Raw genomic sequence first — 57,671 nt, 5'->3', positions numbered from 1 at the left:
TTTAGGAGATTGCATGAGAACTCCAGCCCTTCAAGGCTTTGAGCTTGCCTTATTTGATATTGATCTTCAGCGCCTAAAAGATTCCGAGAATATGCTGAGTAATATAAAAGAAAGTAGTGGCAGCACTTGTATTGTGAAATCTTATACAGATCGTAAAGAAGCATTGCGTGGAGCGAAATATGTGATTAATGCAATTCAGGTCGGGGGTTACGACCCTTGTACCATTACAGACTTTGAAATTCCGAAAAAATATGGCTTGCGTCAGACGATTGCAGACACGGTTGGTATTGGCGGCATCTTCCGCAATTTGCGTACTATTCCTGTGATGCTTGATTTTGCTGCAGATGTAAGAGAGGTTTGCCCAGATGCACTCTTTATGAACTACACGAACCCAATGGCAGTACTGACTAATGTGATGAACACTTATGGTGGTGTAAAGACTGTGGGTTTATGTCATAGTGTACAGCATTGTATTCCAGGCTTATTTGAGCATCTAGGACTGGATCAGACTGGTGTACAGGCTAAGATTGCCGGGATTAACCATATGGCTTGGCTACTCGAGGTTACGAAGGACGGAGAGGATTTATATCCGGAAATCAAACGACGCGCTGCCGAGAAGCAGAAAGAGCACCACGGGGATATGGTACGATATGAAATGATGCTCAAATTTGGTTATTACATTACAGAGTCTTCGGAACATAACGCAGAATATCATCCTTATTTTATTAAACGCAATTACCCTGAGCTTATTGAACGGTTTCAAATTCCACTGGACGAGTACCCACGCCGCTGTGTAGAACAAATTGAACGGTGGCAGCAAATGCGTGAAGAATTAGTAAATAACAAAGAGCTTGTACATGAACGTTCACATGAATACGCATCCTACATCATGGAAGCGATCGAAACGAATGTGCCTTTCAAAATAGGCGGTAATGTTATGAATACCGGACTCATCACCAATTTGCCGAAAGAAGCCTGTGTTGAAGTCCCATGCCTAGTAGACAGCAGTGGTGTTACGCCAACCTTCGTAGGAGATCTTCCTCCACAGTGCGCCGCACTGAATCGTACGAACATTAATACACAATTGTTAACGATCGAAGCAGCGATTACTCATAAGAGAGAGCATATTTATCACGCAGCTATGCTCGATCCGCACACTGCCGCGGAACTGTCGATGGATGACATTACGAATATGTGTGATGAGCTGATCACGGCTCATGGAGACTGGTTGCCCGCGTATAAATAAAATGCATATTTCTAAAATTTTAAAGTCTAAAGCCTGAGAAATCAGGCTTTTTTTGCTTATCTGTCTAGGACAACTGGGGGACATCGGAATACACATATATGGACACCTAAATGCGGAGGTGAAGCGTGATGATCATTGAGAGTTATACTTTAGCATCGTCCACATCCCATGCCACCCCTTATTATGTGATCAGAGGCGGGCTCCCTGGTCCTGTGTTTATGGTGGTGTCCGGCATACACGGGAATGAAACGGCAAGCATTCGTGCCGCTCAAAACCTCGTGAATCGCTTAAGACAAGGAGAACTATATATTTACAGGGGGACTCTTATAATTGTTCCTCTCATGAATCAAAAAGCTTATCGCAAACGAATTCGAGGCGTACCGGATTTGAACCGAACGTTTCCACGTACTCCATATGCATCTGCCAAACATCCGTTATCCGTAGCCTTGCTTCAATTAGTACGGCGTTATCGGCCTACCTGGTACCTTGATCTCCATGAAGCTAATGGTTTGTCTCAAAGAAATCTTAAGCGGCTCGGTCAGACTATCATCATTAAGCCGGGGAGCCAAGGTACGGCTACAGCAAGACGTATCATAAAAGACATTAACCGTACGATCACTAATACATCCTATCATTTTAATATCCGTTTACGAGAGCGTCCCGGATCATCGCGTGCAGCCGTCTCTCGTATTTTAGGAGCGAAGGCATTTACTGTGGAAACCTGCTGGAGTCTTGATCGTGACCTTCGTATTCGCTATCAGATAGATATTGTTAGCCGATTTTTAAGAAGTGCTGGGTTGATGTGATGATGATTAGACACGTTGAATGACAAGCAAGCTGATCCTGAGATCATGGGAATCGGCTTGTTTTTGTTGACTTGAAAGATCATTGACAACAATGAGTATAGTGTATATATTACATATATACATTGATTACACATAAACTAGGAGTGAGGGCAAGAGTTCATGAACATATTAATATCCAACACTTCCGGTGAACCCATCTATGCACAGATTGTAAGTCAGATCCGCCAGATGATCCTGCAAGGAGAGTTAGTCTCAGGCACGCCTTTACCTTCTATTCGGCTGTTAGCCAAAGAGCTGCAGATTAGCGTAATCACAACGAAACGAGCTTACGAAGAACTGGAGAGAGAAGGTCTTATCAATTCTATTGTGGGAAAAGGCTCCTTTGTTTCTGGTGCAGATCAGGAGTTTATTCGGGAACAACGGTTACGGATCATGGAGAACAAAATGAAGGAAATTATCGACGAGAGTAAAATGTTAGGGATTGATTTTACTGAGTTTAGTGAGATGTTGAAATTGCTTTATGAGGAGGAGACAGAATGAAAGAAGTCATTCAATTGAATCAAATCTCTAAAAAATATGGCCATTTTAGCCTATGCGAACTTACGTTCGGTATTAAGGAAGGATATATAACGGGGCTGATAGGACCCAATGGAGCCGGAAAAACAACTTTAATTAAAATGATGATGGGTATGGTACAACCCGGCCAAGGAAGCATCAAGATTTTTGGCAAAGAAACATCCATAAAGAACGCAAAATACAAAGATCGAATTGGGTATGTTTCTGATGAGAATTATTTTTACGATCAATTAACCATAGATCAGATGAGTAAGATGATTGCTCCTTTTTATAGTCGGTGGGATCAAGAAACGTATAGGAAATACATAGAGATGTTCAAGCTTTCCCCGCGGAAAAAGATTAAGGAGCTCTCCAAAGGAATGAAAATGAAGTATTCGCTCGCCATTGCCTTATCACATGATGCAGATCTACTTATTATGGATGAACCTACTGCAGGTCTTGATCCTATATTCCGAAGAGAACTGCTTGATCTGCTTAGTGAGCATATTCAGGATGAGAAGAAGTCTATTCTTTTCTCCACGCATAATACGACGGATTTGGACCGGATCGCGGACTATATTGTTTTTGTGAATGAGGGGCGACTAGTTTTTAATGAGATGAAAGAATCTCTACCTAACAAATACATGCTGATAAAAGGTAACAAGGAGTTACTTGATCGAGATGTACGAAAATGGTTCATTGGGCTTAGAGAGACGGAGGTTGGTTTCGAGGGTCTTCTGAACAATCGCTCAGAAGGGGAACGCTTCTTTAGAGATCATGCCATATGCGAAACACCTACCCTGGAAGAAATCATGTATTTTACGGTAAAGGGAAACGCTTCGTATGTTTAATCTCTTTTTGCTGATTAGAAAAGACTTTATCCTCCTGCGGAATTTCATTCCTATCTTTCTCTTAAGTATCTTGTTCATCGCATATGTTCAACTGGATAACTCCAGCATGTTTGCTACATTTCAATCTTTGCTGTTGCTCGTATACTCCTGTTCTATGGATGCACAGAATAACAACACAAAGTTTGTGATAGGTTTACCAGTTAGACGGCAAGAGATTGTCTTGGCTAAATACTTATCACTTGTTCCTTATTGTTTCATTGGTTTGGTTTGCTCTTTAGCTTTGTTTCTGATTTCCCCTTCATTTGGATATTCCATTAGCCCGGTTTATTGGATAGGGGTATCTTTAACGTTACTTATGATTCCTTTGACTGCGTCTATTTATTTGCCGATTCATTATTGGCTTGGTTACAAAAACTATTACTTCAATATCCTTTTTAATGTAGTTATAACGATAACCACCCTAAACGCTGGATCTTCACTCTCAAATTCATCAGTTTTCTCAACAATAACCCATTTAAAGCTGCAAGATCATCTGGTTCCGATTGGTTTGATAGGGATCGTTTATCTATTCATCTTGTACTTCTCATATAAGATTTCACTACGATTGTTTAACAAAGAAGAGTTATAAGCTAAGGAGGACTTAAAGTGTATCATTCATTTTATCTTGTTCAAAAAGACTTCATTCTTCTGCGTAAATTTCTGATGCTGCTAATCCCTTTCTTTATCTTTATAGCTTATTCAAACTATCATAGCTTCAGTTTATTTACGGTCATGCCACCTATGCTGTTATTGATCAGCTCTTGTTCTATGGATACTCAGCAGTCGACGCAACGGTTTCTCGTTAATCTCCCTGTAAGGAGACAGGAGCTTGTCCGTGCCAAATACTTCTCAATCCTTCCATATGCGCTTGTTGGGCTGTCAGCAACTGCTTTTACGTATCTTCTGATTATTATGACAGGTAAACAAGTAACTCCTTATTTTTGGCAAGAGGTTGGTATTGCGATATCTATTTTTCCACTCCTCGCCATGCTTTATTTACCGATTCATTACTGGTTAGGGGCTAAAGGCACGCAAGTTGTTAATCTCGTATTTATGATGATTATAATGGTTGGTCCGAACGTGATCGGAAGTTTGATTCAATGGTTTCCTGACCTAGAGAACTGGCAGAGTTTTGGTGTGAAGTCTAGCTTTATTCTTTATATCATACTAGGACTGGCTTACTTGTTCTTACTTAGTTGTTCTTATCTTATTTCATTGCGGATTTTTGAAAAAAAGGATTTCTGATTCTAATGATTTGAGATTTAGATTGAATTCATATACCATTATCACTACAAAGATAAATACTGTAGGGGAAGGGTATACATCCAATGCCTAAAATGATTTATAGTTTTCGTACAAAAATGATAATGCTGCTGGCTGCCAGTATGCTAGTATCCGGCGGAATAACCTTTTTAATCTATAAAGCGCTCCAGCGGTATTATCACTCTGAGGTGAAGTTTGAGAATCCACTAACCAAAGTTCGCTATGTAATAAGAGATATTGGAGATGTGAATACATTTTTAATTATCTTTGTCCCATTAGCCATCTTATTCTTCTTCTTATTCACTAAGCCGTATGCAAGATACTTCAAGGAGATCTCTAAGGGAATTCATCAGCTTGCGTCAGGTGATTTCACAGAACGAGTCGATATTCCCTCCAAAGATGAATTTGGGATGATTGGACAAGATCTCAATCTAGCCATTGAGAATATGCAAGAAGCTATTGAGCGGGGAGACATTGCCGAGAGCAGTAAAGATCAACTCGTGTTGAACCTGGCGCATGATTTGCGTACACCCCTAACCTCGGTTATCGGCTATTTGGATTTTATTTTGAAAGACAATCAATTAACCCCTGAACAGACCAGGCATTACACGACGATTGCTTATACCAAATCTCAACGTTTAGAAAAATTGATTGATGAGCTGTTTGAAATTACAAGAATGAATTATGGCAAGCTTAAGCTTGAGAAATCCTCGATTGATCTCAGTGAGCTTCTCTTACAATTAAATGAAGAATTATATCCAGTCTTTGAGAAAAATGGCCTAACCTCCAGATTGGATATGACGCAACCTCTGATGATTTACGGTGACGGGGAATTGTTAGCACGTGTATTTGAGAACCTTCTTACAAATGCGGCCCGATACGGAAGCGATGGTCAATTTGTTGATATTCACGGTTCTTGGACGCTAACGAGGTAGTCGTTGAAGTAATTAACTATGGAAATTGTATTGAGCCGGAAGAGCTGCCACGTATTTTTGATATGTTTTACACGGGTGATCGTGCACGAACACATCCAACAGGAAGTACAGGACTAGGCTTGTTTATTACTAAAAATATAGTAGAGCAGCATAATGGGACCGTCTCTGCGCATAGCAGTGTGGTACGGACAATCTTTGAAGTACGGCTTCCGCAAAACAGTAATTGAAGACCATTTTTATATCATAAAGTGCCAAACTAAAGAGGATTCGTTGGTGGGGGATAGCAAAAGATCGTCAACCTTTGAAATCCTCTTAAAAACATGATATAATTAGCTTGCTAATTAATTTGTAAAGTGGCTCGGGGGAACAAGCTGTGATTGAAGATGAGATAAGAGAACTACTGGATATAATTTCAGCGGAAATGCGTAGAGATTATGCTGCGCTGCTTAGAGAATATAATCTTCATGTAGGTCAAGAACAGTTATTATGCCGGTTATGGAAATCAGATGGAATGACACAGATACAGTTAAGTGAAAGTCTGAATTGTGAGCCTCCAACGATCACGAATATGGTGAAATCACTTGAGAATCATGGGTTTGTTGTTCGAAAAAGAGATTCTGAAGATGGCAGAGTAAGCCGAGTGTATCTAACTTCAGCCGGACGTAATCTGTGTGAACCTGTAGAACGTATATGGAATAAGCAACTGGATAAATTATTAACAGGAATTCTACCCGAAGAACGTTTATTATTAAGAAGGCTTATGAAACAAATGGCGAATAATTTATCTTAACCTGGAACTGCGCCTCACATCCATTAGCAAGCTAATCAAAACTTAGAAAAGAGGAATATAGATGATTAACAGTTTGACTCGTATTAATGAACTAGCCAGGAAAGAACGTGAAGAAGGCCTGACAAAAAGTGAATGGGTCGAGCAGATCGCTTTGCGTGAAGATTACCTACGTGAAATACGTGGACAAGTTCGTAACAGTCTTTCAGGAGTGACAATTGTAGATCCTGAGGGAAATGATGTTACGCCTGAAAAGATTCGTTTGTCGCGTAAAGAAAGCTTGAACTAATCCTTATCTATTGAAGTGAATGTACACCTTTAGATTATCGTTGAATGGTCCTTTGGGCTAATTAGCGAATCTCTAAAGGTTTTTTTTTGTTATCCATGAACGGAATAGGGAACATAATTATAACAGTTATCTTAACGGAAGCTTAATTGAATTTCGTTAGCTGATGCTGAAAGTTAAGGTCCAATTAATCTTGTGTTTCACAGGATCTAAGACTGCATTGCTACAATGAAATGGACAGATGAGAAGAAATAAATAAGTGGGGGAGCGGGATTTAACAGATGAAAAATGCCTTTTTCTTTTTACTTAAAGCAATTGGAGTAATAGCCATAGCTATAGTGCTATTTCTAGCCATTGTTTTTACAGTCAATGTGATCTGCAACAAATTGGAGAAAAGTAAAATCGAGCCCTATGGTCAGCTTGTACCTGTAGACGGGAAGAACATGAACGTCACGATTCATGGAAATGGTGAAGAGACGGTCGTATTATTACCAGGATACGGAACTGCAGCGCCAGGTATTGATTTTAAGCCATTAGTTGACGAGTTATCTCCATTTTACAGAGTGGTTGTCATTGAGCCTTTTGGTTATGGGTTAAGTGATATCACTGAAAAAGAACGAAGTATTGAAAATATTGTGAGTGAAGTACATGAATGCTTGCAACAATTAAATATAGACCGTTATATTCTGATGGGGCACTCTATATCCGGCATTTACAGTCTAGACTATGTGAACAAATACAAAAACGAAGTTAGTGCATTCGTGGGGATTGACAGCAGTGTACCGGCACAAGGAGCAGGCGAGGAGCTTCCAACTGCAGCCTTAAAATCACTTAAACAATCAGGCATCTTCAGATTGCTGGTTAAACTCTCGCCTGATCAAATCATTACACCACCAGGTGTTGATGATGAAACCAAAGAGCAAAATAGGATGATTACGCTTAAAAACATGATGAACCCAAACATCATTAGCGAAGCAGATCATTTCCCGAGCAACTTCAATGCCGCTGAAACTTTAAAGTTCCCCAAAGATCTGCCTGTAATCTTCTTCTTAGTAAAAGATAATTCGGATGTTGAAGGCTGGGAAGCTTTACATGAAGAACAGATCAAAGATTCTTTACATGGGAAGATGATGCTGCTTGAAGGCGATCATTATTTGCACCATACCCGATCAAAAGAAATCGTGGAGAATTTCAGAAGCTTCATGAGTGAAATAAAATAAGAGTGAATGAGAAAACGTCGAACGATTCATTTAATGAATTGTTCGACGTTTTTTTATATGAATGACATGCAATAAAAAATGATGATTGATCAATGCAATTGTGGGCATTCTAATCCTTAATCTTTAGTATAGGAAGGACTACAATCGTATGTGCGGAATAGCAGGAATATTAAAATATAATGGACAACCCCCACATGAAGAAACCTTAAAACAAATGACAGGGGCAATGAACCACCGAGGTCCTAATCATGAGGGTGTATGGCTTGATTCTCGAATTGGGCTCGGATTTCGTAGATTATCCGTTATAGATTTACGTGATGGCAATCAACCGATGACGAATGAAGATCGTACCCTTTGGATTGTTTTTAATGGTGAAATCTATAACTATAAAACACTACGAGATCAGCTTAAGCAAAAGGGACACCACTTTCAAACGCAATCAGATACAGAGGTTATCGTGCATTTATTTGAGGAATATGGTAAGGACTGTGTCCATCATTTACGCGGAATGTTTAGTTTTGCGATTTGGGATGTTAAGGAACAGACTCTTTTTGCTGCTAGAGATCATTTTGGCATCAAGCCTTTTTATTATTACAAAGATGAGAATAACCTTTTATTTGCTTCGGAAATCAAAAGCATCCTTGCAGTGCAAGGGGTGCCCAGAAAGCTACAGTATCAAAGTTTATTTAGCTACTTAACTTTTCAGTATGTGCCGCAACCGGATACGATGTTTGAACATATTCATAAATTAGGACCTGCAGAGCGTGTATTTGTTAACTCGGATGGTGAAATGAAGATCGAGAAATATTGGGAGCCCCATTTTCATCCGGTAAAACGATCTTTAGCAGACTATGCGGAAGAAATTCAGTGGAAATTGAAAGAGTCAGTAAACCTTCATTTACAAAGTGATGTGAATAGAGGGTGTTTTTTGTCTAGTGGAATTGACTCCACAGCTATAGCTGCGATGATGAAAGCAGAAGAATCAACAAAGACCTTTTCGATTGGATTTGAAGGGGTGAACAATGAAACGATCATTGCCAATCAAACCGCAGCCAAGCTGGGGACAGATCATTATTTCCACATCCTATCGGCAAAAGACTTTTTTGAGAGTATAGCGAAGACCGTATGGCATCTAGATGAGCCTGTCGCGGATCCTTCCGCCATTGCGCTCTATCATCTTAATCAGCTTGCAAAAGAACATGTAACGGTTGTCCTATCAGGGGAAGGCGCTGATGAATTATTCGGAGGATACAGAATCTATAAAGAACCAGATGCATTAAGACCCATCACATGGATGCCCAACTTCATAAAGGATTCGTTACGTAAATCATTGTCTATATATCCGTATCATTTTTATGGAAAGAACTATTTACTTCGGGGGCTGACACCTTTAGAGGAACGTTTTTTCGGTAATGCTAATATCTTTAACAAAAGCGGAAAGATGAACTTGCTCCACGAATCGATACACGCTCAAAATAGCTTTTTACATCCCACGGATATCGTTAAGCCTTTTTATGATAAGACAGTACACCTAGACCCTACGACAAGAATGCAGTTTATTGATATGAATTTTTGGTTGCCTGGCGATATTTTGTCAAAAGCAGATAAGCTGTCCATGGCGCATTCGTTAGAATTAAGAGTACCGTTTTTAGATAAAGAGGTTTTCGAAACAGCTAGTAAAATTCCTGTATCCAATCGAATCGGCAACAAAACAACAAAACTTGCTTTGCGTAAAGCTATGGAAGGAATCGTTCCGGATGCTATTGTGAATCGCCCAAAATTAGGATTTCCCGTACCGATTCGTGATTGGCTTAAGACCCCAATTTCGGATATAATGTTTGAGCAAATACGCTATAGCGGTATTGAAGAAATCTTTAATATGAATATCGTCGAAGAGATGTTTAATCAGCATAAGAGTAATAAAGGTGACTATTCACGTAGAATATGGTTAATTTATATTTTTTCCGTGTGGTACTCTTTTTATAAAAGAAGATCTGAAGCAATTGAACAGCGCCGTGTTGTAATGGGGGAGTGATTGTTTGAATATTGAGGAATATGCATGGAATAACCATGAACAGAAAATTAAAGAAAAATATGGATTTTCGTACAGTAGTCCAAAGATAAAGATTGTAGATAACATTGAATTAAGAAATCAAATTGAGGAAACGCTTGAAAAATTACCACAGAAGTTCCTGGCCAAATGGGCACTGAACGTAGCTCTTGAACATCTGGATCATTTGGACCAACAACTTGTAAATGACCCTCGAATTACTTTAGGAATAGAAACACTAGAAAAACGCATAAATGGTGATATCAGAGCTTTTGACTTAAGAAAGGTTGGATTTATAGTCAATGAATTGGCGAAAGAGTCCACAACAGAGGCTAGTAAGTATGCTGCTCGTTCTTTTGCACAAGCCGTTGCATCTGGACATATGAGAGGACATGCTATGGTTAGCAGTGACTATGCAGTTAAATTGGTAAATTACATATCCAATAAATCATCAGTAGCGGCGATGGCCACTAAGGAACGGGAAAGACAATTACGTATAGCTGAAGAGTTGCTTTAAAATTGAAGCGATAAGAATGAACATGTATGAGGATGCTTTTCGAAATTAATGGTAATGATTAACATTATTTATATTAGAGGGTTACGTAAATGATATACAACAATCAGTAAAAGTTAAGTGCGTAAAGTTTTATACTTGTTACAGTTCATTCGAGTTCTATAAAAAAAAGAAAAGATTAAATGTTGGTTCATAAAAGGGAAGCGATGAATACAGTTTGGAACATTACATTGATAATGAATAATGGACATCTAAATCAGCAATATTATAGATCAAAATGGCTGGTTCCTTTTATTTATACAATACTTCCTCACAAAACCCGTATTTTGTACATATGTCTATGAGTTAGAAAATGCCCCTGTTTAGTTATGACTACAAGTCTATTGTACAATGACACAAAGTTGCCTACATAAATGACACAAAGTTACCTACATAAATGTACCGTCCGATTTGTATGCTCCCCATTTCTCATTAAAGGACTAAGGTATTTGAACAAGTAGCACTTCTAATTAGTGGATAATTGTCGGTGTACAAGAACATAGTCCCTACAAGAACATGGTCCCCTTGCCGACAAAAATCCTGTTCGAGCCAGAAAAAAACTCTTAATGAGTAGTTTTCTATATTCATGCTTCTTTATATATGAACCTGCGAAATTACTCAGTTCAAAATCTTTTGGGTAATCAAAGAATTCGTGCCGGGACGTATGATTTAATTTTTGAAATGGCGCTCTTTTTTCTTAAACAATGTTTTGGGTATTGATGTTCAGTAATTATTGTCTTGTTTGTATTCTCATGAAGCATTTTGATGTTTATGCCTTCAGCTCTCTTAATTTTAATCAATTATAATCTCTTAGTATTTAAAAACAATTTTGAAATTAGCCTCTGTGCTCATGAGTATCTTATCCCAGTTTATTATTTTCCATGCTGTAATACATTATCGGCATATTTTCTACACTCATAAAAAATACTAGACCAAATCGATATGACCATTGTTTTTGAATCATTTTTAAATCACCGTTTTCATTTATAGACATTCTGTATGGAGGGCAAATGGAATTAATATCTAATTAATGTGTATTAGCTATATAGTATTACGAATAATTCTTTTAATTATTCCTAATGCTTTTTTTCCCTCTGGGATAGGAAAACCTACAAAACAATGATTCATTTTTTCATAAGTATATAGAGTGACATCCTCCCCTCTTTCTGAAGCGATTTTAGAGTACTTCAATATATCTGCATGTAAGATGTCATGTGTACCTGAAAATACAGTTATCGGGGGTAAACCCTCAATGTCTCCATATATAGGACTTACCAATGGGTTCTTAGGATCTAAGTCGCCTGCATATATGATTCCACCATAACCAAGACTTTCAATATTAAGCAGTGGATCATGGGGTTGAATTTCTGCCATTGCAGGATTTGTATTCGTCACATCCATCCAAGGAGATATTAAAATTGCTTGTTTCGGCATTGGGATATTCTGTTCCTTCAGGACCTGCAAAAACGATAACGCTAGGCCGCCGCCAGCAGATTCTCCCATCAAAAAAATTTTATCAGCTGGTATACCTTTATCGTGTATCAAGTACAAATACCGCTCCATGATCATTTTATGCACATCTATTGCATGAAATGATGGAGCCTTTGGGTAAACAGGTAAAATAAACTGGGCCTGCAATTCTTGTGATACCTTCTGGAAAAACTTAAAATGAAAAGAGAGCGGTTGTGACCAATAACCTCCTCCATGAAGATAGAAGATAGTTAAATCGCTTGAATTGTCTTCTGGGTTGATTACGAATGTATCAGAAAAATCATCAAATTCTTTAACCCCATATTTGGAACGGTACTTTTCTGGAAGTGTGTATGGAAGACTACTTGCTTGTAATGATTTCTTAAAGCTCTCTGCGTCTCTTCTATCAGTGAGGGGTATGCACTTAAACACAGTCTCCATCACAAAACTTACGAAGCTTCTTCCTTTTATCTTCAATCTAAATTCATCCTCTCATATTTGATCACCCACTCGTTTGAATCATGTAAAAACCAACGCATTATTCATAGATGTGTTGTTATCTTAGTGATTTCGAGCCTAAATTACCTACAAATAAGCTGGGTATTTTCGGAGTACTCACTCCACCTAGAACAACTCTTTTTGATGAATATAACAGATCAACAATTTTTAAATACGGCTGCTTAGGGCCATCAACGGGTGACAGCTAGGTTGTAGCCACACCCTCTCAGGATTTCCTATGCTACAACCACCAGTCAACTAAATTATTAGCTGACTGATAAGCTACACATAAACGCTGTGGAATCTCTATCTAACCATCAGGATACGATCCCATAATGCATTTCCTTTAATTAGGCTGGACTTTCACAACCTTCGCCTCTACTTCAGAAGCTTGCCGTACTTTCTTGATCAGGAACGAAAGCAATAACCCTACGATTCCAATGATAGCAATAACAAAGTAGGCATCATTTATCCCCTGAATGGAGGCTTCCTTGATCAGGACGTCTTGTGTCCAACCTTTTTCCGCTGCAGTGGAGATTAAATTCTGTGCATGTATACTGGTACGGTTAGACATTACAGTTACTAAAAGAGATGTCCCTACCGCTCCGGCGACCTGTCGTACGGTGTTGCTGATCGCCGTACCGTGCGTATTCAGACTCTCCGGCAGCTGATTGAGACCTGTGGTTTGAACCGGCATTAACAATAAACCCATTCCCAGACGTCGTAATGTCGATATCAGTATCAGATACGTAAAGCTGGTGGAGGCAGTCAAATCAATAAACGCAAAGGTAGTTGCAATCGTGATCAGCATTCCGATAATGGCCAGCCATTTCGCTCCAAACCGGTCAAACAGTTTTCCCGCAATTGGCATTAGTAATCCCATAAAGAGTGCACCAGGAAGAAGCAACAGTCCCGTATCTAGCGCAGAGTAACCGCGAATATTCTGCAAGTATAACGGAAGCAGCATCATATCGGCATACATCACCATGGTGGCAGCGACCATAATCAGTGTCGTCAACGAAAACATGTTATATCTGAAAGCCCTTAAGTCCAGCAGTGGCTCCCTTGATTTCAACTGCCTCCATACAAAAATGACTAATGCGGCAACCCCGGCAAAAATAGTTGCGAGCACTTCGGCACTTGACCAACCAAGGCTACCCGCACGGCTTAAGCCATACAACAAGCCGCCAAAACCAAGGGTCGAGAGTATTGCACTAGTAATATCAAGCTTAGTGTTCACACGTTCAGCGATATCCTGAAGATAGATATATGCGAAGATAATGATTAGAATAGCGACAGGTATCATCGCGTAAAACATCGTTTGCCAGGAATAGTTATCGAGAATATAACCCGCAAGCGTTGGTCCTATCGCCGGAGCAACAACAAGCGATAACCCGACCATGCCCATGGCCGTACCTCTTTTTTCGGGAGGAAAGATCTTTATAGCTGCATTCATCAATAGTGGCATAATAACACCTGCACCTGCCGCCTGAATGAGTCGTCCAATTAACAAGCCGGTGAATCCGCTGGCGAGTGCAGCGACAACTGTACCTGCCAAAAATACAATCATAGACGCCTGGAAAAGCTCACGAATTGTGAATCGCAACATTAAAAAGGCGGTGATTGGAACCAAAACGCCATTCACCAGCAAATAACCGGTGGTTAACCATTGAGCAGTTGCCGCTGTAATATGAAAGTCAAGCATGAGCTGTGGTGTCGCAACACCCATCAAAGTTTGATTTAATGATGTAATAAATGCACCTAGGATCAATACCAACATTATAGGTCCCTTTTTTATTGTTCCGCTATTAGTTCTCGAACGAGACATTGTTTTGGCTTCCTTTCCTTTACACTTTCAAAAATGCGCACCCCGCATAGTTCTTCCTGCACGAGGTGCATCATAATGGGTGTCAATCAACCCACACTGAGACTACTTCGATTTCGAAAACAATAAACTTTGAGATCCTCCCTCAGCTCCGATATTGCGAGCGCCAGGCAGCAGCTCAACAAAGCAGAGTCCAACCTTCTCATTTTGCTCGTTGTAAATTCCGGCCAACAACTCAAAGTATCCCATATTCATCTGTCCGCCCTCCAGAAGAGGCTTGATGGAATAATTCTGCTCTTTTAATCCAGGTAGCGTCAGTTTCCACTCATTCGAATACTTTGTTGTTCCATCCGGATGAATAAAGTTTGTCGCGGTAATTGTGTATTCATTCAATCTGGAGCTGATTCCGTCCTTACTAATATAGGTCCCGTCGATATATTCATTTTGCGGGAAGGTAAACAGCATAATTTCTTCATCGTCAAAGAAACGAAGAGAGAACCATTCCCAGTTACATCTAGGATCGCTTATATTGTAAGTGCCACCCTGCTTATCAAACCACGATTTCCCCGTAACAGCCAATTGTTCACCATTTAGCGTCAGGCTACCAGAGGTAGGCATATTAGTGTAGGAGTAATAGTAGGTAGTCTGTTTCGGCTCATCGATCCCCATCTTTAGGTATCCATTATCACAGTGCCAAAATGCGCCTTTGCCATAATCGAGCATGAGATCCAGAGAATAATCTTCAGTCTTCGCAGTGAATCGCATACCTTCTTTTTGTTTCACAAAAGATGCAATTTCACCAAAGCCGACAGTGGACTCGTTGATCACTACTCCCTCACCAGTAGGTACGAAATCTTGGAAATAGTGGTGTTTGCCTGTAGTAAAATCGGTCAATGCGAGCATAATGATATGTGGGTTCTGAGCCGGCGCGTTAACTCTTAATAACGTAAATTGAAAGGAATACAGCCGCTCCTGAACATCATTGAAATAACCCGTCGAATACCACCATTCTGAACAATTCTCATGGATGTTCCATTCTTCCTCAAATGTACTGTGATTGCCTTCAATATAAGGGACGACTTTCATTGTAAATTCCTCCTCAAATTATGTTCTTTAGGCTTAGTGTCTGAAGGAATAACCTCCATACACGTGTTGTTTATCTTGCATGAGTACAGTTTACTATTTGCTATAATAGGTAACAACCATCAGATTCCAGCAAGATGTTAGATGCGCAACACTAGTGAAAAATGTGTTGTTTATCAAGAAAAATTAATTAATTGATTTCAACTCAGTAGTTACTTATCATTAAAATTAGCTTCATAAATATTCAAAATAAGCTCGTGAGAGGTATCATGATGAAATTAGATGCAAGAGTAAGATATACTAAAATGATGATTAAAAAAGCAATATTGGATTTACTCATTGAAAAACCTATAAGAAATATAACCGTCAAGGAAATTTGCGAGTTGGCAATGATTAACCGTGCAACATTTTATAGTCATTACAGAGATGCCTATGATTTGTTGGAGCAAATCCAAATGGAAATGTACAATGAGTTTGAAGTGGCTTTAAGTTCCCCGAATAAAAGCAATATTAATAATGTTGCAGAAGAGGTATTATCTCTAGTCAACAAAAATGTCGAGTTGTACAAAATTCTCCTCTCGGAAAATGGAGATAAGATGTTTCTGAAACGAATTGCTGACATTGGACAAAAGTCTACCTTCAGTGAATTGAAGAAGCAGTATCCTGAGGCTAATGATAAACAACTTCACTTAATCTACACTTATATTGCACACGGAAGTCTGGCTGTCATCCAAGATTGGGTAAATTCCGGCATGCTGGAAAGCACGCAGGTAATAAGCTCAATCGTAAACTCAATAACTAGGAGAGCAATAACTGCGTTGAAGTAACTTTTCCAGCAATAGAGAAAGTCTTCAATACTCCAAAGAGAACCATATGAAAATTGAACGATTTTACATCTGAAAAACATTAGACATAAACTTGTACGTCTCATCTATCAATTATCGAGCAGGCCCTCATTCCTTATTACATCGTAAATGTTGTTCTCACACTGACGGACAATTCCAAAGGTTAATCGTTTTCTATGGAGATGTGCTTGGTAGAATCCCTTCAGGTCTATCCAGTATTCATTAGCAGTTACTAATGTACTGAGATAATCATGTGTTTTTTCATTAGCGAATTCCAACGATAATCCGTAAGTATGAATTGTTCCAGGCGATCTGACGCCTCAATTTAACCTTGGTTAGTATATAGGTGAATATCTTTATCGGCAAAGGGATCAAGTTCTTGTCCAAAGAAAAGGACAAGAACTTGATCCCTTAAATTAGAAAAACCGCGCGGGGCGCAGTTTCTTAAAGGACTAAGTTCTTGTCCTGTGACAACTTTTTACAAACTATGTCTAGCACCATCCTCTTCAAGACAAAGTTATTTTCATTCACACCTAATTCTTGACGCTACAGATATCAATGGATTTCCCTGAAACGTCTGTTTAAAATTTGATAAAAAAAAGTATATAGAATAAATTACTATATACTAGCCTAAAATGATATTTGTCAAACGGTTAACCGCCGTATGCAAAGTTTCTTTTCCCTCTACACATGCCATTGCAACCCCATAAATGCCCCAACTCCAAAATGTAGCAAGTAAATAATGTTCTTCTTTCTCACCATGCTCTTTATCTAATAAAGCTTGCAGAGTTTCCGTCAATCGTTGTTTAATTTCATAGTCCATTATCGATTTAAATTCTTCAAGAGCATGTTGACATTGTAGGGATAAATTTATTTGAGAACCCATAATAGCTTGTAGGGACATAATAATCGTTTGTTCATCGATGACTTCTTGTAATGCTACCTCTTTGAAAATTTCTTTCGTAAGAACTTCTTTTTGAATCACATTGATTAAATCGTATTTATCCAGAAAATGATAGTAAAACGTTGAACGGTTAATCTCTGCTTCTTGTGTAATATCACCAATGGTAATATCACTAAAGTCTTTTTCTCTGATCAGTCTCATAAAACCATTCATGATATTTTTTCTTGTCCGTTGAATCCGTGGATCTTGTTTTTTCATTCGTACTTACCTTCTCTATACACTATTATTTTTCAACACTTGTTAGATTAAATGAATGACTTAATTATAACAGAAGATTTTCAAAAAAAAATAAGCAATTCATGACCCATTTTGTATGGATCACGAATTGCAATATAAAGATAATAAACGATTAAAAGTTTCGTGCTAATTGCTTTGCACCCTCGATGCCTGCTGCTTTAATTTCCTCAGCTTTATTTGGCATTTTAGCATGACCTTCAATAAATAAACCTTCATATTCAGTAATACCCATGAAGTTCATAATATGTTTTAAATACCGATCGCCTAGCTCTTCATCTGCTAAATGACCTTCTGAATAAAAATCACCGCGAGCTTGAATGTGAAGCACTTTCTTACCATGAAGTAAGCCTATTGCACCAGTCTCCGTATATCTGAACGTCTTACCAGGTACAGCTACGGCATCAATATATGCTTTCACAACGGATGGGAATGAGAAGTTCCACATCGGCGTTACGAATATCATTTTATCCGTTGACATAAATTGATCGAGAATTTCGTTTAGGCGACCAACTTTCGCTAATTCCTCAGTTGAAAGAGCGTCTATTTGCTGTCCTGCACGAAGCTTTTCCCAACCACTGAAAACATCTGCATCTATATTTGGAATATCTTCCTTGAATAAATCTAAGGTCACGATTTCATCCGTTGGATTTGTTTCTTTATATGTTTCAATAAATGCCTTTCCTACTGCCATACTAAACGAACGATTTTCGTCATTGGGGTTTGCTGTAATAAATAATACCTTAGTGATAATAATCTCCTCTATTCTTTTAAGTTTACAACAACTGTTGTTAAAGTTAGTATAAAACGATTAATCTACTAAACAAACCATCAATTTTATCGAATTGTTGCAAATCCAACATTCAGCTGGTATTGACTATAAAATGAATAATCAGAATAATGTTCAATTCGGTGTCCTGTCATAAAAATACAGATTAGAGATAATCCCTGACACGCAGGCCCGTTTCATATTGGCTAAGTGCAGCTGGTTCCGAATTGGCTGCACATCTTTTTGTGATTTCATGTTTTCTCGACCTTTTTGTCGTCATTCAAAAACATGGTCTCGAAACCCTTAGCGTTCAACGATTTGAATATATGAATTGTTAAGCTAACCTGCTCCGTTAGCTTAATGAACTAGAGCAGTAAATGTAGCTAAATACTTTTCTAATTGGTAATCGGACTATGTTCTTGTCCTTTATGGCAATGGGTACAAGTTCTTGTCCTCGGCTCGGGACAAGAACTTGTACCGATAAATAAAAAAGCCGCTAAAATAGCGACTTTCAAAGGGAGCATGTTATTGTACCTCGACATCTTGTTACACAATATATATATTGTGTAACAAGATATTTTTGTGTCCCCACTTTATCTAGTTAGTATAAATCAGTATAAATCCATCTGAAATTATTACTTGAATGTATATATTTGCGATGGTTTACTTAGGGCTATAAACTTCTAAGACTGAATATTTTTAGCCACATTAGTTTATCAGCAATCTATTTATCTTTATCGTACATTTATTAAATATCTGAGATTTTATCAGGTATCTTCAATTCACTTATAGCACATTTCATTGTCAATTTAGAGTATGAACAGATCGATCTCCTACTCATTCTGAATGATTTGATCTCATGCAATTAGTTAAAATAACAACCAAAGAAACACGAAATAAAAATTCACATTAGTGTAACAGCATGTTATAATATTCCAATATTTAGCAATATTATGGAGGAACACTCAATTATGAAAAAATTAATAATTGGAGCTACGCTTGCTACAAGCCTGCTAATCTCATCTCACCCATCATATGCTGCTTTTGCAAATCCCTCAATAAAAGTGGATAACCAAACCATTGTTTCGGATGTACAACCTGAGACGGTCAATTACCGCACTATGGTGCCACTTCGTGTTATTAGCGAAAATTTAGGTGCTACAGTAATTTGGTCCAAGTCAGAAGTTTCAATTATAAAAGATAGCACTAAAATTGTATTACATTTGAATAGTACGACTGCACAAAAAGATTCTTCTAACATTAAACTTGATGCCAAACCTTACCTTAAAAATAATCGCGTATTTGTACCTATCCGTTTTATTGCTGAAGCATTTGGTTGTAAAGTAGGCTATAGCAAATCCACAGTGTCTATTGAAACAGCACCTGTAGTTATCGATAATATTAAAATTGCGTCAGTGATACGTGAAACTCGTATGATCATTGGCACAACCCAGCAGCAAATAAGCGGTAATGTGAATATAAAAGCAATTTATGATGCAATTACAAACAACCTAGGAGAAACCGTGAATGCTCCTGCTTATTATTCAGAATTACCTAGTACAGATTATTTACAGTCGAATCATTTGATTTTTAATGATAGCAAAGGAAATAAAGTGCATGAATGGTCCATCTATGGTCTAACCTTCACCCCAACAGTTGAACAAAAAGCAGATTTCCCAAGTCCCTTAATTCACGATAATACTACAGATCACTGGTATTTGTTCAATAAGAATGCTGAGAAATCAATTTATAATGCTATTGATAAAGCATTTCTGAATGATTCAGTTCAATCCAAAGAACTTTAAGATGAGAGTTCTATAAAGATATAAGAAGGTCAAGAGTTAACTCTCCGTTAGCTCTTTTTTTGTTTGGCACTGCTGAAGCGCTTTCATCAAAATACTTACCAAGAACATGAATCCAACTAAACTAAGGAATAATATAATGTTATTTGGTTCATAAACTTCACAAACGTCCTCAGAGCTATTGAATTCTATTTTAAGGGGCTTCTGTCTGCACTTCACTCAGTAACACAGATAAACAAGTAAATGTCTTTAGAAACCTCTTAAAACGCTTTTCATGTTAAAGTATATAAACTTTAGGTGAATTGCTCAAATTCGTTCTTTAACCACATCTCATTGTTCCGTGCAATGTATACTTGACATTTTAATAGATGATCAATTAAATCTGTTTTTGTTTTTCGCATATATCTTTTTCTTACACTTTCTAATCGATTACCTCTTCATCATTCAGAGGATGATGTGTTCTTCTTTGAACAACCACTTTTTTCTTACTGTGGGCTTTGTAGTATTCATAAGCTTTTGATTATTGAGAATAGTATTAGGATGAATACCTCTACCATCTGGATCGAGAACTTTGGATTTTTTAGAAATAGTATTGTAGGAGACTGTCTTCTATTCCTTAATAAGAGCATCTATTGATTTTACCCCAAGTTCATACGATCTTTGTTGTTTTGATCATAATTTGATTGTAGCCATTCAATTTTTGCTGATTGCTCTGTTGATTGAATACTTGATTTGCGGGGCATAATCTCCAGCGTTATAAATACGGTAAGGTAAGTCCCAGTCACCTATTATTTCTGGTACCCATTCGTCGTTAATTAGTTTGAAATACGAATCAGTTGTTCTTCTATACGATTAATCAGTTCATAATTTTGGGGATAATCAATGGATATCCGTGCTGGTACATAGAATTTCAATTTTGAAATAGCTTTCTTTTTTCTTAAGCTATGATTGGGGCATTGATATTCAGTGATTCTTGTGTTGATTGTATTCTCATAATACATCTTAAAGTTTATACTTTCAGCGCTCTTACCCTTAACCTCTTGGTATTTAAAAGCCATTTTGAAGTTAGTTTTTGTGCTGTTGTGAGAATTGAAGCATTCGTGCCCCAGCTCCCTGCCGGCATGCCTTAATGGTCTATATATTTGGCACAGGCCCCTCAAAAAAATAACAGAACCCTTAACTTAAAGCACTTTAAGGGTTCTGTTTAATATTTTATTTATTTGACATATTTAATTGCATACTTGTCAAGAAGCATTTCGGATTTGTTCAATTGCTTAATTCCTTCTGCCTTCTTCTTTTCACCTGCATTGAATTTGGACCAATTTATTTTGGTCGTCTTCAAGCTGTCCCGCATTATAGTGAAACCTTCCAACTGGAGTTTTGCTCCTGCCAGAAAGTAGGTATGTATTTCTTTCAACTCTACATTATTAGCTTTGAGGTTTTTCAACCCGGATACAAATTTAGTATAATTGGGCAATACAGTATTGTTTAAAGTAAGAAAGAGTGTTTTTCTTGTTGAATCGTTCAGGAGTCTATTTTGATTTAACGTAGTTATGGCTTTCTTTTCATAGCTTCCTAATGGCTGCAACTGCTCAATGTAATCTTCAAGATCCTGTAACATAATTTCTTCGTGTGTAGGTTCCTTTATAACTACCGGCTTAGTTGGTTCAGGAATGACTGTATATTCATCCACCACTTGAACAGTGAATACATAAGGTTCAAACTTTTCTCCAATATTGACAGTTAAGGTAGCATTCCCTTTATTTATTGCATGAAGTTCAGAAACCCATTGCGTTTTTCGTACGACCTTGACAACATTCTCATCTGAAGAGATTGGAGTGAAGTCATGTTCCGTAACGTCTGCATCGGTCCAGTCAGTGATGGCTATTTCGTATGATTTCCACTCCCCAACTTTTATCTCAGCAGGTTTGGTCACTTTGACAATGTCGGTGATGTTCTGTGCAGCCGCATAAATACTGCCAACCCCGAATACAACCGATACTATAATTGCTAGCATTAGCGAATAAATCCAACTCTTTCGTTTCATATAGCCTTCTCCCCGCTTAATTATTAATAGTAAAGCATCTACCAATTTTGCTAAGACATTTAATGAATAGGTCGCAGGTTGCAAAAGCAGCATATTACTTTCCTCTTATATTATATAACTTAGCAGGAAAAATTGTCCTATGTTTTTTGGGTTTGCTTCTCGTCTCGGGGCACCCTCTTTAATTGATTCGTTCCATAAATGGAATAGAGGCAGTCATCTTCGTCCGGTTTCCGGCATTGTCATACTCATAAAAGGATTGGTTTTACGTCCGGGTCTATTCTGATCCACTCACACAAATAGCCGTCCGCCAGCAGATTCCTGGCGGACGGCTTTTCGGCTTATTATTTAATGCAATTATATACAATCTGTGCTGCCTCTTCCCGGGTGCGGCCGCCCTTGGGCTCAGCTCCTTACCCAAGCCCGTATGTATTCTCACTTCTACAAACTAAACTGTTTCATTGCTGTCCGGGCATATCAGGCTTCCACACTGACATCTTTGAAGCTGTCGTAGCTCTGACCCGGCAGCCGGTTCAACTGCTTCATGATATTGTACAGAAAGTCAGCCCGCTTCACCTGGGCCTCAGGTGCAAACACATAGCCGCTTACCCCCTTTACCACCTCTCTCACCGCCAAGTAGTCAACGGTACCGGAATCCTACTTTTATCCATTGTCACTGGCAGTACGCCTTCGGCTTTCAATTGGCCGAGCAGCACTTTGATCCCGGCGGTTGTATTGGGTTCCTGCTTTCCGTAAACCGCAAGTCCTGAGCGCACGTTCTGCAAAAAGATCGTCTCATACGGGTTACCAAGCGATAAAAGCGTGTATCGCTTATTACGCTCGTTCATCTCTTTGATCAACGTTTGAACATCGGTCCATCCAAACTGACTGGCCACGTTACGGAACTGGTAAGTGGCCAGGATGACGTAATCCGCCTTATCTATAGCTTTAAGCGCCTCCGTCGTTTTTCCTTGACCGATAACAGAAGTCTCCGTCTTAAGCGATAGGTTGCTGGCGGCTTGCATCAACTGTCTCTCAAGCTTCTTGGCTTGCTCCTGCTCGGCTGCGACAATAACAACCCGGTCTCCTTGACGGATTTGATCCGGAAGCGCACCGTCACGGCTAGCCAATAATGTGACCGCTCGTTCTGCAATTTTCCGCTCCACCGTGCGATGCTCCTCGGATCCGATGACATCGTTAAGTGTGCTCAACTTATGCGTAAGGCTTTCGCTGCGGTCAAAAAAACCATATTTTGATTTAAGCTCTAATATTCGTTTCACTGAATTATGGATGGTTTCTTCCGGGATCGTCCCACTCTTCACCGCGTTAATCAGAGTTTGATGTGCAGCTGCTGGATCTTGCGGCATAAGGATGATATCGACACCTGCGGAGATCGCACGTTCCACTGCTTTATTCTTCCCAAAATGCTCCGCTATCGCATTCATGGTAAAGGCATCAGAAATGATAACGCCTTTATAACCAAGCTCCCCCCGAAGCAGTCCGGTCAGCACCTTTTTAGATAACGTGGCAGGGATCGGCACGCTGCTTCCGTCCTTAAGCGAAATAATGTGCTCGTTATCTACTGCGGGGAATGCAATATGCGCGGTCATGATCATCTCCACCCCGTTCTCAATCGAGGCGCGAAACGGTTTCAGTTCGACCGCATCAAGTCGTTCGCGGTTATGTGTCAACACCGGCATTCCCAGATGGGAGTCTACAGTCGTGTCACCATGCCCCGGAAAATGTTTAACTGCCGCAATGACTCCAGATTGACGCAGCCCTTTTATTGTTGCGTTCCCAAGCCGTGCTACCAAGTCCGCATCCGAGCTAAACGAACGTATCCCGATGATCGGGTTGTCTGGATTGCTGTTAATGTCGAGCACCGGGGCAAAATTGACCTTCAGCCCGAGCACCCTCAGCTCTTCCCCGGTCAGACTTCCTGCCGCTTCAGCCAGTGCCGTGTCACCGGTTGCACCAAGTGCCATTTGACCTGGCAGATTCGTCCCGCCGGGGATTCGCTTAACATCGCCTCCTTCTTGGTCGATGCCGAGAAACAGAGGAATGTCACCTGCTTCCATTTGCAGATTATGTGTTAGTGTTGTAACCTGCCGTACGTCTTCAATATTTTTGTCAAACAGAATTAGTCCGCCCAAGTCCTGATCGTGAATGCTGCGTTTAATTCCTTCATTGACGGTCGTTGTCACTTGACCATTCCATTGCCTAATATCAGGCATGAGCATTTGGCCGACTTGCTCACTGAGGGTCATATAAGATATCAGCTTATCCCAATCGTGGTCCTGAATAGCTGCTTCACGTTCAAATCGAATCACCCGGGTCATAAACACGGTAAACTCAGCCCGAGTGACAGGTCGATCCGGCCGATAGGTGCCATCCGTATATCCACCGATCAATCCGTTAGAGCTCATAATGAGTATTGGTGCTGCTGCCCAATGATTCTCCGTATCCTTCAAACTTGCTGGTTGCTTCCCTGTTACAAGTGAATATGCGCGTGTAAGGAAGGCAGCGGTCTCTGCTCGGCTCATCACTGTATCCGGATGAAAGGTGCCGTCAGGAAATCCACTGGCCAGCCCGTTTTTTTTCGCAATGGCGATTTCACGATAAAAAGGGTGTGTTATTGGAACATCTAAATAATTTGTTCCTTCGGTTGCAAATTGCAACTGTTGAGGATAAAGCTCCCGAACTATGAAAGTTACTGCTTGCGCTCTTGTTACATGCTTCTCGGGGATAAACATCCCATTGCCATATCCGGCAACTGTTCCCCTTTTAGACAAATAGTTAATGCTGTCTTCTGCCCACTTCGAATGCTGCAAATCGGTAAACTGTTCTTCCGCAGCCGCACTTCCTGCCCAAACAAGCATTGAACCGATAACGGCACCGAAAATCGTCATCATTTTCAAATTCATCTGTTCCACCTCTGTAGCTGTTATATGCATGTTGAATAGACGCTTCCGAAGTACCAATTGTTGCGTTAATCCTAATTTCCCCATCAGCACCATCCCCTTCGGGTTGCCCTCTACATGATTAGAACAATGCGGATGCCTCAACAGATGGAATTCACTTATGTTTGTTCAATTAACTAAAAATTGATATGATTTATAAAATACTCACATTTTTGACTAGTATATTATTGTGAAGGAGAACGGAAAAATGTATAAAAAAATAAACTTTATTTTAATAGCTTTTATTACGACAACTCTATTTTTTGCAGCTTATAATACGGCTACCGCTACTGCTGCTAATAAAATTTTTGTAAATACTAAAAAAATAGAATTGGATCAGAAACCTATAATAGAAAATGGCCGCACCCTTGTGCCACTTCGATTTATATCTGAATACTTAGGTAATGATGTAAAATGGGATCCGAAAAAGAAAGTAGTTACTATTGTTTACTCTATCGATAATATGAACTACACGGTTACCTTAGCTATTGGCCAAAAAACGGCTACTAAAACTCCCAGCTCTTATTTGAATAAATATAATCAAAAATATATAGTACATATTCAATCAGATGTAAATAGTAAGATTGTTAATGGAAGAACTGTTGTCCCCTTAAGATTTATAGGTGAATTGCTTGGTATAGATGTCCGCTTTGATTACCAGAACAAAGATATATATATTTCTAGTTTAGGCGTGAACTTAATCCCATCTGATTTTAAAAAGGAGGTTTATGATAAAGAATTGCGTAAGGTGAAAGATTTTGGTAAACCTACAGTCAATTATGAAAAATTCCTAGCTCTCGAAGCGGATCATTTCAACTCCATCGATCTTGATTATCTTTTTGCTAGAAAACCTAGTGTTGACTTGTTCGGAGCTCCCGAAGCTTTCCGTGATGGCTTCAATGAAATCATAATATCCGGGCCCATTCAAATCAATTATCTAAATATGATAATATATAAGGGAAAGGATCTACCCATTTTAAGCTACCCAGATGTTACAGTCGAAAGTACTGCTACTATTAAAGAAGGTATGACCTATGATGAAGTAGTCAAAATATTTGGTGGTCCTGGAGTATTATCAGGTAAAGGTACTCTTCGAGAGGAGTACAAATGGGCATCGTCTTCAGAGAAGGGTGAAGCTTATATCACATTTGTTAAAAAGGACTCTTCTCTTTATGTCACACCATCTCCGTATAGATCGTATTCTTGGGAATATATTTATTGAGTTTGACAATAAAAATCGCACTTATTTTTAACAGTGCTTTTAAGAAATATGAAAGAGGGCTCAAAATTATTTGAGCCTTCTTTCATTTCTATTTTATTACGTTCTCTAAACCTGTGTTCTGTACATATGAAATCGCATTCGCCTATGCTTTCTTATGTATTTATGAGTAAAAACATAACTATGTCTCTATCCCCTAATTTCTTTTCAACATAATAAGTATTGGAACAAAAAAAGACATGCTTAAAGCACATCTTTATTAATATTCTTATATCAGTTCTTGGACACATTAGATAACTGCTACAACCTTACCACCGAAATATGATTTAATAACTAACTAATCGGTAATGAGACTATGTTCTTGTCCATTATCGATAAAATTGCTTATACTATTCGTCTGTTCATTTTGTCGTATATCACAACGGTTACAATTGAAACAAGAACAATCACAGAATTTGCGGCAATGGTTCCTGCCCAAGTCGTAGGGGGAATGCCAAAGGTGTAGCTCGCTGCATTGAATATAGTGTGGCATAATACGCACATAAACACACGGCCTTTGCCTGATATTTTGTAGATTGCCCCGTATAAAAACCGAAACGCAATGATTTGTACTGCAAACATCCAAAAGTCAATGAGGCCATTATAGTGACCCGTCCCTGGAATAAAGAAGAGAGGGATATGCCACATAATCCAAATAATTCCAATATAAATGGAAGATAAAACAAACCCATATTTTCTGTTAAGACCAGGTTGCAATATGTACATCCAACCAGCTTCCTCCAAGCCACCGATAATAAGATTGCCAGGCAGGGCAAGGAAGAACATATAAAATGGAAGTACCATTTCGGTGCGACCCGATACTGCAAGATGTATCAAAAAATACAACGCAAGCCCTACAAGAACGAACAAATAAAGAGATATGTTATTTTTGGCGTAAAAAACAGTTTTCAACCATTCCTTAAAATTTGTTATTTTGTTATTTTTCTTCAGAACGATAAATGAAGTAATAGCGGGCGACAAAATATAGATTGCAAAAGGAATACTCATCCCTAAGTGCTGTAACGATTCTTGAACCGAAGAGTGTACCGAGAATCCGAATTGCCCAAGAACAATCATTGCACCTGACACAAGATAGGCTATACAAAATGTCAGCATTGTAAATTGTACTATAATTTTGTTGTCTGTCACAATTTCTTCACCTCACGTTTTAAAATATACATTAAATTGAAATAGATGGCTTTGATTTTTATCACCTAAGGTTTGAATAAAAAGGCAGCCGATCATCTAGACGGCTGCCATCGTGTATGGATTGATCGATCGCTCCCCGTAAGCGCAAGGGTGTTGCTTCAGTCTAAATAACTGCAAGCTTATTAGCCTGCTCCATAATTTATAGCGAAGTTACGAACTTCACCTCCGGAAAGCGGCTATCTGGTCCTTTCATTAAGATTCCGTCTTGATTTTTCAGATACATATCGAAGAAATTCAGCATATAGGTATTGGTAATGGAGTCCGCTCTATTGGGCTCAATCTTTCCTGTAATGCCCAGCATTTTGAAAATCGGAGAAATGAACTGTACGTCGGTAAAATTCAAATGCTCCGTATTTTCGATATAGAGGACTTGTCCCCCTTCGTCGACCGTTTTGCGCATCCGTTCAAGCTCCAACTTTTTATCTTCCGTTACTTGATTCTCTCACTCTCTGGTTGAGCCCATACGGTTAATTTCTGCATCCGTGTAAACCCGGTTATCCATCACCATTTTTATTTTTTCGAAATAGCTTTCCGAGTTGAGGAACAAAAACGGTTTTCGCAGACCCTCTCTTTCACGCAGACGATAAAGCCCTCCATCCAGGTCTATGCCAACCGCGATTCGCGGATCGTAAGCAGCGTCATAAGCCGTTGCTCCGCCGATAGAATGACCGAACACCCCGACATGGTCGAGATCAATCCAGCCTTTTAAATGACTTGGAATCTGCCCCGATTGGATAAGCTCGAATTGGTCCAGCACAAACACCACATCGTCGGTTAAAACTTTCCCTAACTTGTCGCGATTTCTGCTTTCCGTCCGATAATCATGGTCAGGCGAGAATAAGTCGTTGGTTGTGCTGGTCGTGATTCGACCGTCCGGAAACTCGGTTGCAAATGTGTTGTAGGTGTGGTCGATCATTGCCACGATATATCCGTGACTCGCGAGATATTCGGCTTGCGACGTGTGGAGGAACCTGGAAGAACCGTTGCCGGGATTCGCAAGGATCAGTGGGTATGAAGTCTGTGCCGTAGAGATTGCCACCTCCGAATATGCATGACTGGATACGTACTTCAGGTGTTGAAAAGTAAACCCGGGAAGACCATAGTTCGCGGCCATATAACTTAAAATCCGAGTATCGGGAATAAAAGAAGTTCGCTTGCCACTTCCAGCTTGACTCGGATACCATACCTGAACCATTAACTCTCTTTTACCATCTCTTGCTTTATCAAAAATCTCTTCTCTATTGGTATCCACAAAATGAAACGTTTGCGTTCCTACCTTGAATTTGCCTGACAGTTCAGGGAGTTTAAATACAGGAAAAGCATACATGAGGACCGCTGTTCCGACCAGCATGATCGCTATAGCGGTATAAGCTGAACCCAACAGGAATCGAGGGATTTTTTGGAAACTGCTTTTTTTAAAATAACTATAACCTGAAATGGCTAAAAAAATGACCGTTATGCAATATGGGAAAAACAGCTGAACTCTGTATCCTTCCACCGTCCAATGAATGACCAGAAAAACTGCGGCGATCCCGCTTGCAACGCATAGTGGAATTATACGCTGCCCTTTTTTTAATACAACTGTTAGTACAAACAAACTGATGTTTGACAAATATAGCAATAATTCAAACAATCTCATCTCAAGTCTCCTTTAAGAAAGCTTTCATCTTCATTTGTTCCAATCTTTCCTGCCTGGCTAGCCTCCCCCCCTCCTTTTGCTGCTTCAGTATAAAGACGCTTTCTGAATCCAAAATGTATCAGTCTCGTTACTGTAAACTGCTCATTTGCTTAATGAAAAGGCAGCCGATCATTTGGCCGGCTGCCTTTGTGTATTGATTGAACTATCGTTCCCGTTAGTTAAACAAGAATCGTTATAAAGCGAATCTATTTTTTATGATTTCAGCAACTTCACGAGCATTGATTTTCGTATTGTTTATTCTCAAATAGTTTTCTTTTTTAATTTCTCCCTCTAACGAGTTCAAACGATGTTGCTCCATTGTCAATTTTAGATCCTGTTCAGAGCGTGTGATATCTCTCTTTGTCGGTTTATGTTCAAGTCTATGGGGAGTCTTGTTACGCTCTATTCTCTTCTCAAGATCGGCTTCAAGCTCAATAAAATAGACATCCGCACCTTGATCCTCAAATATTTTACAAATTTTATCGACGTAATCCCAATCGCTCTGCAAATCGAATCCCCATACATATGTGAATATCATTCCATACATATTACTGGCTGCGGTCGCTTCAAATATATCCTGACGGAATTTATTCGATAATCCCCACATTTCAGGACTGAAGCCAAAATAAGGAGCCAGCAATTCTATCGTCATATGGTTATGGAACAATTTCAAATCAGATATCATTTCCAGTTCATGCCCCACAGTCATTTTACCTACTGCCTGCGGACCAAATATCAAAACAAATTTCATGATTTCACCACTTTTAGAAGTTATTTTAAACATAGTACCACAATTGATCAAGTTTTATTGCACTAAACTGCCCGTTAGTTGAACAAATAAAAAACGGCTGCCGAAGCAACCGCTATTCCACTAACGTTCCCCGTTAGTTCAATAGGATCAACAGTTTCAGTCCGATGGTATCCTCTTGTCTATGATTCAAGCCACCACTTTCAATCCTATGATAAAACACTTGTAAATCTCACTATAGCCATACGGCGAAAGGGGATATAATCTTACTCTAAATTACTGGAGGTAGCGTTCCGTACTCGGCCCACTGCTCTTTTGTCGGGCCGTAAAGATCCGGCACACGAAGGCCTGCCTGACGCATCAGGACTGTCATCTGACCACGATGATGAATCTCATGCTTTACGAGAATATCCAGCATTAAGCCGTTTGGCCATTGATCACCATACATATCGCTCATGATAAGCAGATTCTCATCTTTCCAACTGGACTGTATAGCATCAAGGAGCGCTTGTGAGGTCCTCTTATAGACTGACGCGATGTCTGCTGCCGAAGCTGGCACCGGCATATCTTCGCCTGGTCCTTCGAAAGACAGTCCCGTCCGAGATGGCATTTCGTGCAACGTCTGTACAAGGTGCCATGCAACACGTCCAAGCGTTCTATGATCGCTTGTTACCTGTTGGCCAAGAGACTCGTCGGTCAGCATCTCCAGTGTCCGCATTGTTGCTTCCGTTTCATTCTGCCAAGTTGCGGCAAAATCTTTAATGTGTTTATACATATCCAACATCTCCTTTTTGTAATGGAATCAAGTTTATTATATCGAACACTAGTTCGCAAGTAAATATTTACATTTCTTTAAACTACCCTCGTTAACCAAACGAAGCTGCTGAAAATCATTGCGCTAATCCCGAAATGTAATTAACTACGTATGGTTAATACGTTTGATCATTTTGTTTACGCTAGCCTGCCCGAAAGTTGAACAAAGGGCTACCTCACGGCAGCCCTTTCATTATTGAGCCATCATGTCCCCTTAGCTCAACGATTCTTCGGTTATAAAAAATCCAACAGGATAGTTTTCGTCGTCTTCTGCATCTAAATCGGGGTATCGATTTAAGACTGATTGGAAATGATCATTATTTTTCCTGTTCCTAAAACTAATTAGCACAAATCCCTTAACCCGTTTGGTTAAAGGATTTGTGTTAGAGCTACGTATATTAATTATTTAAACACTCGTTAACCCAGGCAATAAAATTATCGATACTTGTTCCAGTCCGCTCAGCTGTTGTATGCGGCTGTTCTCAGATAGTTGTAAAATCAACACTTTTAACATTCGTAATAATCAGAAACATAATACATAGGATTGTTCATGTTGGAACGCCCTTCAGTCGTTGTCTCCGGATTGCCCATTTCAGCTAAATCTGTTGTGAAATCAGTAATATATTAGCCTTCCAGTCAGCAAAGATTGCATAAGTATCTTTATTTTCTTCAAGTAAAGCTGCGTGTATCTTATCCGCTGGCTTAGTTTCATTTTGGTCTTCCCTGACTTAATTCTTCGCTTTCGCTCTTCATAAATCGCTTTAAGCCAATCCTTATCTAGAGGGGCAAATTCATTTCCTTATTTTTTCAAAATGATAAAACCTAAAATTAGGCATCTCGTTTACGGTAAAATACAATAGCTACTGTAATAAAGCTTAGTGTCCATAACATTGAAATACCTGTCCCTTGCATTGGTGTAAGGACACTAATTTCATCAGAGGAAGACGGCATATACATATAAGATCCTGCCGTATCCGGAAAATAATTTAAATAATTTTTAATAGTAGGTAGAAAAACTCTCGTTAATGGACTGACAATGAAATAATAACTAAGCAGTACCACTAAAGCAGGAGTGGTTCGTCTTAATAAAGCACCTATAGCTGCACTGAGTAGTGTGGTTAATGTTAGATAGCCTGTTGCACCTACTAATGTTGTTATCATTGTGTCTATTTCAATCACTACTGCTGTGTCTCTCATCATAATAAAAGTATAGAGTACACCTGATGCAGCAATAATAAACGCCACAGGAATGGTTATAATCGCCAATGCCAAATGCTTCGTGGATAAATGAAACCCACGCCAAGGTATCGTAGTTAAAGTAGTTCGAATTTGTCCACCAGTATACTCCGAACAAGTAGCTAAGATACCAAGAATAATGAACCCTGCTTGAAGATATCCCATAGAAGCAAGTCCTATATTTAGTATACTATGCGTTCCTGCTGTACCTTGTAGACCAGCAGAAGTAAAAGCTGCAGCTAAAGCCAAATTAAGAATAAATGTAATCATAAGAGTGAGCCATATCAATGGTAATGTAACTAATTTCTCCAGTTCAGCACCAAGAATTTGTGTTATCTTTCTACTAGATGAGACACTCATGATGCAACGTCCCTCCTATGGAATACAATAGCTGCTGCAATGAAAATAGCGACTACCCAGGCAAACATGACTAAACCGCCTGTGAAGGGTGTGTGATATCTGTCGAATAAACTGTCTGTGAACGTGTCGCTTGTAAACATAAACATTTCTGCGCCAGCCCTATCCGGTAAGTAAAACGCCAACTTTGTAACCCTATAAAGCAGGACACTAAAGGACACAACGGATGAATTTATTATAAGTACAGCAAGCGGGATGATGCCATTTTTGGTTAGCATAGTAATCCCAAGTGCTAAAAGAGCAGTAAATGTCCAGTAACAAACTGCACCGATAAGTCTAGACCATTCAAATGCAGGGGCATATTCACCAAGAATAAGATGCGTTGCTGACACAGTTGTCATAATAGCGACAATACAAAGCAGTACGCTGATCACTGCCACAGCGCCTGCTTTTGCTAGCAAAAAATGAAATCGGGATGAAACAACCGTTAAACTTGTTGTAATCTGTTGTCCTCCACCAGATTCACTACTCTCTGTCAAATACTCACTGCTGACAGCAAGCACACCAAGAATAATGACACCTTGCACACCCATAACTAATCCGATATAGCCAACTTCTGATAGCCGTGTGCTAACTCCAGCTATAATCTCCTCTTTTTCTGCTATACTGTCCAAGGTAGCAATGACCGCTGGGGCAATTGCTCCAATAAGAAAGGCCAGCCAAATGCCCGGCAGGGAGAACAATTTAGAAAGTTCCGCGTTGAATACTCTCATACAACATCACCTGCATTTTCATATGTCAGGGCAAAAAAAGCTTCCTCCAGCGTGGAATGGTTAGCTATAACTTCTTCCAATGTTCCATCTGCAACGATTGTTCCATGCTTAATGATCACCACGTCATCAACCGTCTCTGCAAGTTCTCCCATTAGATGACTGGATAATAACACCGTATTTCCAGACTCAGCACGTTCACGTAAAAATGTCCGAATCCACCGAATTCCTTCTGGGTCGAGCCCATTTACGGGTTCATCTAAAATCAATATTTTTGGATCACCAAGTAGCGCAGCTGCTATTCCCAGTCTTCTCCCCATACCAAGAGAATACTTCCCAACTCTTTTCCCGGCTGCATTAGTTAGTCCTACTATTTCCAAAACTTCCTCGACACGTGAGTTAGACAATCCTGCGGCACGAGCAATCCAACGCAAGTGTGCCCGTCCTGTTCGCATACGATGAGCTCCGAATCCATCAAGCGCGGCACCTACTGTTGCTAGAGGATTATGTAATTCTGCGAATGGCTTTCCATTGATTAGTGCACTCCCTGAGGTGGCGCGATCTAATCCAAGCAGGATGCGAAGTGTAGAACTTTTACCTGCCCCATTTGGACCTAAAAAACCAGTTACTCTACCTGGTCTAGCTTTAAAACTGATACCTGATAAGATTTCCCCAGTTCCGCGACGTTTGACTAAGTTATTAATTGTAATCAACCATAACACTTCCTTTCTGTTATGGTTCTAATTATAAATAAGCAAAGTTACATCTCGGTTATCCTGCTGTTTACTTCTGGGTTAACTTTAGGTTAAGTTCTACCAATAGCTACTCTTGTCCCATCTTCATTTGATGTAAAGTCAGCTTTCAGCTTCATTTTTTTCAACATATAATTCGAAGTCGATAAACCAATTCCCACCCCACGTTCATAGGAAGAGTTATTCATACCTGGACCTCTGTCTGCAATAATGATTTGTTCTTTTTCTACATCAACCACAATATTTACATATTTCCCCTCTGCTGCATGACGAAGAATATTCTGAAATAAATTATCTAGAACCCGTGTCATCCATTTAGGATCTGCTTCCCAATAAAGAGTCTCCTCTGTCGGTAAATCAACCTCGATCTGGATTTCTTTTTCTTCAAATACAGGATACCACGCAGCAACAGATGCTCTTACTAAACGTCCAATATCTGTTGAAGTGGGCTTAAAAGGATGTTTACCTGATGTAAGCAATGTATAGGAAAGTAAATCATCCATTAGATCCCCCACTCTTGTAATCGTATGATTTATCTCTGTTAATGAGTTTTGTCCTTCTTGACTCATTGATTCTTTATTTAATCGGGTGACATGTCCTCGCAAAATGGTAAGTGGCGTTCGTAAGTCGTGAGATAAATTCGCTATGAGTCGATGTCGTAACAATTCCTCTTCATTTTCTCGCTTGCGACTGTCTTCAAGCTGCTGAATCATCCAATTAAAAGAACTCCCTAACTGATCTATTTCATCCATACGATCACTTTGAACAAATATTGGTTTAGGAAATGAATTAATATTAGCTGAAAATGACATGACTTCCTGTAAGCGGGTAAGGCGTTTACGAAGTCTCAAGAAGAAAATCCAAGATATTACAACAAATGCGACAATAATAAAACCAAACAAAAGTAGTACAACGTAAAATAGATTTAACGTTTTCAGCTCTTCACCATTAATAGGAGATTCAATGAAAGCAGATAAGAAAATAAGTATAATTGGAGGCAAAAAGATAAATAGAAAATGTCCTTTTAGAAAATGACGAAATAATGATTTAGTCTGTTTCATAGTTTCACCCGATAGCCTATTCCCTTCAACGTTTCAATAATCTCTGGGGAATTTGGATGACGTTCCAGCTTTTGACGCAGTCGATGGATATGTACCATTAGTGTTTTATCACCAGTTATATATGTTTCTTCCCAGATGGCTTCATAGATTTGTTCTTTTGGTAAAACTTGATTAGGGTGGCGTAAGAAGTACATTAAAATATGATGTTGCTTCCCTGTTAATATAATTTCTTCTCCTGTGCGTTTGTCAAATACCATTTGGACTTCTGAATCTACTTCAATATAATTTCCTAATGAAATGCGCTCGGAATGTGTTCCGCCACTTCGACGGATTAGTACTTCTAATCTTGCAACTAATTCATCCGTATGGAATGGTTTCGTTAAATAGTCATCGGCAAATTGTAAACCTTCTACCTTATCATCTATCGATGTTCGAGCTGTTAACAGCAAAATAGGTACAGCAGGAGCTGCCTTTTTTAATCGTTTCCCCACAGTAAATCCGTCCAAACCGGGTAACATGATATCCAAAATAACGATTCCATACTGATTCACTTCTTTTTCGGCTCCATCACCAGAAAGCAGCCACTGAACCGAAAATCCTCGCTGTTCCAACTCTTCTTTTAGATAGCTGCCTATTTTCTCATTATCTTCAATGTATAATATCTTTCTTTTCAAGTAACATCCCTCTTTCTAAAATGAGTTCACTATCAGACAGATTAACCAATCAGGTAAATAACCAAGAGCTTCAATAGCGGCTTCGCCTTGCATTCTAATAACAACCTGATACTGATTGAGCCGGTCGTTTTACACTCCGTAGAACATTACAGAAATCCGCGAGCTCTTTCGAGAACAGTATAGATGAAAGTAAGAAAATTCCATAGTAAAAAAACACTGCATCCTTGGACCAGTGTTTTTTATAATTAAAAAGATTGATTTGTTTATACCAACAAGATGATGAGTTTCCATTTTTATTATTTTCCGGAGTTGTATACACCCCCTATTAGCTTTATAAGACTTGATACTCGACCACTTAAAGGCGAGTCATGGAGCAACACCTCGTTGCCATTGAATTTGCTTATTCATTCCTTCTGAGAAACTTACCGGGGATAATAATCAAGCAGGAGTGAAGCTTTTGCAATATTTGCCGGGGCTTCATTTAATAATTATAACAAGTTTACGGATTCGGTCCGCTCCGCTAGTAATCATGACTTCCACAAGTATAAGCTGCTTATTTTCAATAATGATCGACATTTTCTGTAGATGACGGGAAGGTTAATGATCTCATACATTTTTTTAAAATCCGAAATGTACATCACTCAATAATAACCTGGAAATATGAATTATTTTGGAAGTGAAATCAAGCGCCATTTCTGCTCGCCCTTGTTAAAATCTAACGTCGAAGCAACTCATCTCGCGCTTCCGTCAGCGCGAACCCCAGCAGATTTCTGCCCCGCCATTTCACGGGATTCTCTGCATCTGGATTGGACTGGCCAATGCCGATCCCCCATATACCGTCCTGCGGGCTAGCCTCGACTAGGATACGGTTCTTCGTCGAGTTGAGATAATCGGCAAGCTTCGGATTTTGTGAAAATTTGGCCAAGCTGGCTCTTTTGACAATCCCGTAACATTCCTTATCCCAAATGTCTTTGTCAAAGTTTCGGACTGCACGTCCAAAAGCCTTCATCTCCTTTGGATGTTTAGCTTTAAGGATGAAATCCAGCATTTCGTCATCACTGAACAACCTTGCCTTCTCGGCCATCATAAACTGCTCAGCACAGGAGTACTGCGTTCCCTCTACCGTAAACGGGCACATCCACCATTGGCTGAAGCAGCTTTTGTCGACGCTCCCGTTCTTAGGCGCTGTATGTCCCCAAAAAAACACGAATTTGAACTTTTTTCCCTCCTTATATGCTTTTCTTAACTTATCGATATTGTAAATCATCGTTAATCCTCCAAATTTCTCCGATACAAGCGGGAAGGCCTATGCCCCGCATTTTCGGTGTAATGATCGGTTTCCGCAACAAGATCAGCCACTTTACGTCGGAAGGCCGCCTTCAACAGCTCTTTATCCATAACTACCTCATAAACCTGCTGCAGTTCCGTTAGGGTAAAAAACTTCGGCATTAAGTGCAGTGCAATATCGGTATAATTCACTTTTCCCCGCAATCGCTCAATAGCGCATGCTATGATTTTCGCGTGGTCGAAAGCCAATCCGTCATTCGATACGATCTCATAATCCGTGCCAGTCGATGTAGTCTTCGCTGTCATAGTCCTCGCCACGACCGCCGAAAGTTCTACATCTTCACTGCTTAGTTTGAGCTCGCACTCCAGCGTCTTGATGTATCCGTCCTCAATCAGCTCTTTTTGCTCCCGCAGCGGCTTATAGGATACCTTGAACCAGGCGGCGTCTGCTGCATCATCTCCCGCCTTAAGCTCCAACTTGTCACTGTTGATCAGAGCCATATAGCTGCAGCTTATCACCCATGTTCGTGGGTCACGCCCCATATCACTAAACGTATACAGCTGCTCCAAATAAACGTCTTCCACGCCGGTTTCCTCGCCAAGTTCCCTTACTGCTGCCTGCTCAGTCGTCTCATTCTGACGGACAAAGCCGCCAGGTAGCGCCCATTTCCCCAGAAAGGGGTGAGCTCCACGGCGAATGAGCAAGATCCGCAACTCCTTTTCTGGCAGTTTGCGATAGCTATCCGCTTCTGTATCTGTCACGGTGAAGATTACCATATCTACCGCCACCGAAGGCCGATCGTAATCCCCTGCCCTGTACTGCTCCAAAAATTCGCGTTCCGTAAGTCCATCCTTATCCAACAAATCCAAGTGGGTTCGCCTCCATTATTATTGATTTAATCGTTCAACGTTCCAAAAAAGTTTCCATAAGGCTCAAACTTCGCCAGTACCTCGTCTACCTTGCGTATACGTTCCTCCAGACTCCCACGCAGCGTAATATAGGGAATCCGCCGCTCCTTTAAATCCGCCATAATCTGTTTATGAAAAATATGCCGCTTCTGATCGCCGCTGCGGTCCCATGTATCGTCGTAAGGAATATCGTCATCGCATAGGAAGAATAGATCATAACGTTGCGCGTTCTCCAGAGCAATCCGGGTTAACAGCTCGGGGGCCCGGCCATGGTAATCTAGGGCGAACATATACGTCGTAATTGCATTAGTATCGACGAACAGAAACCGGTTCGCCGCAAGAATTGCCTGTTCTTCTCGCTCGATATGTCCCACCGCGATTTCATCGAACGCCTCCAAGCCGATTCGGCGGTCCACCTGATGCTCGGTCCAATAATCGCGTCCGTATTCACTCGCAAACGTCGTGCAATATCTCCGTGCCAGCGTTTCGGTGATCGTCGACTTACCCGTCGACATCGCTCCAACGAATACCACTTTTGTGATCAAATCGCGGTACACGATATCACTTACGAACTCCCTGCACTTATATGGATCGGAACGGATCATCGTCGCTGAGATCGGTACCCGCTCGCGGGCTTCATCGACCCGCCGGTCTACCGCACCCAAAGCGAGACTCATATGTCCGCCATAAAACTCGCTCGAGTAAAAATGCGTTACTTGCTCTCCGTTTAGTCGACCGAGTATATACTGCTCTTCCCGGATCTCATGCTCCCTAACATCCGAATACCCGTCCGGGCCGTCCCAAGCTTCGATTACCCGGACTTTCGGATAAAGCCTGCGAATCCAGTTTGCCCGGACATGAAGCGGGATCGGTGTGACCGTCGTTTCGTAAATGACCACGATCAATTCATCGACCTCTTGTAGCGCCGTTTCGATCATGAACTGATGACCTTTATGCAGCGGGGCGAACTTTCCAAGTGTTAGTCCAAGCGTTTTCATACCGCCACCTCCTTCGCCCCTTTATTCCAAATATAGTACCCGTAAACTGCATTGACCAGATACGAGCTCCACATCACAATCATCAGTAAGCCTTCTCCGCTACCCTCCAGCATACGAATCGTCCACAACAACACTGTAAAGAGATTTAACACGATATAGACCAGCCATTGTTCCTTGAATCTTCGAACCATTAAGAAGGTCGCAATAACAGACAGCACCGTCGTAGTGGCGTCAATGTAAGGCGAGTTCTGTCCCGGAATGAACGAAAGCCCAAATCCGAGTAATAAACAGCCAATCACACAAACCATCCCAACGAGGAGCAGTCCTCTTAGATCCATCTGTCGCATGGTCAGCTTACCGTCTTCTTGACGGTTATTTTTCCACATGTAGAATCCAATGACATTCATAGGAACGAAGAATAGCAGATTCAGCATTACCTCTCCAAACAAACCGTTAATATAGGCCAAATATGCGTAACCGACAGTATTGTACATACCGAAAACATAGCTCAATAAGTTACCTTTTGCCGCAAGTACCACACATAACACTCCGGTAATAAAAACCGTGAATCCGAATAAAGAGTCCTTTGTAATCACCGTAAACCCGACAGCAATTGAGGTGAAAAACACCAACCACGAAATTTCGAACAGATTCCAGCCACCTGCCACCTTTTTCATCGTGCATCCCTCCGTTTTTTTCACTCATTCAAAGAGCGAAAAACATAAATTACACTTAGTATCATTTTGTTAATAACATATTGTTACTATCAAAAATAACAGATAATCCTTCGAAGGGCAAGTAATTTCTTCCTATTTCCACAGACAGGTACTTATTTATTGATGATGGATTGTTAGGATCAAGCATAAGCCATTTGCTCTTGGCATAATTGAAGTCGTCGCAAGTAAGGTATACGGCCATCTTTTTAACCGGCGGAAGTCGGAGTTCAACTATGATTAATGATCGATCTGTGATACAAAAAAGCTTTTATGCATAAATACTCGGTCGTTTCTTGGCTAATGTAACTGATAGATATAGCAGATTTGCAGTAGTCGTAAAGTGCATTCTCTAAGTTTTTTCTGCTAATGAACATCCCTTCATGGGGACCAAATGTTGAGATTTCTTGCATGGTTTGATCTGATGTGCATAGTAGAAAAATCTCCCTTCAAAAATGTTTATTATCATTCAATAACAGTTTCTGCCCATTTCTAAACGAATGTAATATCCTTATATAATCGTTGTTGGTGAGGCAGTAATGGAATCATAGTAGACAACTCATATCTTTCTGAAACAAAATACACGAAACCCTCTAACATTGCAGTGCATGTTAGAGGGTTTCGTGTGTAGCTCCTAATGTTAGCGAATACTACTTCCTGATACTAATGGATTTCGTAGTATTATCGAAGAATATATCTGCACCAAAATACTCAACAATGAAGCGTAATGGAAGCATAGTACGCCCGTTTACTAGTTCGGCTGGTACATCCATTCCTTGTACAAGTTTACCGATCGCAATCGACAAAGTCTGACCTTCCATGGTAATCATTACGGTTTTCGTAATGTTGTCCCAGCCTACCTTTGCTCCTAAGCTCTCAGCAACGAAGCGCAGTGGCACTAAAGTTCTGCCTTTAACTACCATCGATGCAACATCCATGTTCATTTCGATTCCGTTTAATTTATACCCTTTCTTCCCTAGAGTAAGTTCTAATTTCAGAGGTTCAGGCTTGGTTGTAACAAAGATATAGCCTAGCCCTTTTGCCGTGAAGGTAAATTTACCTGTCTCATGGTCATAGTTGCCACCTAAACGTTCCATGTTACCGTTCAATCTCAGCAAGACACCGCATAACATGCTAAAATCGTTCGGCGACAACTTCTCTTTTGTCAAATCAAAAGTGACTGGTATAAGTCCTGTATAATCCTTAACTTCCCGGTCATCCGCGAAGATCTTCAACTCATATCCCCGCCCTATAACCCCTTCTCCTTTATCTACAGGATTAATGACAACCGTCATCCGCTTTCCTGTATTCAACTGCTTCAACAATTCAGGGGACAATTCAACAGATACGGTGTCATTCGTAACGATTAGCGGTTTGTCGGCTTTAATAATCGCACCGATCGTATCGCTTTGAATCTCAAGCTCGTCTATTCCGGTTGACATCGTCAATTCAATAGGTTTACCCTTCTCTAGCTGCTCTTTAATTGTAGCATCAATACGATCCGCTACCGGCGTACTGCTTTGGCTACCTGAACTTCCGCCATTGTTATTGCCATTATCGCCGCCGTTATTATTTGCAGTAATTACGATAGTTAACTCTATCGTATCCACGCCAGCATGATTGGAAGCCATAACGGTGAATTTGTTTGTTCCCGATTCAGTAGGCACCCCTGAAATAACTCCCGTAGCTCCTTCTAAATTCAACCCAGCAGGTAAATAATTATCACTCACTGTCCAGATAATCGGTTCGTCGCCGTATACTGCTAATGTTACCGTATAAGTTTCTCCAACTTTGCCGCTTGGCAGATTCTTAGTGATAATCTCCGGAGCTGTTTCAACTGGCATATCCTCTTTAATCTCGATGCTCAATACTCGCTTATCTCTACCAAAATCATTCGTTGCTGCAACAGTGAATTCGTAAGATCCTGCCTCTCGAGGCGTACCCGAGATAACACCTGTTGCTTCATCTAGGTTCAAATCTACTGGTAAATCTCCTTCCTGAACCTTCCAAGTCATCGGATCGCTGCCGTATACCGCTAATGTTACCGTATACGGTTGTCCAACTTCGCCATTCGGCAAAGTCTTAGTGATAATCTCCGGAGCTGTTTCAACTGAGACATCTTCAGTGATCACTATATTGAACGATTTCGAGTCACTGCCAGCGTCATTGTTAGCTTGAACTTTGAATGTAAATTGACCCCATTGATCCGGTATACCCGAGATAACACCTGCATCTTCATCCAAGCTCAATCCTGATGGCAATTGACCATCTTCAACAGCCCATTTGATCGGCTTATCACTGTCAGTGGTAAGAACTGCCGAATACGGTTGTCCTACCTTGCCATCCGCAAGTGAGTTCGTCGTAATCGTTGGCGCAGTACCTGCGTCATCAATCCATTTCGCATATAATTCAATATCGCTTGTAACAGGATCAGCAACGAAATTCCAGGCATCGTTTAATCCCGTATCTTGATACCAACCGCCGAAAACAGCTTTTTCTTTTGCCGGCGCTGTTGGCTCGGTAATTGTCCCGCCCATATCAGCGAACTTCATCGCAACTTCGCTGCCGCCATTGGAATCAAAAGTTACCGTATAAGGGTTGTGAGCGCCGATGGAAGGCGTTCTGCCGCTAAGTGGATTGCCGAAGAAGTCTGTTCTCTCCGTCATATGAGGCAGAGCGTTCGCGCGATCCACATATGGGCTCACAATCTCGGCACCTGCACCATAGGCCAGGTTATTACCGTCAGCCAGACGGAACCCGTTCATCGCACTGTAATCAAGCTTGGCGTCCACTGTTCCGCTGTTGGTAATCCAATGCTCCGGCGCAGATTTAAAATCATTTAATATAGAATTTAGTTCCTCTTCCGTTACATAGCGGTTGTCTGTTGCTGTTACACCTGCACCTAGATACCCGCTACCACCTGCGTTCATGCTGCCAAAAAGATTAGCTGGATATACAATGTTGTTCGTAAACCGTCCGGCTGCAAATGGAGCTGATGTCCCCCCGCCTTTCAGCCCAACCTGGTTGTTTGCCCCAGTGTAGGCAAAAATATTATTTTGGAAATAAATATGCAAGTTGGAGGCCGTCGGATCAAAGACTAACGAACTGCTATTCTTCAATGGCGTGACGATGACATTGTTATAGTATAAGCCGCTTAATTCCTCGCTCGTTGAAGAACCTCCCGCAAGTAATATAAGACTGTTAAAGCTCTTGTTAAAATCCGGGCTGCGACCGTCGTTCACACTGATGTTATAGCGAACGATATTACCCTTGGCAGCATTCATCTGTAAGTACCAACCACCATAGTTATTTCGGCTGTAATTGTATTCATACACATTGTCCTGACAATAGTTGTCAATGTCCCAAGCCATACCGTCATTACTTGCATGATAAGGGTTATCCACAGCTTCATTATAGCGGAAGATGGTGCCTTTACTTGCCATAATCCACGCAGCCGCATAGTTTTGCGAACCTAGATATGTTGGTGTTGTATTATTTGGTCCCCAGTTCGTAACCAGGTTGCCGCTCTTATCGCTTAAATAGCTGTAACCGTTGTCTGTGACCACATTCCGTTCCACAAGGGAGTTGTTCCCGCCGGACATTACAATGCCATCACCAACCGAACTAGAAACCCAGTTGTTTCTAAACACAGCGTTGGATGCCCAAGGATAGCTTGAGTTACTCCATGTAATACCTGTGTTATTAGTCCCTGGATTGCTTGGCCCGTAGGCATTATTGCGAATACCTTCGTTATCACAGCGAAGGGTTTTGTTACCTTCAACCAATATATCTACATAACCATTAATAATGATGCCGCCGGATACCTTATTTGCTCCATTTGCTTGGTGTAGCCCATTAACATCATGAACATAGTTATCACGAATGACGATTCCTTGCATACGAGCATCAGCATAATCTTGAATATTAAACTGACCTTGTCCCAGCTTGGAAATCCGTGACATTACAGCGATACCAGAACGACCATCACCTGCTGAATTGCCGATGTTCGTTACTTCAATTCCACTGACTACCCAATAGTTAACGTCATATAACTCAATGGTTCCGTTTAAGGAAATGCCTGATGGGCTAGACCCAGTTCCTCCACCATTAATTACCGGGCGTTGGTTAGGGTCGGCCGTATTATATTTTGTAAGCGTAATCGGAATTCCTTCCTCACCATTACCGCGCAGTCTGATTTGTTCATTCCATACGCTATTCGCATCCAGATAAATGGTTGAACCTGGCATAAATACATATTCATTAATTTTGGAGATTGATTTCCACGCCGTGTCTGGTGTACGTCCATCTGCATGATCGTCACCGTTATTGGAGAAATAATAATCACGGACTTCAAGGGGTACAATGTTCAACTCAAATGTGATCTCGGCAGGATTCAGATTAAGTCTAACGGTATATTTCCCCGGCACGATATTATTTCTTGTAAATGAATCTTTGTTAATCTTCAATACATTACCACTAACTGTATAATCTACATCCCGTTGTAGAGTAACAGTGCCGATCTCCACTCCAGCTAGATCCGTTAAATCAGGATTTACGGTGATTTTATAGTCATCCAGACCAATAACGTATGTGCTGTCTTCCAAGTGACTATACTCTTTAGGCAAGAGCTTTAGCGTAATAGAAGCTGTTCCGGTTTGGGCTGTTATTCCACTATCGATAACATATACGTCATCGATAAAGTGCCTATTTTGTATATCCTTAACCGTTCCAGGCTTGTTGCCCCAGTTCGTAGCAAGCTGTAATACATCGATCTTGGAAATATTGTTCTTAACTAGGGTATCAAAGTTTCCGCCATCTGTTGATTGCCTTTGAATGTCTTGTCCATCGATTTTGTAGGTTGTTCCTGTTGTTGTAACGAACCATTGAAATTTATGCCAGCCTTCGCTTCGCTTGACATCTACAGGATAGAATCTCCCAGATGAACCGGGTCTGACTGCATAATTGGTCAGATTTGCTGCCCAGTCTCCATCTCCATTACCATAATTTATTGCAATATGTTCATTGGACGATGGGGTTAAGCCAAAGACAGCGTGGTCATTGGAAGCCGCTCTGCCATCATCATAGTACCAAGCAGTAACGATTGTTGTTTTACCGGTTGCAGGGGTGTAATTATAGGTACCTGGAACAGTAGCCACCTGACCGGCGCCGCTTGATGTTGCGGCCTTTCCTCCGGTACGAGACATCACATCGCTGTGAACATATCCGTTCGCACCATTTGAAAATTTCTTCTCCCCTTCAAATCCATCGTAAAACATAGTGTCAGCCTTATTGAAGTAATCAACGTTTACTTGAACAGTGACCTCTTCGTTCCCTGTCGGAACATAACCTTTCTTAACCGTCACGAATCCGGCATCATCAACTTCAATCTTATCCTTGTCTTGATCCGCCGGGCTGAAGCTGATGTTATCAGCAACGAACACATCAGCAGTGTCAACGATTAACCGTGTTCTATCTCCTGCCCGTAAAGTATCGCTCTGGCGAATTAGTGCAATGTTGGCTGAATATTGTGTACTCTCACCGGATTCGTCAGAATCCAAGAATCGTGACGTTGCGCTGCCGTTTGCTTTTACTTTAAATGTATCATTTAAAGTCGGGGACAAAGCCGCATCATTGCTTGTTGCTGCAATCGGGCTTCCTTTAGCCACACCATTACTGTAGAGTTGAACCGAATAGGCAGATGCGTTAGCGACGCGGTCCCATGCAGCGTATGTGCCGTTCCATCTGACATTTACCGGTACAGGCAATTTCTCGATCTTTAATATACCGGATGCTGCAACTTCTTCGCTGATATCCCCCGCATTATTAATGACGATGGCTGTAACAGTGTAGTTGCCCACACCCAGTGCCCTTGCATATGGCAGAACATGATGCCTTTCATGATTGTTAGGCTGGTCCGGTCCCCCATTTTTCGATAAATAATAACCAACAGGTCCACCGTCTTTGAACAGTGTTACAAGGGTATCACCGTAATTGGAAGCGCCACTATAAATGCCCGTGTCTGAGTCAAGCGTCGGGTTAATTGGCGCATTCACCTGTGTATTGGTGGTTATCAACAATGGTACAGCATTGGATTTCACCACAATTCCGTCTGCCGAAGACACTTCGCAATAATAGAAATTACCTTGTTGTGAAGCTGAGTCCACATTGGGAAGCGTTAATAACGCCTTATCAGCTCCGCTGATTTTTGTGCCGTTCAAGCCAGACTCGTCGTCAGATGCATACCATTGATATGATGAAGCAGCGGCTGATGCCGCAACGTTAAATGTTGCTGTCTCACCTTGTTTCACTTTTGCCGCTGTTGGCTGAGTGACTATTTCTAAATTTGGCAATCCACCAGGAGGTACCAAATTCAATGTTAATGTTCTGGTTCCTGTTGTTGTAGCCACATCTTTAACAACATAAAAATCGTCGATTAGATGTTTATTTTTAATATAAGTTTTGTTCCCAGACTGGTTGTTCCATCCTCCAGCTATTTTAGGCTGTATGGTTGTACCGCTTTTCATAGCTTTGTAAATATCACTTTGCGCTGAATCGGATATTAATGTTCCGTCTATTTGTAACGTCGCACCATTCGGTGTAATGAGCCACTCGAATTTATGCCAGCCTGTGGAGCGTAAAGCCCCGCTATCTTTCCAACGCTTGCCTGCTGTACCCGCTGATGATGGTGCATATGCCCATGTATATCTCGTCGGATTGTGAATAACATCAGCCTCTGAACTTTGATAGAACGTCCCAGCAAAGGTAGCGTTTTTGCCATCTACAATAGCAAATTGAGTTCTATCCGTCGCTGTCTTCTCCTCATCAGGGTACGGGTCAAAATACCATGCCGTCATCCTATAATTGCTGCCAGCTGGCAATGCCACGTCTTGGGCTACATTTTCATTATTCGTATCACTCGATGGTGTAATCGCTTTCAATCCAGAGCGAGACTGAGCATCGGACAGCGTGTATGACGTACCTAATTTACCAATTGATGTCATCGGACCATTGTTGTTCTCGAAGTCCTCCATGAATAACACATCTGAGTCATGGTAGTATCTCGCCGTTGCCGTGATTGTCACCGGGATGCCCGGAGCACCTGACGACGCAAATGTATAACCGCTAGCTAATGTAATGTTCCCCTGATTATTAACTGTTAAAAGATTCGCATTGCTGGAATCATAACTCACCTCGTCAATAACCGCTCCTTTAACCAGACTGCTTAAAGGCGAACCTTTATAGGTAAGATTCACCCTGCCTGACTGATCTGCCGCTTGTGTCAATTCTAGTACAACAGAGTCAAAAGATTCGGCCCCTCCCGCAGCTGACACTGCAGATGAAGGTGCCAAGCCGAACAGACCAGGGAATGCCAACGTCGTTGCCGTAACTATCGACAAAGCTTTTTGCATCCATTTCGATCGTATCATCCCAAAATTTCCTCCTTTTGAAATTAATAAATTTATACTTTTATAAAAAATCTGTATCTATGAAAGTCTCAATAGACATAGATTCTTATAAACTTAAAAACATATCTATTCTAGTTCACTTCTAATTCACTGAATTGTTTACCGTTATACATGATCTTCAACTTATCCGTATTTGCAGTTAACGCTCGTAAGTCAGATTCCGCCAATCCGTATATAATGGAATCTTTCACTTCTTCCAGTTTTAGCTTGGTGATTTCCGGTTTTGTGATTAATGAGGCAATGACATCCTCGTCCATATATTTACCGATTACTGTCTCACCTATAGAAGCAGCAGCTAATGACTCCCAGAACTTAAGAGATTCGGTATCTTCTTTGGATATATCCAATCGATTTAGCACTTTCTCTTCCTTAGCCTGTCCCGCTATCGCTAACGCGGCCGTTAATTTATCAGCAACACGAACATATTCCGCACTTCTTGATGCATACTCAACTTGCAACTCGGCTTCGCTCATTTTCGTTTTTTTAACCTGGGTTTCTACCAAATCCGGCCAACGGGCGCCACTTAAATATTGCATATATTGATATAAATCAAACTGAGGCAACCCATAGTAAGTCTCTCCTGAATCATCCATCTTAGCTCGCTTAACATTTTCATCTTTCATGTCCGTTTTTAGCTCATCAAAGCTTTTGTAAGGGGCGATCCCCCGCTCGTCTGCAATAAATTGCTCCTGCTTGGTCTTTAGCAATGCAGTCATCGCAGATTTCTTGGCGTATTCAGATGGGGTTTCATGATTTTCGCCGTATTGACGTGTCCAGAAATTCTCATCTACTTGGGCTCCATAAGTTTTGAAGAAATAGTCTGTCGTTATAGCTCTTTGCTCTGTTACATAAAATTGAAATTCTTCCTCAGTTACGGCGTATCCATCTACTGTAAATATCCAACTTTCAGGCAGTTCCGCCTTTTTGTTTGTTAAGCCCAACACGAGGAATGTAAAAACAATCAGAGCGGTAAACAAGATTACCACTGTCGGTTTTCGTCTTTTAATCCCCATGACGCCCCCCTTTTCTAAAATTCAACCAAAGCCTATGGCAGTGACATTCGTCCCCGTTGTAGGAGAAGATTCCAAATTTAAATGGTTAGACATAATTGTAAGTTTAGCTAACCCCTAATGTAAGCGCTTATTTAGACTGAATTAGAACAAATTTGACTTGTGAAAAACAGTCCTAGTTTGCAATTACACAAGACGGCCTATAGCGAGCTGTCCGTTATAATCCCCAAAACACTAATGGCTTCGCCCTCTGAAAACAAAGGACGAAGCCATTAGATAAAAGTAATTATGGGTGATCTTAAATTCAATATAGCAATAACAGTTGTTTAAGAACCTTTATATGAAACATGAATTAGCATTATTGAAATATTAGAAGATATTGTGGGCTTTTTTAATATAAAGACTCCCCAAACGTTTAAAATGCCATCATTAATGGATATGTTACTGTTTAATTATCTCACTTGAACTGTAAGACGAATAATCATCTCATTGATTGCAACCTCATCAGGATGTTCAAACGCATCTTCATACATTTTGTCAATCATAGGTTTATAATTCGGATCAATCGTTTCTGTTAATTCCGACTTAATCATTCCTGGTGAAATAATGGTGGACCGAATATTATGCCGCTCAATATATAAACTATGTTAATTGCAACAGCAAATACTTCAATTTATCCAAGGCTTGCTTACCCAACCCCACCTGAAATATTCGGCAAAATAGTTATCTCGTTTACTCCTTATGCTTCTGCAAGTTTCTCAATTTGCTCCTTAACATTTTCCGCATCTCCAACTACAACACGTTTACGATTACGATGAATAATCTCTTTCTCAAATGAACTGAATGAATAGTTCTTCGCAGTTTGAATGGATGGATAACGATATGGAGTTTGTGCGGACTCAGCTTTTAAAAGCCATAAATCAAATGCTCTTGCGAGCTCTTCTGCCTCTTCATTTGTTTCTGGGATTACAGCAAATACACCAATCATTGCTTGAGATTCATTAAATAATTCGGATGGCTTAAAGTTTTCACGATAGTGTTTGATTGCGCTTATCCCATCTCCATAAGGATTAATAAAATGAGCAAATGTATATGCAGAACCATTATCAGCAGCTATTTCGGCACTTCCTCCTCCCGCACCCAAGACCTAGATTTCAGGAGTTGTTGGAATCACAGGGGTTGCAACCAAATCTTTGAACCGATGATCTTCTGGGAAATCATTAGTTAAGAGATTTTTTAAATCCACAACTTGTTGTTCATAGGAAAGTGGTATGGTTTTCTCTTCATTAAGTGCGTGTGTGACTAATCTATTTGCTCCAGGAGCTCTTCCTATACCTAAGTCAATACGATTAGGGTACAGTGCCTCTAGCATTCGGAAATTTTCAGGGACTTTATACGAGCTGTAATGAGGAAGCATTACTCCTCCAGAGCCGATTCGTATGCGATTTGGTGATGCTCTGAAACCCAAAATCTCTTATAACCAAGCTGATCCGCTCTTTTTGCCAACTCTGTTGTCTGAATCAAGGCTTCACGTGCATTGTTGTTTTCGTCCACTGGTGAGTAGTCTAATATGTTTATCCTTAGAGCTCCTTTTATATAAATATTCAGTATCCTCGAATTGAACGTTTAGTTGGCATATTTATTTTGAAAATACTCTAATCTAGATTAATTTTCTTTATTTCGAGATTTTAATCCAGGGTTCCGCCCATACACCGCCATGATCATTTTTTTCCGCGATGGGTATCCAACCTTCGATAGAAAATAGTTTCTCCCAAAGGGCATCTGGGATTTTTAATTGTTCTTGATCATTAAGTGACATATTATAAGCAATATCTGTTTCATTCCCATCCATCACCTTCTTCACCCAATGAGGTTCTACAATAAATTCTCGCCCCATGGCAACAAGGGGAATACCGCTATTTAGGATGTCTAGCACCTCTTCTGGACTATGAATAGAACCTACTGCCACTACGGGCAGACGATCACCGAGTAAAGTATTCAAACGCTCAGTGATTGGCGTTTTGTCCTCCTGATTCCGTAAAGACCCCCGTTTGGCGTTGCCCAGAGAAACTTGCAAATAATCGAGTGATGTATCGGCTAATTTTTCAGACAAAGCAAAGGTATCTTCCAATGTAATCCCAGGATTCTCAACCTCTTCTGGAGAGATACGGTAACCTACAATAAAGGGTTGTTTCGCATATTCTTTTACCGCATTCGTCACAGACTCTACGATGTTTAGTGGGAATGCCATCCGTTTATCCAAAGAACCTCTCCATTGATCTTCTCTTCGATTGGAGTGTGGAGAAAAGAATTGTTGAACGAGATAAGTATTTGCTCCATGGATTTCCACACCGTCAAAGCCAGCTTCAATCGCACGACGTGTTGCTTCACCAAAATCAACGATAATATCTGATATTTAATCGGCACTTAATTCACGTGGTACGATAGCATTGGCTCTTTCAGCAGCTACTGCGCTTGCTGAAACGGGTTGCAATCCACCAATAACCTCTTGTGGAGCCATCCGACCCGCATGAATAATTTGTAAGATGGCTTTCACACCTTCATTCTGAATGGTCTTGGCTAGTTTGGACATACTGGGGATAAATTTGACATCGTCCGCTCCATGACAACCAGGGAATCCTTTACCGTTAAAATTCACATAAGCACAAGCAGTAATAAATGCTCCAACCCCTTGTGATCTTTCACGGTAATATGCTAGCTCATCATTCGTAACCATCCCATTTTGAAAGGATGAATATGTCGTCATCGGAGCGATCATTAAGCGATTTTTAATCGTTGCACCTGACTTGAATGTAAATGGAGCAAATATTGGTTCGTACATAACCTTCATTAAGATTCCTCGCCGTGTTCTTGTCCTCTGTCAGAATAAAAACAACAGGTTGATCTTCATTAAGATCAACCTGTTGTTTTTATCTTATCCATTTTATTAAATCGATCGTGCATAAGCCATCGGTATCTCCGAAGTGACATTCACAATGAGTTGATGGAGTTGGCTAATATTTACACTCCAACTTCTCCGATCATTTGCTGTTCAATTTTTTTCATCTCATAAAAATAACCTTTTTGTCTCATCAACTCCGAATAGGAACCCGTTTCGACTACCCTGCCTTGGTCCATGACCACAATCCGGTCCATCTCCTCCAAGCCGGTAAGCCGATGACAAATCAAGAGAAGCGTATCATCAGCCGCCTGTGCGTAGAGATGCTTAAAAACATGTTGCTCAGTCACATAATCAAGCGATGAAGTTGGTTCGTCCAGAAGCCATAACCGTCCTTTGCGGAGCATCGCTCGCGCCAGAGCCAGTCGCTGCTTCTCGCCGTCTGACAAATTCTCCCCTTTTTCATATACCCTATCGGTCAAAGATGTATCAGGCAGCTGCATTTTAGCCAGCACGTCTAACAATTGTTCGTCAGCATGTTCTTCTCCATTTAGCAGTAGGTTGTCCCGGATCGTTCCCCGGAAGAAATGACTTTGCTGAAACACCACATTAGCCGTTTTCCAAATGCTCGCCTCATCCAGTTCTTTTACCGAAATATCGTTTAAACGTATGTCTCCAGTCGTTGGTGTTCGCAGTTTGAGCAGCAATTCGATAATTGTTGATTTTCCTGACCCACTCGGCCCGACAATTGCAGTTTTGGAGCCAGGTAAAATGTGCAGAGACATATCGCTAAGTGCCGGTCTCCATTCCCCTTCATATTGAAACGTAACCCCGGATAATTCTATCCTAACAGCATCATTAACAGATAAAATGCCGCTTGGCTGCGAAGACTGCTCATCTATGGCCTGTACCGTTTCGGTCAGTCGTTTGGCTGCATGTTCGCTATCCTCTTTATAGGCGGGTAATATGGCCATAGCCGTCGCTTCTTCAAATACGGTTTGTGATGCCATGACCAACATGGCAAGAAATACGCCTGCAAGCGCTCCTTCCATAATCAAATAGGCACCGAGCGTCAGCACTCCCCAGGAAACGAGAAACGTAACAAAAGTGTGCATCGATTGCCCGCGCAGTAATTGCCCGGCTGCTCGTTGCTGTTCAGTTGCCAATACAGCGGAAGCATGCTGAAGCTGCTCCTCCCGCTGTGCCAATTGCCCGTATACTTTCAAATCTCGGAAACCGTACAACACTTCGGTAACTTCCGTGGACAGCTGCGCCCTCTGCTCACGAACGCGTCCATGTACTCTCCGCTGCCCGAGTAACACAATTCCTGGTACAACGAATGCCGTTATCAGCATACCTAGTACAAACAAAACGGCAATCCAGATCGAAAAGGTAGAAGTAAACAGCACCGTAGCCAAAAATACCATGACGACCATGATCGGAGGATAAGCAACTCGCAAAAAATAGTTTTGCAAACTTTCCACATCCCCAACGATCCGCGCAAGCAGATCCCCGCTTCGATTCTTGTTCAAAATACCAGGCGTTAAAGGAATAAGTTTGGCAAAAAAGGAAGTACGTAAACGGCTAAGCATGGAAAATGTCGCCCGGTGAGAGTACAAGCGTTCTCCATAACGGCTCGCCGCCCGGAGCAGACCAAGCAGTTTGACCATCGAGGTTAGTACAATCAAAGTATAAAGCGGTGGCGCAAATACCGTTTGTGAAATTAGATACCCGCTCGCGGAAAAGAGTGCCACACCGGCTATGCCGGCGATAAATCCACACAAAATGGAAAGAATGATATCTTTGCGCTCCTGAATCATCGCTTTTGACAGAACTGCCAGCTCATTCATGAGGATCCCCCCCTTTCCGCTGTACATCAACCATCTCGGCATACTGAGGCAGGCGCTCCATAAGCTCGTCATGCCGTCCAGAGTCCACTAACACTCCATTATCCATATATAAAATCTTGTCGGCTTGTTGAATCGTATATAATCGGTGAGCCACCGTAATCATCGTAGCCGTTTTTGCCAATTTGGCTATGGAGCGTTGCAGTACCCGTTCGGTGTGCAAATCCAGTCCAACTGTAGGTTCATCAAACAGAATGATGGCAGGTCGCTTCAAAAAAGCGCGTGCCAAAGCAAGCCGTTGCTTCTCCCCACCAGACAGACCTCTGCCTCCTTCACCAACAAAGGTATCAAATCCATGCTCCAATTGGGCTGTAAGCGTAGCGAGTCCTGCTTCCTCCCCCGCCCGCTCAATTTCTGCCTTGGAAATGCTCTCACGAGCACCAATCGCAATATTTTCAGAAAATGTACCAGCAAAAATATACGGATGCTGTGTAATGTAGCTAACATGTTCGAACCAAGCAGACTCATCGTATTGCGAGAGTGGGCTTCCATTCACCAGGACCGTTCCCGTTGCAGGTTTCAGCAAACCGGCAATGAGATGAAGCAAAGTCGTTTTGCCGGAACCGCTTTTACCTACAATCGCAATGTGTTCTCCCGGATTAAACTGGATCTGACCCGTCTTAAGCTCGAATGAATCTGGTGCATACTGAAACCTGAGATGGTCAATTTCCATGGATGGCGGAACTAAAAGATCATTGGTATGGGCAAGCTCCAATTTGCTTATCTTGTCGACCCTACCCATGTTGACGTTCTCGTCGATTCCCTGGAAGGTTAATGTTCCTTCATTGCCTTTCGCGTCCATGCTCTCCCCTGCCGTTTCTTCAAGCATCTGTTCCACCTTACGTACTGCCCCCATACTTGTTCGGCCACTGTGAAAGGCCGTTCCCGTATTCTTTAACAGGTTGTAAAACTCGGGAACGAGCAGCAAAACGAAAAAAGCGGTGTGGAACGTCATAGTTTTGAAAACAAGCAACTGGATAGCCAATTCGAGAGCTACAATGCCGATGCTTAGCATCACGATCGATTCCAGCATGAAGGTGTTCGTAAACGCAATCTTCAAAATACCCATCGTGGCATCACGGTAACTCAGACTACTGTGTTCAATTTTCTGTTGCTGACTGTGTGCCCGTCCAAATATTTTTAACGTCACCAGCCCTTGAAGAGAATCCAGAAACGTCCCCGAAAACTCAGCAAGTTGTGCATATTTTTCTTCAGATTTGTTCTTCGTTTTGAGCCCTACCAAAATCATGAACAGCGGGATGAATGGAGCTGTAAACAATAGAATGAAACCTGTGTTAGCATGTTGGATAAAAGTAACGACCAAAATTAGAATCGGGATGATAGCAGCTTCCATCATCCGCGGCATGTACTGACTGAAATAACTATCAGCCTCATCCACAGCATCCAGAGCAATACTGACCTTCCCTCCGGTCTGTCCACGAAGGGTTGACGGCATGGAAGCGTGGGTCAAGTTTTTCAGCACAGCCGCTCGCATATTCGTCTTGGCAGTGGCAGCCATGTGCAAACCAACTTTACCGTTTGCGTACGACAACAGTGTGCGTACAGCCATAACAGTCAGAAGTATGCCAAGCAACAGGATAACCGATGAAAATGAAGCTCTCTCCACAAAAATCCTTTGGACTGCTTCAGCAAGCAGCCCTGCCTGACTCACAATAGCTGTACCAAGCGCAAGCGAAATGACCGCGAGGAGGGTCATATTTTTCCTTTGTGAAGACATTTGCTGAGAAATCAGACTGGATTTCCTCTTCACAGATCACACCTCCTTTATATATAGGCTTGTAGAGAAACCTCAAACATGCCGTAATGGATTAATCAGCTTTATTTTTTCCCTTTTACATAATCCGCATCAAACAGGAAGAGTTTGAAGACCAGGATAAGGGATGGGATCAACAGGCATAGACCGCCGATAAATACAACAACTAACGCCAAGCCCATTGCTGGTGAAGTTGCACTGCTCTGAATCGTGATATACGGATCAAGAATATAAGGGTATTGCCCAATCCCATACGCGAAAAAAGCACAGAAAAATTGCAACATGATGCATATGAAAGCTAATCCGTATCGGCGTCCGTTATATAACAGCCACATCGCGATCATGAAGAAAGCAACGGAAAGTGCCAGCAACCACCATAAATCCATCATATTTTGAAAATGCCGTTCATTGTGTTGGCCCAAATAGATAAATGCTGTCAGTGCGAGAATTATCGTCGGTGTGCTCCAAAACAGGGCGTAGTTCCGCATCAGCTTCAACGCGGAATGATCCTCTGCACGAGATGCGTAAAAAGTCAGAAATGAGCCGCTTATGAACAAAACGGACACGATTGCCAGTCCAACTATGCTCCACGATAACGGATTGGTAAACAGCGCCCAGTAATCCAGAGAAACTGACTCAGCCTGCTTCACAATAAAGCCGCCTTCAGACAAAGTTAGCGCCACTGACAACGAAGCCGGAATAAGCAGGCCTGTAGCTCCGTATAAAAAAAGATAGACTATGTTTTTCTTGGAACCATAATTTTCAAAAGCATAGAACGAACCGCGAATCGCAAGAAGAATCACTGCAATACTTCCCGGAACTAGCAGCGCGGAGCCATAATAATAGGCCGTGTCCGGAAAAAATCCGACGATGCCAATGTAGAAAAAGATAAAAAATACATTTGTGATCTCCCAAACGGGTGATAAATAACGGGAAATCAGACGATTAATGAGATGATCCTGCTTAGTCAAACGAGCATAAAAGGCGAAGAATCCTGCACCGAAATCAATGGAAGCAATAATTAAATAGCCGTACAAGAACAGCCAGAGCACCGAGATGCCAATTATTTCGTAACTCATCATTCAGTGCCCCCCTTTTCCGTAGATTGATTAGGATGTTCCTTCATCCATTTCTCCATCTCAACTTCTGCTGGATTATTGTTGAACAAGCGTCTTAGCACGATTACACACATACTGCCGAGTACGATGTACAAGAGCAATAAGGCGAAGAATATAATTCTTACATTCGGTGAAGTCGTGGCAGCCTCCTCTACACGCATATATCCACGGATAATCCACGGCTGTCGCCCAACCTCTGCATAAAACCAGCCTAGCTCTACAGCTAGAAAAGCGAGCGGTGCGATCAGTGCGATGATGCTAAGCATCCACTTGTTAAGCGCATTGCGCTTTTTCCAGAACACAAACAGGAAATATAGGACTGCTATCGCGAGCAGAGCAAATCCGATTCCGGCCATTAAATCAAACAGATAATGAACGAGAAGCGGTGGCCATTCATCCTTGGGGAATTCCTCCAGCCCCGTTACCTCTGCATTAAAGTCTCCAAAGGCCAGAAAGCTGAGCACCTTCGGCAAATGAAGAGCCCCCAGAACTTCATGCTCTGCATTCAGCCATCCCATTAAAACCAAATCCACACCGCTACCCGTCTCAAAATGCCACTCTGCCGCTGCAAGCTTCTCCGGCTGATGCTCGGCCAAAAATTTGGCGGACACATCTCCAGCTAACGTGTTCAGCAAGCCGAACAGTAAAACAACCGCCATCATGAGATTCAAGGATTTTTTGTGGTATGCGGATACCCCTTTTCTCAGCATCGCAAAGGCTGCAATCCCGGCTAACAAGGCAGCTCCTGTCAAATAGGCCGAGCTTAATACATGGAACACCTTGGAGAACGTCGCCGTATTCAGCATCGCTTGCACTGGGTCAATCGCTGTGAATTGGCCTGCTTCCATGACAAAGCCTCCAGGCTGGTTCATGAATCCGTTCACCGTCGTAATAAAGACGGCAGACATGCCTGCCCCCGCGACAATAGGAATCGTCAGCAGCCAATGGATATACGGATTTTTGAACCGATCCCACGTATACAAATAAATGCCCAAGAAGATGGCTTCAAAAAAGAACGCAAACACTTCCATGAATAACGGAAGAGCGATAACATTCCCAGCCAGTTTCATAAAATTCGGCCACACCAGTGCCAGTTGTAGTGAAATCGCTGTACCGGTCACGACACCAACCGCTACAGAAATGACAAATCCGCGAGACCACCTCTTCGCCATAAGTGTATAATGGGGATCTTTCTTTCGGATCCCGATGAACTCTGCTATAGCGATCATTAGCGGTATACCGACGCCAATCGTCGCAAAAATAACGTGGAACCCGAGAGTCAAGCCTGTCACCAGCCTGCTCCATAGCACCGTATCAATTGCCATTCTTTACTGCTCCCTTCAAACTCTGTTCATTTTTCGTGATAAGTTGATGCTTATGATTAGGCCGGCTTACTCTTGGGCTGCATTCAATATCAGGTTTAGCCGGGCTCAGTGACATCGTTGCCTGTTCGTTTTAGTATGACGTTCATTGTTCTTTGCTATGTAAAAAGAGAAAAATTTCACAAAGCAAGAGTTGGCGAGCCTGATTTACCTGATACTGAGCAGTCAAATTAATAACGTGACCTAATGATTAAAATCATCTTATCTTAAAATGCAAGTAATTCAATCACAGAAAGCTCTTAATCCTTAAACGTTCAAGAAAGGGACAAATCTTTCTAACAACTCAGTGAATAACACAAAAATCACCCGAAGGAGCTATTGATTCATTAGTGTATATGTGATGTCACAAGTCTCCTCCTAATTCGATGTTAAAGAAAAATGATATTTTCTCATCCTAATCCGTAATATATACCCCCTTTTTCAATATAAAAAACACTGACTCAAATCATCAGTGTTTTTGAATTAAATATCGTATTCCTTACCAATGGCATCGCTATATCATCTTCGTTATGACAAGTCTTTCTCCATTTCGTATTGCTCAATATATATGTCGAGACCAACTCCTTG

General features: G+C 41.1%; 45 protein-coding genes and 3 pseudogenes (2 of these 48 cut by a window edge). 15 read left to right on the top strand and 33 right to left on the bottom strand.

Features of this window, described 5'->3' with window-relative positions; translation table 11 throughout:
• The 12 genes and pseudogenes from ACDZ28_RS24720 to ACDZ28_RS24665 form a co-directional block, all read left to right on the top strand.
• Positions 1–1,246: the 3' portion of an alpha-glucosidase/alpha-galactosidase gene (locus ACDZ28_RS24720; protein ID WP_375103036.1), read on the top strand. It extends 53 nt beyond the left edge of the window; the window shows 1,246 of its 1,299 coding nt (coding positions 54–1,299); its start codon lies beyond the left edge, outside the window; the stop codon is at positions 1,244–1,246.
• A 128-nt stretch (positions 1,247–1,374) separates the two neighbouring features.
• Positions 1,375–2,052, top strand: a complete 678-nt coding sequence (locus ACDZ28_RS24715) for a succinylglutamate desuccinylase/aspartoacylase family protein (protein WP_341113086.1) — start codon at positions 1,375–1,377, stop codon at positions 2,050–2,052.
• A gap of 159 nt (positions 2,053–2,211) precedes the next feature.
• Positions 2,212–2,592, top strand: coding sequence for a GntR family transcriptional regulator (locus ACDZ28_RS24710; RefSeq protein ID WP_375103035.1), 381 nt, complete (start codon positions 2,212–2,214; stop codon positions 2,590–2,592).
• Complete coding sequence (locus ACDZ28_RS24705; protein WP_375103034.1) at positions 2,589–3,458, top strand: ABC transporter ATP-binding protein; 870 nt, start codon at positions 2,589–2,591, stop codon at positions 3,456–3,458. The genes ACDZ28_RS24710 and ACDZ28_RS24705 overlap by 4 nt, the downstream gene beginning before the upstream one ends.
• Positions 3,451–4,086 (top strand): ABC-2 transporter permease, encoded by a 636-nt coding sequence (locus tag ACDZ28_RS24700; RefSeq protein ID WP_375103033.1) that lies wholly within the window; start codon positions 3,451–3,453, stop codon positions 4,084–4,086. Before ACDZ28_RS24705 ends, ACDZ28_RS24700 begins: the two co-directional genes overlap by 8 nt.
• Positions 4,087–4,103: 17 nt before the next feature.
• Positions 4,104–4,742 (top strand): ABC-2 transporter permease, encoded by a 639-nt coding sequence (locus tag ACDZ28_RS24695; protein WP_375103032.1) that lies wholly within the window; start codon positions 4,104–4,106, stop codon positions 4,740–4,742.
• 83 nt (positions 4,743–4,825) lie between these two features.
• Positions 4,826–5,922, top strand: a pseudogene (locus ACDZ28_RS24690) (ATP-binding protein).
• Positions 5,923–6,068: 146 nt separating this feature from the next.
• Complete coding sequence (locus tag ACDZ28_RS24685) at positions 6,069–6,485, top strand: MarR family winged helix-turn-helix transcriptional regulator (protein ID WP_231573785.1); 417 nt, start codon at positions 6,069–6,071, stop codon at positions 6,483–6,485.
• A 61-nt stretch (positions 6,486–6,546) separates the two neighbouring features.
• The gene (locus tag ACDZ28_RS24680; RefSeq protein ID WP_042128064.1) at positions 6,547–6,771 is read left to right on the top strand and encodes a DUF896 domain-containing protein; all 225 of its coding nucleotides are present in this window, start codon (positions 6,547–6,549) and stop codon (positions 6,769–6,771) included.
• A gap of 278 nt (positions 6,772–7,049) precedes the next feature.
• Positions 7,050–7,988: an alpha/beta fold hydrolase gene (locus ACDZ28_RS24675; RefSeq protein WP_375103031.1), complete on the top strand. Its 939-nt coding sequence runs from the start codon at positions 7,050–7,052 to the stop codon at positions 7,986–7,988.
• A gap of 148 nt (positions 7,989–8,136) precedes the next feature.
• Positions 8,137–10,023, top strand: a complete 1,887-nt coding sequence (gene asnB / locus ACDZ28_RS24670; protein ID WP_375103030.1) for an asparagine synthase (glutamine-hydrolyzing) — start codon at positions 8,137–8,139, stop codon at positions 10,021–10,023.
• Between the two features lie 4 nt (positions 10,024–10,027).
• Positions 10,028–10,555 (top strand): putative immunity protein, encoded by a 528-nt coding sequence (locus ACDZ28_RS24665; RefSeq protein ID WP_375103029.1) that lies wholly within the window; start codon positions 10,028–10,030, stop codon positions 10,553–10,555.
• Between the two features lie 1,077 nt (positions 10,556–11,632).
• Here ACDZ28_RS24665 and ACDZ28_RS24660 read toward each other — a convergent pair.
• The 3 genes from ACDZ28_RS24660 to ACDZ28_RS24650 all read right to left on the bottom strand — a co-directional run bounded on the left by ACDZ28_RS24660 (position 11,633) and on the right by ACDZ28_RS24650 (position 15,470).
• Positions 11,633–12,538 (bottom strand): alpha/beta hydrolase fold domain-containing protein, encoded by a 906-nt coding sequence (locus ACDZ28_RS24660; protein ID WP_375103028.1) that lies wholly within the window; start codon positions 12,536–12,538, stop codon positions 11,633–11,635.
• A 367-nt stretch (positions 12,539–12,905) separates the two neighbouring features.
• On the bottom strand, positions 12,906–14,387 hold the full coding sequence (locus ACDZ28_RS24655; protein WP_375103027.1) for a DHA2 family efflux MFS transporter permease subunit: 1,482 nt from the start codon (positions 14,385–14,387) through the stop codon (positions 12,906–12,908).
• Positions 14,388–14,489: 102 nt separating this feature from the next.
• Positions 14,490–15,470, bottom strand: coding sequence for a lipocalin-like domain-containing protein (locus tag ACDZ28_RS24650; protein ID WP_375103026.1), 981 nt, complete (start codon positions 15,468–15,470; stop codon positions 14,490–14,492).
• A gap of 266 nt (positions 15,471–15,736) precedes the next feature.
• Here ACDZ28_RS24650 and ACDZ28_RS24645 point away from each other — a divergent pair, with 266 nt between their 5' ends.
• Complete coding sequence (locus ACDZ28_RS24645; RefSeq protein ID WP_375103025.1) at positions 15,737–16,294, top strand: TetR/AcrR family transcriptional regulator; 558 nt, start codon at positions 15,737–15,739, stop codon at positions 16,292–16,294.
• A gap of 643 nt (positions 16,295–16,937) precedes the next feature.
• Here ACDZ28_RS24645 and ACDZ28_RS24640 read toward each other — a convergent pair.
• On the bottom strand, positions 16,938–17,474 hold the full coding sequence (locus ACDZ28_RS24640) for a TetR/AcrR family transcriptional regulator (RefSeq protein ID WP_375103024.1): 537 nt from the start codon (positions 17,472–17,474) through the stop codon (positions 16,938–16,940).
• 151 nt (positions 17,475–17,625) lie between these two features.
• Positions 17,626–18,261 (bottom strand): FMN-dependent NADH-azoreductase, encoded by a 636-nt coding sequence (locus ACDZ28_RS24635; RefSeq protein WP_375105412.1) that lies wholly within the window; start codon positions 18,259–18,261, stop codon positions 17,626–17,628.
• A 989-nt stretch (positions 18,262–19,250) separates the two neighbouring features.
• Between ACDZ28_RS24635 and ACDZ28_RS24630 the strand changes: the two genes are divergently transcribed.
• Positions 19,251–20,084, top strand: a complete 834-nt coding sequence (locus ACDZ28_RS24630) for a copper amine oxidase N-terminal domain-containing protein (protein WP_375103023.1) — start codon at positions 19,251–19,253, stop codon at positions 20,082–20,084.
• A 1,213-nt stretch (positions 20,085–21,297) separates the two neighbouring features.
• On the opposite strand, the gene ACDZ28_RS24625 is transcribed toward ACDZ28_RS24630, so the two are convergent.
• From ACDZ28_RS24625 to ACDZ28_RS24615, 3 genes are all read right to left on the bottom strand, one after another.
• Positions 21,298–22,221, bottom strand: a complete 924-nt coding sequence (locus ACDZ28_RS24625; RefSeq protein WP_375103022.1) for a hypothetical protein — start codon at positions 22,219–22,221, stop codon at positions 21,298–21,300.
• 381 nt (positions 22,222–22,602) lie between these two features.
• Positions 22,603–22,746, bottom strand: a complete 144-nt coding sequence (locus ACDZ28_RS24620) for a hypothetical protein (protein ID WP_375103021.1) — start codon at positions 22,744–22,746, stop codon at positions 22,603–22,605.
• A gap of 5 nt (positions 22,747–22,751) precedes the next feature.
• Positions 22,752–25,133, bottom strand: coding sequence for a glycoside hydrolase family 3 N-terminal domain-containing protein (locus ACDZ28_RS24615; protein ID WP_375103020.1), 2,382 nt, complete (start codon positions 25,131–25,133; stop codon positions 22,752–22,754).
• Between the two features lie 160 nt (positions 25,134–25,293).
• Between ACDZ28_RS24615 and ACDZ28_RS24610 the strand changes: the two genes are divergently transcribed.
• Complete coding sequence (locus tag ACDZ28_RS24610; protein ID WP_375103019.1) at positions 25,294–26,307, top strand: copper amine oxidase N-terminal domain-containing protein; 1,014 nt, start codon at positions 25,294–25,296, stop codon at positions 26,305–26,307.
• Positions 26,308–26,688: 381 nt separating this feature from the next.
• On the opposite strand, the gene ACDZ28_RS24605 is transcribed toward ACDZ28_RS24610, so the two are convergent.
• From ACDZ28_RS24605 to ACDZ28_RS24485, 25 genes and pseudogenes are all read right to left on the bottom strand, one after another.
• Positions 26,689–27,492: a CPBP family intramembrane glutamic endopeptidase gene (locus ACDZ28_RS24605; RefSeq protein WP_375103018.1), complete on the bottom strand. Its 804-nt coding sequence runs from the start codon at positions 27,490–27,492 to the stop codon at positions 26,689–26,691.
• Between the two features lie 199 nt (positions 27,493–27,691).
• A pseudogene (locus tag ACDZ28_RS24600) lies at positions 27,692–29,191 on the bottom strand (alpha/beta hydrolase family protein).
• 232 nt (positions 29,192–29,423) lie between these two features.
• Positions 29,424–29,981, bottom strand: coding sequence for a shikimate kinase (locus ACDZ28_RS24595; RefSeq protein ID WP_375105411.1), 558 nt, complete (start codon positions 29,979–29,981; stop codon positions 29,424–29,426).
• A gap of 268 nt (positions 29,982–30,249) precedes the next feature.
• Positions 30,250–30,753: a DinB family protein gene (locus ACDZ28_RS24590; protein ID WP_375103017.1), complete on the bottom strand. Its 504-nt coding sequence runs from the start codon at positions 30,751–30,753 to the stop codon at positions 30,250–30,252.
• Positions 30,754–31,619: 866 nt separating this feature from the next.
• Positions 31,620–32,387: an ABC transporter permease gene (locus ACDZ28_RS24585; protein WP_375103016.1), complete on the bottom strand. Its 768-nt coding sequence runs from the start codon at positions 32,385–32,387 to the stop codon at positions 31,620–31,622.
• On the bottom strand, positions 32,384–33,157 hold the full coding sequence (locus ACDZ28_RS24580; RefSeq protein ID WP_375103015.1) for an ABC transporter permease: 774 nt from the start codon (positions 33,155–33,157) through the stop codon (positions 32,384–32,386). Before ACDZ28_RS24580 ends, ACDZ28_RS24585 begins: the two co-directional genes overlap by 4 nt.
• On the bottom strand, positions 33,154–33,867 hold the full coding sequence (locus ACDZ28_RS24575) for an ABC transporter ATP-binding protein (protein WP_375103014.1): 714 nt from the start codon (positions 33,865–33,867) through the stop codon (positions 33,154–33,156). The genes ACDZ28_RS24580 and ACDZ28_RS24575 overlap by 4 nt, the downstream gene beginning before the upstream one ends.
• A gap of 92 nt (positions 33,868–33,959) precedes the next feature.
• Positions 33,960–34,967 carry a histidine kinase dimerization/phospho-acceptor domain-containing protein gene (locus tag ACDZ28_RS24570; protein ID WP_375103013.1) on the bottom strand — a complete coding sequence of 336 codons (1,008 nt, stop codon included), beginning with the start codon at positions 34,965–34,967 and terminating at the stop codon, positions 33,960–33,962.
• Positions 34,964–35,641, bottom strand: coding sequence for a response regulator transcription factor (locus ACDZ28_RS24565; RefSeq protein WP_042127936.1), 678 nt, complete (start codon positions 35,639–35,641; stop codon positions 34,964–34,966). Before ACDZ28_RS24565 ends, ACDZ28_RS24570 begins: the two co-directional genes overlap by 4 nt.
• Before the next feature lie 715 nt (positions 35,642–36,356).
• Positions 36,357–36,908, bottom strand: coding sequence for an NADAR family protein (locus ACDZ28_RS24560; protein WP_375103012.1), 552 nt, complete (start codon positions 36,906–36,908; stop codon positions 36,357–36,359).
• 2 nt (positions 36,909–36,910) lie between these two features.
• The gene (locus ACDZ28_RS24555) at positions 36,911–37,798 is read right to left on the bottom strand and encodes an NUDIX domain-containing protein (protein ID WP_375103011.1); all 888 of its coding nucleotides are present in this window, start codon (positions 37,796–37,798) and stop codon (positions 36,911–36,913) included.
• Positions 37,799–37,824: 26 nt separating this feature from the next.
• Positions 37,825–38,835 carry an AAA family ATPase gene (locus tag ACDZ28_RS24550; RefSeq protein ID WP_375103010.1) on the bottom strand — a complete coding sequence of 337 codons (1,011 nt, stop codon included), beginning with the start codon at positions 38,833–38,835 and terminating at the stop codon, positions 37,825–37,827.
• Positions 38,832–39,512, bottom strand: coding sequence for a nicotinamide riboside transporter PnuC (gene pnuC, locus ACDZ28_RS24545; RefSeq protein WP_375103009.1), 681 nt, complete (start codon positions 39,510–39,512; stop codon positions 38,832–38,834). Before pnuC ends, ACDZ28_RS24550 begins: the two co-directional genes overlap by 4 nt.
• Positions 39,513–40,198: 686 nt before the next feature.
• The gene (locus ACDZ28_RS24540; RefSeq protein ID WP_375103008.1) at positions 40,199–46,975 is read right to left on the bottom strand and encodes a stalk domain-containing protein; all 6,777 of its coding nucleotides are present in this window, start codon (positions 46,973–46,975) and stop codon (positions 40,199–40,201) included.
• Between the two features lie 110 nt (positions 46,976–47,085).
• Positions 47,086–48,027, bottom strand: a complete 942-nt coding sequence (locus ACDZ28_RS24535; RefSeq protein ID WP_375103007.1) for a hypothetical protein — start codon at positions 48,025–48,027, stop codon at positions 47,086–47,088.
• Between the two features lie 449 nt (positions 48,028–48,476).
• The gene (locus ACDZ28_RS24530) at positions 48,477–48,617 is read right to left on the bottom strand and encodes a hypothetical protein (protein ID WP_375103006.1); all 141 of its coding nucleotides are present in this window, start codon (positions 48,615–48,617) and stop codon (positions 48,477–48,479) included.
• A 146-nt stretch (positions 48,618–48,763) separates the two neighbouring features.
• Complete coding sequence (locus ACDZ28_RS24525; protein WP_375103005.1) at positions 48,764–49,168, bottom strand: hypothetical protein; 405 nt, start codon at positions 49,166–49,168, stop codon at positions 48,764–48,766.
• Between the two features lie 3 nt (positions 49,169–49,171).
• On the bottom strand, positions 49,172–49,396 hold the full coding sequence (locus tag ACDZ28_RS24520; RefSeq protein WP_375103004.1) for a hypothetical protein: 225 nt from the start codon (positions 49,394–49,396) through the stop codon (positions 49,172–49,174).
• A 44-nt stretch (positions 49,397–49,440) separates the two neighbouring features.
• Positions 49,441–49,578 (bottom strand): hypothetical protein, encoded by a 138-nt coding sequence (locus ACDZ28_RS24515; protein WP_375103003.1) that lies wholly within the window; start codon positions 49,576–49,578, stop codon positions 49,441–49,443.
• A gap of 121 nt (positions 49,579–49,699) precedes the next feature.
• Positions 49,700–50,875 (bottom strand): annotated as a pseudogene (locus tag ACDZ28_RS24510) (NADH-dependent flavin oxidoreductase).
• Positions 50,876–51,045: 170 nt separating this feature from the next.
• Positions 51,046–52,773 (bottom strand): thiol reductant ABC exporter subunit CydC, encoded by a 1,728-nt coding sequence (cydC, locus tag ACDZ28_RS24505; protein WP_375103002.1) that lies wholly within the window; start codon positions 52,771–52,773, stop codon positions 51,046–51,048.
• Entirely contained in the window at positions 52,766–54,601 is a 1,836-nt protein-coding gene (gene cydD / locus ACDZ28_RS24500) for a thiol reductant ABC exporter subunit CydD (protein ID WP_375103001.1), read from the bottom strand. The genes cydC and cydD overlap by 8 nt, the downstream gene beginning before the upstream one ends.
• A 68-nt stretch (positions 54,602–54,669) precedes the next feature.
• On the bottom strand, positions 54,670–55,686 hold the full coding sequence (locus ACDZ28_RS24495) for a cytochrome d ubiquinol oxidase subunit II (protein WP_339286590.1): 1,017 nt from the start codon (positions 55,684–55,686) through the stop codon (positions 54,670–54,672).
• Positions 55,683–57,047 (bottom strand): cytochrome ubiquinol oxidase subunit I, encoded by a 1,365-nt coding sequence (locus ACDZ28_RS24490; protein WP_339286589.1) that lies wholly within the window; start codon positions 57,045–57,047, stop codon positions 55,683–55,685. The genes ACDZ28_RS24495 and ACDZ28_RS24490 overlap by 4 nt, the downstream gene beginning before the upstream one ends.
• A 564-nt stretch (positions 57,048–57,611) precedes the next feature.
• Positions 57,612–57,671, bottom strand: partial view of a GNAT family N-acetyltransferase gene (locus ACDZ28_RS24485; RefSeq protein WP_375103000.1) — the 3' end only. Its footprint extends 792 nt past the window's final position; 60 of the gene's 852 nt are visible here — the last part of the coding sequence; its start codon lies beyond the right edge, outside the window; the stop codon is at positions 57,612–57,614.

It is taken from the genome of Paenibacillus sp. RS8 (genome assembly GCF_041956825.1).
Taxonomy (GTDB): Bacteria; Bacillota; Bacilli; order Paenibacillales; family Paenibacillaceae; genus Paenibacillus_AQ.
This window is presented reverse-complemented; position numbering and strand designations above follow the sequence as displayed.

Coding starts and splice junctions, on each gene's coding strand:
- ACDZ28_RS24715 (WP_341113086.1), top strand. CDS start 1,375: ATGATCATTGAGAGTTATACTTTAGCATCGTCCACATCCCATGCCACC.
- ACDZ28_RS24680 (WP_042128064.1), top strand. CDS start 6,547: ATGATTAACAGTTTGACTCGTATTAATGAACTAGCCAGGAAAGAACGT.
- ACDZ28_RS24530 (WP_375103006.1), bottom strand. CDS start 48,617: ATGATTAAGTCGGAATTAACAGAAACGATTGATCCGAATTATAAACCT.
- ACDZ28_RS24535 (WP_375103007.1), bottom strand. CDS start 48,027: ATGGGGATTAAAAGACGAAAACCGACAGTGGTAATCTTGTTTACCGCT.
- ACDZ28_RS24630 (WP_375103023.1), top strand. CDS start 19,251: ATGAAAAAATTAATAATTGGAGCTACGCTTGCTACAAGCCTGCTAATC.
- ACDZ28_RS24625 (WP_375103022.1), bottom strand. CDS start 22,221: ATGCTGCTTTTGCAACCTGCGACCTATTCATTAAATGTCTTAGCAAAA.
- pnuC (WP_375103009.1), bottom strand. CDS start 39,512: ATGAAAAAGGTGGCAGGTGGCTGGAATCTGTTCGAAATTTCGTGGTTG.
- cydC (WP_375103002.1), bottom strand. CDS start 52,773: ATGAATGAGCTGGCAGTTCTGTCAAAAGCGATGATTCAGGAGCGCAAA.
- ACDZ28_RS24590 (WP_375103017.1), bottom strand. CDS start 30,753: ATGTATAAACACATTAAAGATTTTGCCGCAACTTGGCAGAATGAAACG.
- ACDZ28_RS24705 (WP_375103034.1), top strand. CDS start 2,589: ATGAAAGAAGTCATTCAATTGAATCAAATCTCTAAAAAATATGGCCAT.
- ACDZ28_RS24655 (WP_375103027.1), bottom strand. CDS start 14,387: ATGTCTCGTTCGAGAACTAATAGCGGAACAATAAAAAAGGGACCTATA.
- ACDZ28_RS24710 (WP_375103035.1), top strand. CDS start 2,212: ATGAACATATTAATATCCAACACTTCCGGTGAACCCATCTATGCACAG.
- ACDZ28_RS24540 (WP_375103008.1), bottom strand. CDS start 46,975: ATGATACGATCGAAATGGATGCAAAAAGCTTTGTCGATAGTTACGGCA.
- ACDZ28_RS24640 (WP_375103024.1), bottom strand. CDS start 17,474: ATGAAAAAACAAGATCCACGGATTCAACGGACAAGAAAAAATATCATG.
- ACDZ28_RS24570 (WP_375103013.1), bottom strand. CDS start 34,967: ATGAAACAGACTAAATCATTATTTCGTCATTTTCTAAAAGGACATTTT.
- ACDZ28_RS24560 (WP_375103012.1), bottom strand. CDS start 36,908: ATGATTTACAATATCGATAAGTTAAGAAAAGCATATAAGGAGGGAAAA.
- ACDZ28_RS24490 (WP_339286589.1), bottom strand. CDS start 57,047: ATGGCAATTGATACGGTGCTATGGAGCAGGCTGGTGACAGGCTTGACT.
- ACDZ28_RS24550 (WP_375103010.1), bottom strand. CDS start 38,835: ATGAAAACGCTTGGACTAACACTTGGAAAGTTCGCCCCGCTGCATAAA.
- ACDZ28_RS24580 (WP_375103015.1), bottom strand. CDS start 33,157: ATGAGAGTATTCAACGCGGAACTTTCTAAATTGTTCTCCCTGCCGGGC.
- ACDZ28_RS24585 (WP_375103016.1), bottom strand. CDS start 32,387: ATGAGTGTCTCATCTAGTAGAAAGATAACACAAATTCTTGGTGCTGAA.
- ACDZ28_RS24615 (WP_375103020.1), bottom strand. CDS start 25,133: ATGGGGAAATTAGGATTAACGCAACAATTGGTACTTCGGAAGCGTCTA.
- ACDZ28_RS24700 (WP_375103033.1), top strand. CDS start 3,451: ATGTTTAATCTCTTTTTGCTGATTAGAAAAGACTTTATCCTCCTGCGG.
- asnB (WP_375103030.1), top strand. CDS start 8,137: ATGTGCGGAATAGCAGGAATATTAAAATATAATGGACAACCCCCACAT.
- ACDZ28_RS24595 (WP_375105411.1), bottom strand. CDS start 29,981: ATGAAATTTGTTTTGATATTTGGTCCGCAGGCAGTAGGTAAAATGACT.
- ACDZ28_RS24495 (WP_339286590.1), bottom strand. CDS start 55,686: ATGATGAGTTACGAAATAATTGGCATCTCGGTGCTCTGGCTGTTCTTG.
- ACDZ28_RS24610 (WP_375103019.1), top strand. CDS start 25,294: ATGTATAAAAAAATAAACTTTATTTTAATAGCTTTTATTACGACAACT.
- ACDZ28_RS24650 (WP_375103026.1), bottom strand. CDS start 15,470: ATGAAAGTCGTCCCTTATATTGAAGGCAATCACAGTACATTTGAGGAA.
- ACDZ28_RS24675 (WP_375103031.1), top strand. CDS start 7,050: ATGAAAAATGCCTTTTTCTTTTTACTTAAAGCAATTGGAGTAATAGCC.
- ACDZ28_RS24645 (WP_375103025.1), top strand. CDS start 15,737: ATGATGAAATTAGATGCAAGAGTAAGATATACTAAAATGATGATTAAA.
- ACDZ28_RS24520 (WP_375103004.1), bottom strand. CDS start 49,396: ATGCTAGAGGCACTGTACCCTAATCGTATTGACTTAGGTATAGGAAGA.